General features: G+C 64.6%; 50 protein-coding genes, 2 tRNA genes and 7 pseudogenes (1 of these 59 only partly in view). 25 read left to right on the top strand and 34 right to left on the bottom strand.

The window, feature by feature from the left end; all coding sequences use genetic code 11:
* The 6 genes in view from ACZF5Y_RS00295 to pknB are tightly spaced (at most 50 nt apart) and all read left to right on the top strand, a layout consistent with a single transcriptional unit that may run on beyond the window.
* Positions 1–186: the end of an FHA domain-containing protein FhaB/FipA gene (locus ACZF5Y_RS00295; RefSeq protein ID WP_497533821.1), read on the top strand. Its footprint begins 390 nt before the window's first position; 186 of the gene's 576 nt are visible here — the last part of the coding sequence; its start codon lies beyond the left edge, outside the window; the stop codon is at positions 184–186.
* A 2-nt stretch (positions 187–188) separates the two neighbouring features.
* Positions 189–1460 (top strand): PP2C family protein-serine/threonine phosphatase, encoded by a 1272-nt coding sequence (locus ACZF5Y_RS00290; RefSeq protein WP_497533820.1) that lies wholly within the window; start codon positions 189–191, stop codon positions 1458–1460.
* Positions 1453–2856, top strand: a complete 1404-nt coding sequence (locus ACZF5Y_RS00285) for an FtsW/RodA/SpoVE family cell cycle protein (protein WP_497533819.1) — start codon at positions 1453–1455, stop codon at positions 2854–2856. Before ACZF5Y_RS00290 ends, ACZF5Y_RS00285 begins: the two co-directional genes overlap by 8 nt.
* On the top strand, positions 2853–4340 hold the full coding sequence (locus tag ACZF5Y_RS00280) for a peptidoglycan D,D-transpeptidase FtsI family protein (RefSeq protein WP_497533818.1): 1488 nt from the start codon (positions 2853–2855) through the stop codon (positions 4338–4340). Before ACZF5Y_RS00285 ends, ACZF5Y_RS00280 begins: the two co-directional genes overlap by 4 nt.
* Positions 4337–6163, top strand: a complete 1827-nt coding sequence (locus ACZF5Y_RS00275) for a serine/threonine protein kinase (RefSeq protein WP_497533817.1) — start codon at positions 4337–4339, stop codon at positions 6161–6163. The genes ACZF5Y_RS00280 and ACZF5Y_RS00275 overlap by 4 nt, the downstream gene beginning before the upstream one ends.
* Positions 6164–6213: 50 nt before the next feature.
* Positions 6214–7929: a Stk1 family PASTA domain-containing Ser/Thr kinase gene (gene pknB / locus ACZF5Y_RS00270; protein ID WP_497533816.1), complete on the top strand. Its 1716-nt coding sequence runs from the start codon at positions 6214–6216 to the stop codon at positions 7927–7929.
* Positions 7930–8013: 84 nt separating this feature from the next.
* On the opposite strand, the gene ACZF5Y_RS00265 is transcribed toward pknB, so the two are convergent.
* From ACZF5Y_RS00265 to ACZF5Y_RS00255, 3 genes are read right to left on the bottom strand one after another with little or no spacing between them, the layout of a single operon-like run.
* Positions 8014–8649 (bottom strand): anthranilate synthase component II, encoded by a 636-nt coding sequence (locus ACZF5Y_RS00265; protein WP_497533815.1) that lies wholly within the window; start codon positions 8647–8649, stop codon positions 8014–8016.
* Positions 8646–8804, bottom strand: a complete 159-nt coding sequence (locus ACZF5Y_RS00260; RefSeq protein ID WP_497533814.1) for a hypothetical protein — start codon at positions 8802–8804, stop codon at positions 8646–8648. The genes ACZF5Y_RS00265 and ACZF5Y_RS00260 overlap by 4 nt, the downstream gene beginning before the upstream one ends.
* Positions 8804–9583 carry a class E sortase gene (locus ACZF5Y_RS00255; protein WP_239683903.1) on the bottom strand — a complete coding sequence of 260 codons (780 nt, stop codon included), beginning with the start codon at positions 9581–9583 and terminating at the stop codon, positions 8804–8806. The genes ACZF5Y_RS00260 and ACZF5Y_RS00255 overlap by 1 nt, the downstream gene beginning before the upstream one ends.
* A gap of 58 nt (positions 9584–9641) precedes the next feature.
* Between ACZF5Y_RS00255 and ACZF5Y_RS00250 the strand changes: the two genes are divergently transcribed.
* Positions 9642–9917, top strand: coding sequence for a cell division protein CrgA (locus ACZF5Y_RS00250; protein WP_053351413.1), 276 nt, complete (start codon positions 9642–9644; stop codon positions 9915–9917).
* 168 nt (positions 9918–10085) lie between these two features.
* Here ACZF5Y_RS00250 and ACZF5Y_RS00245 read toward each other — a convergent pair whose 3' ends face one another.
* Positions 10086–10742 (bottom strand): rhomboid family intramembrane serine protease, encoded by a 657-nt coding sequence (locus tag ACZF5Y_RS00245; RefSeq protein WP_497533813.1) that lies wholly within the window; start codon positions 10740–10742, stop codon positions 10086–10088.
* A gap of 270 nt (positions 10743–11012) precedes the next feature.
* Positions 11013–11522: a peptidylprolyl isomerase gene (locus ACZF5Y_RS00240; protein ID WP_053351415.1), complete on the bottom strand. Its 510-nt coding sequence runs from the start codon at positions 11520–11522 to the stop codon at positions 11013–11015.
* A 183-nt stretch (positions 11523–11705) separates the two neighbouring features.
* Between ACZF5Y_RS00240 and ACZF5Y_RS00235 the strand changes: the two genes are divergently transcribed.
* The gene (locus tag ACZF5Y_RS00235) at positions 11706–12212 is read left to right on the top strand and encodes a DNA/RNA helicase (RefSeq protein ID WP_497533812.1); all 507 of its coding nucleotides are present in this window, start codon (positions 11706–11708) and stop codon (positions 12210–12212) included.
* Between the two features lie 67 nt (positions 12213–12279).
* On the opposite strand, the gene ACZF5Y_RS00230 is transcribed toward ACZF5Y_RS00235, so the two are convergent.
* From ACZF5Y_RS00230 to ACZF5Y_RS00205, 6 genes are all read right to left on the bottom strand, one after another.
* Positions 12280–12765 (bottom strand): NUDIX hydrolase, encoded by a 486-nt coding sequence (locus tag ACZF5Y_RS00230; protein ID WP_497533811.1) that lies wholly within the window; start codon positions 12763–12765, stop codon positions 12280–12282.
* 9 nt (positions 12766–12774) lie between these two features.
* On the bottom strand, positions 12775–13902 hold the full coding sequence (locus ACZF5Y_RS00225; protein ID WP_497533810.1) for an alpha/beta hydrolase: 1128 nt from the start codon (positions 13900–13902) through the stop codon (positions 12775–12777).
* A 113-nt stretch (positions 13903–14015) separates the two neighbouring features.
* Positions 14016–15041 (bottom strand): hypothetical protein, encoded by a 1026-nt coding sequence (locus ACZF5Y_RS00220; RefSeq protein WP_497533809.1) that lies wholly within the window; start codon positions 15039–15041, stop codon positions 14016–14018.
* Positions 15038–15748 (bottom strand): response regulator transcription factor, encoded by a 711-nt coding sequence (locus ACZF5Y_RS00215; RefSeq protein ID WP_497533808.1) that lies wholly within the window; start codon positions 15746–15748, stop codon positions 15038–15040. Before ACZF5Y_RS00215 ends, ACZF5Y_RS00220 begins: the two co-directional genes overlap by 4 nt.
* Entirely contained in the window at positions 15736–16953 is a 1218-nt protein-coding gene (locus ACZF5Y_RS00210) for a sensor histidine kinase (RefSeq protein ID WP_497533807.1), read from the bottom strand. Before ACZF5Y_RS00210 ends, ACZF5Y_RS00215 begins: the two co-directional genes overlap by 13 nt.
* A gap of 116 nt (positions 16954–17069) precedes the next feature.
* Positions 17070–17942, bottom strand: a complete 873-nt coding sequence (locus ACZF5Y_RS00205) for a DMT family transporter (protein WP_497533806.1) — start codon at positions 17940–17942, stop codon at positions 17070–17072.
* Positions 17943–18484: 542 nt separating this feature from the next.
* Here ACZF5Y_RS00205 and ACZF5Y_RS00200 point away from each other — a divergent pair.
* Entirely contained in the window at positions 18485–19510 is a 1026-nt protein-coding gene (locus ACZF5Y_RS00200; RefSeq protein WP_497533805.1) for a hypothetical protein, read from the top strand.
* 324 nt (positions 19511–19834) lie between these two features.
* Here the strand turns inward: ACZF5Y_RS00200 and ACZF5Y_RS00195 are convergent, their stop codons facing one another.
* Complete coding sequence (locus ACZF5Y_RS00195; RefSeq protein WP_497533804.1) at positions 19835–20743, bottom strand: Abi family protein; 909 nt, start codon at positions 20741–20743, stop codon at positions 19835–19837.
* 251 nt (positions 20744–20994) lie between these two features.
* Here ACZF5Y_RS00195 and ACZF5Y_RS00190 point away from each other — a divergent pair.
* Both ACZF5Y_RS00190 and ACZF5Y_RS00185 read left to right on the top strand, forming a co-directional pair.
* Positions 20995–21639 (top strand): annotated as a pseudogene (locus tag ACZF5Y_RS00190) (DNA-processing protein DprA); the annotation flags it as partial.
* 25 nt (positions 21640–21664) lie between these two features.
* Positions 21665–21994, top strand: a pseudogene (locus ACZF5Y_RS00185) (DNA-processing protein DprA); the annotation flags it as partial.
* Here ACZF5Y_RS00185 and ACZF5Y_RS00180 read toward each other — a convergent pair.
* From ACZF5Y_RS00180 to ACZF5Y_RS00145, 8 genes and pseudogenes are all read right to left on the bottom strand, one after another.
* Entirely contained in the window at positions 21991–22965 is a 975-nt protein-coding gene (locus ACZF5Y_RS00180) for an IS481 family transposase (protein ID WP_497533803.1), read from the bottom strand. The pseudogene ACZF5Y_RS00185 and the gene ACZF5Y_RS00180 overlap by 4 nt on opposite strands.
* A 532-nt stretch (positions 22966–23497) precedes the next feature.
* Complete coding sequence (locus ACZF5Y_RS00175; RefSeq protein ID WP_497533802.1) at positions 23498–23902, bottom strand: hypothetical protein; 405 nt, start codon at positions 23900–23902, stop codon at positions 23498–23500.
* A gap of 151 nt (positions 23903–24053) precedes the next feature.
* Entirely contained in the window at positions 24054–27611 is a 3558-nt protein-coding gene (gene mobF / locus ACZF5Y_RS00170) for a MobF family relaxase (protein ID WP_497535352.1), read from the bottom strand.
* Positions 27612–28198: 587 nt separating this feature from the next.
* Entirely contained in the window at positions 28199–28459 is a 261-nt protein-coding gene (locus ACZF5Y_RS00165; RefSeq protein WP_497533801.1) for an HPr family phosphocarrier protein, read from the bottom strand.
* A 31-nt stretch (positions 28460–28490) separates the two neighbouring features.
* Positions 28491–29945 carry a glycoside hydrolase family 1 protein gene (locus ACZF5Y_RS00160; RefSeq protein ID WP_497533800.1) on the bottom strand — a complete coding sequence of 485 codons (1455 nt, stop codon included), beginning with the start codon at positions 29943–29945 and terminating at the stop codon, positions 28491–28493.
* Complete coding sequence (locus tag ACZF5Y_RS00155; protein WP_497533799.1) at positions 29938–31218, bottom strand: PTS sugar transporter subunit IIC; 1281 nt, start codon at positions 31216–31218, stop codon at positions 29938–29940. The genes ACZF5Y_RS00160 and ACZF5Y_RS00155 overlap by 8 nt, the downstream gene beginning before the upstream one ends.
* A 10-nt stretch (positions 31219–31228) precedes the next feature.
* Positions 31229–31546 carry a PTS sugar transporter subunit IIB gene (locus ACZF5Y_RS00150; RefSeq protein ID WP_497533798.1) on the bottom strand — a complete coding sequence of 106 codons (318 nt, stop codon included), beginning with the start codon at positions 31544–31546 and terminating at the stop codon, positions 31229–31231.
* A 168-nt stretch (positions 31547–31714) separates the two neighbouring features.
* A pseudogene (locus ACZF5Y_RS00145) lies at positions 31715–31924 on the bottom strand (PTS sugar transporter subunit IIA); the annotation flags it as partial.
* 57 nt (positions 31925–31981) lie between these two features.
* On the opposite strand from ACZF5Y_RS00145, the gene ACZF5Y_RS00140 reads away from it, so the two are divergent.
* The 4 genes and pseudogenes from ACZF5Y_RS00140 (at position 31982) to ACZF5Y_RS00125 (ending at position 35702) form a co-directional block, all read left to right on the top strand.
* A complete protein-coding gene (locus tag ACZF5Y_RS00140; protein ID WP_497533797.1) occupies positions 31982–34027 on the top strand; it encodes a BglG family transcription antiterminator in 2046 nt (681 codons plus the stop codon).
* Between the two features lie 289 nt (positions 34028–34316).
* Positions 34317–34451, top strand: a pseudogene (locus ACZF5Y_RS00135) (FAD-dependent oxidoreductase); the annotation flags it as partial.
* Positions 34452–34456: 5 nt separating this feature from the next.
* A pseudogene (locus ACZF5Y_RS00130) lies at positions 34457–34903 on the top strand (FAD-binding protein); the annotation flags it as partial.
* Positions 34904–35000: 97 nt separating this feature from the next.
* A complete protein-coding gene (locus tag ACZF5Y_RS00125) occupies positions 35001–35702 on the top strand; it encodes an FAD-binding protein (protein WP_497533796.1) in 702 nt (233 codons plus the stop codon).
* Between the two features lie 208 nt (positions 35703–35910).
* Here the strand turns inward: ACZF5Y_RS00125 and ACZF5Y_RS00120 are convergent, their stop codons facing one another.
* The gene (locus tag ACZF5Y_RS00120) at positions 35911–36345 is read right to left on the bottom strand and encodes a winged helix-turn-helix transcriptional regulator (protein WP_497533795.1); all 435 of its coding nucleotides are present in this window, start codon (positions 36343–36345) and stop codon (positions 35911–35913) included.
* Between the two features lie 109 nt (positions 36346–36454).
* Here ACZF5Y_RS00120 and ACZF5Y_RS00115 point away from each other — a divergent pair, with 109 nt between their 5' ends.
* From ACZF5Y_RS00115 to ACZF5Y_RS00080, 8 genes and pseudogenes are all read left to right on the top strand, one after another.
* Positions 36455–37210: an SDR family NAD(P)-dependent oxidoreductase gene (locus ACZF5Y_RS00115; protein WP_497533794.1), complete on the top strand. Its 756-nt coding sequence runs from the start codon at positions 36455–36457 to the stop codon at positions 37208–37210.
* Positions 37207–38595 (top strand): FAD-binding oxidoreductase, encoded by a 1389-nt coding sequence (locus tag ACZF5Y_RS00110; protein ID WP_497533793.1) that lies wholly within the window; start codon positions 37207–37209, stop codon positions 38593–38595. The genes ACZF5Y_RS00115 and ACZF5Y_RS00110 overlap by 4 nt, the downstream gene beginning before the upstream one ends.
* Positions 38596–38702: 107 nt before the next feature.
* The gene (locus ACZF5Y_RS00105) at positions 38703–39269 is read left to right on the top strand and encodes an NADPH-dependent FMN reductase (RefSeq protein ID WP_497533792.1); all 567 of its coding nucleotides are present in this window, start codon (positions 38703–38705) and stop codon (positions 39267–39269) included.
* A gap of 28 nt (positions 39270–39297) precedes the next feature.
* On the top strand, positions 39298–39921 hold the full coding sequence (locus ACZF5Y_RS00100) for a superoxide dismutase (RefSeq protein WP_497533791.1): 624 nt from the start codon (positions 39298–39300) through the stop codon (positions 39919–39921).
* A 29-nt stretch (positions 39922–39950) separates the two neighbouring features.
* On the top strand, positions 39951–40835 hold the full coding sequence (locus ACZF5Y_RS00095) for an LLM class flavin-dependent oxidoreductase (protein ID WP_497533790.1): 885 nt from the start codon (positions 39951–39953) through the stop codon (positions 40833–40835).
* Between the two features lie 169 nt (positions 40836–41004).
* On the top strand, positions 41005–41871 hold the full coding sequence (locus ACZF5Y_RS00090; protein WP_497533789.1) for a helix-turn-helix domain-containing protein: 867 nt from the start codon (positions 41005–41007) through the stop codon (positions 41869–41871).
* Between the two features lie 229 nt (positions 41872–42100).
* Positions 42101–42856: a bifunctional DNA primase/polymerase gene (locus tag ACZF5Y_RS00085; protein ID WP_497533788.1), complete on the top strand. Its 756-nt coding sequence runs from the start codon at positions 42101–42103 to the stop codon at positions 42854–42856.
* A 196-nt stretch (positions 42857–43052) separates the two neighbouring features.
* Positions 43053–43409, top strand: a pseudogene (locus tag ACZF5Y_RS00080) (DUF2637 domain-containing protein); the annotation flags it as partial.
* Between the two features lie 232 nt (positions 43410–43641).
* Here the strand turns inward: ACZF5Y_RS00080 and ACZF5Y_RS00075 are convergent.
* A complete protein-coding gene (locus ACZF5Y_RS00075) occupies positions 43642–43860 on the bottom strand; it encodes a DUF6349 family protein (RefSeq protein WP_497533787.1) in 219 nt (72 codons plus the stop codon).
* Between the two features lie 44 nt (positions 43861–43904).
* Positions 43905–44375 carry a DUF6349 family protein gene (locus ACZF5Y_RS00070; RefSeq protein WP_497533786.1) on the bottom strand — a complete coding sequence of 157 codons (471 nt, stop codon included), beginning with the start codon at positions 44373–44375 and terminating at the stop codon, positions 43905–43907.
* Between the two features lie 204 nt (positions 44376–44579).
* On the opposite strand from ACZF5Y_RS00070, the gene ACZF5Y_RS00065 reads away from it, so the two are divergent.
* A complete protein-coding gene (locus tag ACZF5Y_RS00065) occupies positions 44580–45020 on the top strand; it encodes a sulfate permease (RefSeq protein WP_497533785.1) in 441 nt (146 codons plus the stop codon).
* A 16-nt stretch (positions 45021–45036) separates the two neighbouring features.
* Here ACZF5Y_RS00065 and ACZF5Y_RS00060 read toward each other — a convergent pair whose 3' ends face one another.
* Positions 45037–45159, bottom strand: a complete 123-nt coding sequence (locus ACZF5Y_RS00060; RefSeq protein ID WP_497533784.1) for a hypothetical protein — start codon at positions 45157–45159, stop codon at positions 45037–45039.
* 13 nt (positions 45160–45172) lie between these two features.
* On the opposite strand from ACZF5Y_RS00060, the pseudogene ACZF5Y_RS00055 reads away from it, so the two are divergent.
* Positions 45173–46246 (top strand): annotated as a pseudogene (locus ACZF5Y_RS00055) (recombinase family protein); the annotation flags it as partial.
* Positions 46247–46348: 102 nt separating this feature from the next.
* Here ACZF5Y_RS00055 and ACZF5Y_RS00050 read toward each other — a convergent pair.
* The 10 genes from ACZF5Y_RS00050 to dnaA form a co-directional block, all read right to left on the bottom strand.
* Entirely contained in the window at positions 46349–46630 is a 282-nt protein-coding gene (locus ACZF5Y_RS00050) for a hypothetical protein (protein WP_497533783.1), read from the bottom strand.
* A 127-nt stretch (positions 46631–46757) separates the two neighbouring features.
* Positions 46758–46830, bottom strand: a tRNA-Ala gene (locus tag ACZF5Y_RS00045).
* Positions 46831–47010: 180 nt separating this feature from the next.
* Positions 47011–47087: transfer RNA gene (locus tag ACZF5Y_RS00040), tRNA-Ile, on the bottom strand.
* 97 nt (positions 47088–47184) lie between these two features.
* Entirely contained in the window at positions 47185–47592 is a 408-nt protein-coding gene (locus tag ACZF5Y_RS00035) for a DUF3566 domain-containing protein (RefSeq protein WP_053351422.1), read from the bottom strand.
* Entirely contained in the window at positions 47585–50155 is a 2571-nt protein-coding gene (gyrA, locus tag ACZF5Y_RS00030; RefSeq protein WP_497533782.1) for a DNA gyrase subunit A, read from the bottom strand. The genes ACZF5Y_RS00035 and gyrA overlap by 8 nt, the downstream gene beginning before the upstream one ends.
* The gene (gene gyrB, locus ACZF5Y_RS00025; protein ID WP_497533781.1) at positions 50145–52139 is read right to left on the bottom strand and encodes a DNA topoisomerase (ATP-hydrolyzing) subunit B; all 1995 of its coding nucleotides are present in this window, start codon (positions 52137–52139) and stop codon (positions 50145–50147) included. The genes gyrA and gyrB overlap by 11 nt, the downstream gene beginning before the upstream one ends.
* 203 nt (positions 52140–52342) lie before the next feature.
* A complete protein-coding gene (locus ACZF5Y_RS00020) occupies positions 52343–52834 on the bottom strand; it encodes a DciA family protein (protein WP_497533780.1) in 492 nt (163 codons plus the stop codon).
* Positions 52827–54017, bottom strand: a complete 1191-nt coding sequence (recF, locus tag ACZF5Y_RS00015; RefSeq protein ID WP_497533779.1) for a DNA replication/repair protein RecF — start codon at positions 54015–54017, stop codon at positions 52827–52829. The genes ACZF5Y_RS00020 and recF overlap by 8 nt, the downstream gene beginning before the upstream one ends.
* A 7-nt stretch (positions 54018–54024) precedes the next feature.
* Positions 54025–55167, bottom strand: coding sequence for a DNA polymerase III subunit beta (dnaN, locus tag ACZF5Y_RS00010; protein ID WP_053386028.1), 1143 nt, complete (start codon positions 55165–55167; stop codon positions 54025–54027).
* Between the two features lie 377 nt (positions 55168–55544).
* Positions 55545–56957 carry a chromosomal replication initiator protein DnaA gene (gene dnaA / locus ACZF5Y_RS00005; RefSeq protein ID WP_497535351.1) on the bottom strand — a complete coding sequence of 471 codons (1413 nt, stop codon included), beginning with the start codon at positions 56955–56957 and terminating at the stop codon, positions 55545–55547.
* Positions 56958–57108 lie beyond the last annotated feature (151 nt).

Here is a 57108-nt window from a genome sequence, read left to right as displayed (position 1 = left end):
ATCGTCGACGAGTACACCTCCACCTATCACGCACGACTCGTGCGCACCGGTGAGCAGTGGATTCTCACCGACCTCGACTCCACCAACGGCACAAAGCTCGATGGAGCTCGCGTTACGAAGTCCGTTCCCGTCGCCCCGTTCACGCCCGTCACCATCGGCACGACCACCTTCGAGTTGAGGCCCTGAGCGTGACGGTCGTCTACGAAAGCGCCATCGGCTCGCATGTGGGCATGGTGCGCTCGAACAACCAGGATTCCGCGTTCGCGGGTGACTTCATCTACCTGGTCGCCGACGGCATGGGCGGTCACGCGGGCGGCGACGTCGCCTCCGCGATCGCTGCGAAGGCCATGGCGAAACTCGATGTGCCGCCCACGGGCAGCCCCGAGGCGATGACCAACGTGCTGCGCACGGCGATCCTCGACACCAATGCCGCGCTGCGCTCGACGGTGCGCGACCGCCCCGAGCTCGCGGGCATGGGCACGACGTTCACCGGCATCATTCCGGTGGGGGATCAGCTGGCCATCGGGCACATCGGCGACAGTCGCTTGTACCTGCTGCGCGACGACACGTTGAGCCAGGTCACGAAAGACCACACCTTCGTGCAGCGTCTTGTCGACAGCGGCAAGATCACGGAAGAAGAAGCGAAGATCCACCCGCGTCGCTCCGTGCTGATGCGGGTGCTGGGTGACGTCGATTCGTCTCCGCAGGTCGATACGCAGGTCGTCGATACCCGGCCCGACGATGTCTGGCTGCTCTGCTCCGACGGCCTGTGCGGGTACGTTGACGACGAAGATATCGAGAAGATTCTGCGCCGCCGCTCGTCGCTGCAGGGCGCCGTCGACGCGCTCATCGATAAGAGCCTGTCGCACGGTGCGCCCGACAATGTGACGGTCGTGCTCGTCGAGACCGAGGCTGCACCGGCGACCAATCCCGACGAGACGCTCGAGCTCAAGCATCAGGGTCCGCGCTTCGCAGGTTCGGCGGCGACCGCCGAATCCGACATCGACGGCAGCACGTCCACCGCCCGCAATCGCCTGCTCAGCCGCAAGCGCCCGGTGCGCAAGCCTCCGGTCGTCGAAGAGAGCCACTTCGAGTCGCGCGTCGACGAGTACCTGGCTGAGCTCATGGCCGAAACCCGTCGACGCAATCGCCGTCGACGCCTGCTGTGGGCATTCGGCGCCATCGCCGTGCTCGTCGCGATCGGCGGCGCGCTCGTCATCGGCTACCAGTGGACGCAGACCCGCTACTTCGTCGGCACCGACGGCGATACTGTCATCATCTATCAGGGCGTGCAGCAGAACATCGGCTCGTTCTCACTGCATTCGATCGCTGAAGACACCGAGATTCCGCTGAGCGACCTCGACGGGCTCGAGCAGCGTCAGGTGAGTCGCACGCTCTCTGCCGGCTCGATCGAGGAGGCGCGCGACATCGTGCTGCGATTGGGGGATGCGAATGACTGACGCACCCGCCGGAGCGAACGAGCCCCGCACGTTCGAGAAGACCCGCACGAGCGAAACCGTGCTGCAGCGCATCACCGCGCTGCGCGCCCCCCGCAAACTGCTCGGTCTTGAGCTCTCGCTCTTGATCTTCGCGATCGCGGTGGGCGTCGCCGCCGTCATCATCATCGATCTCACGGTGAACGGTGCCGTCACGGCGACCCTGCTGCCGATGGGCATCGCGTTCGTCGTCGCGCTCTTCGGTCTGCACTTCACGATCCGACGCATCGCCCCCGACGCCGACCCCCTGATCATGCCGATCGCGGCCATGCTCAACCTGGTGGGCGTCGCGATGATCTACCGCATCTCCTTGGCTCCGGGCTCACCCGACGCCGATGCATCGCGTCAACTCCTCTGGTCGACCATCGCGGTGGTCGCGGCAATCGTCATCCTCTGGGTGATCCGCAATCACATGGTGCTGTTCCGGTACACCTATCTGACCGGCCTGGCCGCAGTCATTCTGCTGCTGCTGCCGATGCTTCCGGGCATCGGGCAGACGATCAACGGCGCTCGCGTCTGGATTCACATCGGCGGATTCTCATTCCAGCCAGGCGAGATTGCCAAGATCCTGCTCGCGATCTTCTTCGCCGGGTATCTCGTGCGCAGCCGTGACTCGCTTGCGATGGCCGGCAAGAAGATTCTCGGCATCCGATTCCCGCGCGCACGCGATCTCGGCCCCCTCATCGTGTTCTGGCTCGCCGCCATGTCGGTGCTCGTCTTCCAGCGCGACCTCGGTACGTCTCTGCTGTACTTCGGCCTGTTCCTCTCGATGCTCTACATTGCGACGGGCCGGATCGGCTGGATCGTGCTCGGCCTCGGCCTCTTCATCGGCGGCGGTCTCATCGCCAGCCAGACACTGAGCTATGTCGGCAACCGATTCGCCAACTGGCTCGATCCGTTCGCCGACCCGAGCGGCGCAAGCTACCAGATGGTGCAGGGGCTCTTCGGCATGGCCAACGGCGGCATGACCGGTACCGGTCTCGGCCAGGGCTACCCCGAAGTCACCCCGCTGTCGTTCAGCGACTACATCATTCCGAGCCTCGGAGAAGAGCTCGGGCTGATCGGCCTCTTCGTGATTCTCGCCGCCTACCTGCTGCTCGTCGGTCGCGGGCTCCGGATCGGCTTCGCGGGCCACGACGAGTTCGGCAAGCTGCTCGCCTCAGGCCTCGCGTTCACGCTGGCCTTCCAGGTGTTCATCGTGGTCGGCGGCGTCACCCGCGTGATCCCGCTGACCGGCCTCACCGCGCCGTTCCTGGCGTCGGGTGGATCCTCGCTGGTGTCGAACTGGATCATCATCGCGCTGCTGATCCTGCTCTCGAATTCCGTGCGCAACCGACCGAAGCTGGTGATTCGCTCGTGAACAAGCCGCTCAAGTTCATTACCCGCGCCGTGTTCGGCATGTTCATCGTGCTGTTCTTCTCGGTGACGATGATCCAATTCGTGCAAGCCGATGACCTGCGTGCGAACGACCTCAATTCGCGCACCCTGATGAACAGCTACAAGGTGGAGCGCGGGTCGATTCTGGTCGACGGCGATCCCGTCGCGTTCTCCACACCGACCGACGACGACTACCGGTATGTGCGCCAGTACTCGAACGGACCGCTCTACGCCCCGCTCACCGGATACTTCTCCCGCCAGCAGGGCATGACCGGGCTCGAATCGGCCATGAACCAAGACCTTTCGGGCAGCGGCAACGCGCAGTTCTTCACGCGCATCATGAACACTTTGAATGGCGTCGAGCCGCAGGGCAGCTCGGTCGAGACCACCATCGACCCCGCGGCTCAGCAGGCGGCATACGACGCGATGACGCAGAACGGTTTCTCGGGCGCCGTCGTGGCGCTTGAGCCGAAGACCGGCAAGGTGCTGGCCATGGTGTCGACGCCCGGTTACGACCCGAACCAGCTCTCGAGCAATAACAACGCCGACATCATCACGAACTACCGGCAGCTCAACGATGACCCGACCCAACCCCTGCAGAACCGCGCAATCGCCGGCGACCTGTACCACCCCGGGTCGGTCTACAAGCTCGTCTCCGCCGCGGCCGCGATCGAAGCCGGCAAAGCGACGCCGTCGACCGAGTTCGACAACCCGGCGCAATGGATCCTGCCGCAGTCGACCTCGGTATTGCAGAACGCCTCGCGCAGCACCTGCGGCACGGGCGCCAAGGCGACGCTTGAGCAGGCGATCGTGATGTCGTGCAACATTCCCATCGCCGAGATGACAACGCAGCTCGACGATAACGCCGTCTCCGACATGGCTGAGCAGTTCGGTTTCGAGAAAGATCTCTCGATCCCGATGACGGTGACCCCGAGTCAGTCGCCCACTCCCGACGGCAAGGCGCAGGTCGCGCTCTCGTCGATCGGTCAGCAGGATGTGCGTGCGACGCCGCTGCAGATCGCGATGGTCTCCGCGGGCATTGCCAACGGCGGCGTGGTCATGAAGCCGAACGTGGTCGAAAAGGTTATCACGCCCGATCTCACGGTCGAGAAGGAATACACTCCCGAGCAGTTCAGCCAGCCGATCTCGAAGAAGACGGCCGACCTCATCACCCAGATGATGGAGCGCGGCGTGGACACTTCGGACGGACTCGCGCAGAAAGCAGCCATCGACGGCGTGCGCGTCGCCGGGAAGACCGGAACCGCCGAGAATGGGAATGACGCGGATGGGAATCCGTTGCCATATACCTTGTGGTTCACTGGTTTCGCACCGGTGGATGACCCTCAGGTCGCGGTCGCGGTCGTGATCGCCGATGGTGGCGGCGAGGCATACGAAAACGTGGGCGGTTCTTACGACCTCCCGACAGCTGTGGCAAAACAAGTAATGGAAGCGGTGTTGAGCGAATGAGACCAGCGGCAGGGATCACATTCGGCGGACGCTACGAGCTCAGCTCGAGGATCGCCGTCGGTGGCATGGGTGAAGTGTGGAAGGCGACCGATAGCATCATCGGGCGCACCGTCGCCATCAAGATCCTCAAAGACGAGTACATGGGCGATCCCGGCTTCCTCGAGCGATTCCGCGCCGAGGCCCGTCACGCCGCGCTCGTGAACCACGAGGGCATCGCCAACGTGTTCGATTACGGCGAGGAGCAGGGATCCGCCTACATCGTCATGGAGCTCGTGCCCGGCGAGCCGCTTTCCGCGATCATCGAGCGCGAGGGGCGACTGCCGGCGAACCGCGTTCTCGGTATCGTCGCGCAGACCGCGACGTCGCTGCAGGCCGCGCACGACGCCGGCCTCGTGCACCGCGACATCAAGCCTGGCAACCTGCTGATCACGCCCGAGGGCCGCGTCAAGATCACCGACTTCGGCATCGCGCGCATCGCCGACCAGGTGCCGCTCACCGCGACCGGCCAGGTCATGGGAACGGTGCAGTACCTTGCCCCCGAGCAGGCCAGCGGCCACACCGCCACGCCGGCGACCGATATCTACTCGCTCGGTGTCGTTGCGTACGAGTGCCTCGCCGGCAAGCGTCCGTTCACCGGTGAGTCGCAGGTCGCCATCGCCATGGCGCAGATAAATGACACCCCGCCGGATCTGCCGACCGACATCCCCGAGCCCGTGCGCAATCTGGTGTACGCCTGCCTCGCGAAGGATGCTGCAGGCCGACCGTTGACCGCCGCCAAGCTCGCACAGGCGGCGACGGCATTGCACCGCGGTGACGTGCAGCTCGCGGCAAGCTACGTGCCGCAGGTGCTCGGCGACAGCCAGCCCGCCACGACGGCGCTGCCGCAGACCACCGTGTCAGACGCCGCGACCACCGCGCTGCCGCAAACCACCGCGCTGCCGGGCACCTCGGTGCTCCCAGATTCGGGTGTGGAGAGTGACGAGGCCGCTGCCGACGACGCGCCGAAAAAGAAGAAGAGCCGCTGGACGTGGCCGCTCATCACGCTGCTCGCACTATTGCTGCTCATTGGCGGTGGCACGGCGATCGCGCTGCTGAACAACAACAGCGGCAATAGCGACAAGACGCCGACGACCACGACTCCGAAGACCACCACGCCGCCGAAGACCACCACCCCGCCGAAGCCCACGACGGGCGAGATCGATGGAGATGCGCTGATCGGCACAAACGTCGATGCCGCAGCGCAGCAGTTGGCAGACCTCGGCTTTACCAATGTGCGCACGGTTGCCGGGAACCCGACGGATCCCGCAAACGCCAATCTGGTGACCGACGTCAACCCGACCGGCAGCAACGTGCCACTCGATGAATCGATCACCCTGACATACAGCGTTGCCTTCGGAGATATCTCGCAGCCCGGCGCACCGACGGGTCCGTCGAGCGTCACGGTCGGCGACACGTTTGCCATTCAGGGCATCTCTGGCACATGCCCAGCCGGACTCACCCCGAGCGACTACGTCGTAACCGTGAGTGACGGGGGCACGCTCTCAAGCCCCGCTTCGAATGGCTCGGCCCAGGTTCGTGCGACCAAGGAAGGAACGATTACCATTTCGTACACCTTCACCTGCTCGAATGGCAGCTACTCGGCCTCCGCGCCCGCATCGCCGGAGCTGAGCGTGACGGTAGAGGCCGCCGACGACTCGGAGGCTGACGCCGATAACGGCAGCGACTCAGAGTCGAATGCAAACGCCAATGGCGCATCTTCATCCAGCGCGACCGGGAGCGCAACTGCCGGAGCAGCTGCCAGCGGCTCCGCTGCCGCGAACTAAACACACGGTATTTTCGGGGCTAGCGCCCAGGTAAACTTGGAAGGCATCCCATGAGCACGGAAGAGGTGAACATGCCCGAATCGACCGACGTCGGCGAACAGCGGATTCTCGCCGGTCGATACGCAATCGGGGAGTTCGTCGGCCAGGGTGGCATGGCCACCGTGTACCGAGGCACCGACACCAAGCTCGGGCGTCAGGTCGCAATCAAGGTGATGAAGGCTGACCTCGCGGGCGACGAGCAGTTCCGATCGCGCTTCCGCCAGGAGGCTCAGTCGGCATCACGCATGGCGCATCCGACGGTCGTGCGCGTTTTCGACGCCGGCGACGACCTCATCCAAACGGCCGAGGGCCCCAAGCGCCTTCCGTTCATTGTGATGGAATACGTCGAGGGCACCAACCTGCGCCAGCTCGAGACCGAGGGCCGCCTCTCGCAGTCCGAAGCGTGCCGGGTGGTCGACTCCGTGCTCACCGCGCTTGAGTACTCGCATCGAGCCGGCATCGTGCACCGCGATATCAAGCCAGCCAACATCATGATCACGAAGAGTGGTCAAGTCAAGGTGATGGATTTCGGTATCGCACGCGCCGTCTCTGACACCTCTTCGACGCTGCAGCAGACCACCGCGATTCTCGGCACGGCCGCGTACTTCTCCCCGGAGCAGGCGAAGGGCGAGTCCATTGACGCGCGCACCGACCTGTATTCGACCGCGGTCATGCTTTACGAACTCCTCACCGGGGATGTGCCGTTCCGCGGTGACACCGCCGTGGCCGTCGCCTACCAGCACGTGAGCGAACGTCCGAAGCCGCCGAGCGATCGCGACCCCGATGTGACGCCCGAGCTCGATCGCGTCGTGCTCTACGGTCTCGCGAAGGATCGCGCCAAGCGCTTCCAATCGGCTTCAGAGTTCCGCGAAGCGCTGCGTGAAGCCGCCAGCGGGAAGATGCCGAAGCTCGCCGTGCAGCAGCAAGACACGGTGCTCTTCTCCGGGGGCGAAGAGGTCTCAGAATCAGATCTCGCACTGCGTCAACTGTCAGAAGCCGGCGGAGCCTCGCGCACGCAGAGCCGCCCGCCGGTCATGTGGACTTGGGCAGCGATTCTGACCATCGGCGCGGTGATCGTCGCCGTGGTGTTCTGGCTCGTGACGCTCGCACCGAAGGAGTTCTTGCCCGACACTTCTCGCACCGTGCCCGATCTCGTCGACATGCAGCGAGGCGACGCGATCGACTCGTTGAGAAACCTCGACCTCATCGTCACCAGCGTCGAGCAGAACAACGCTGACGTGGCCAACGATCACGTCATCTCGAGCGATCCCGAACCGGGCACCGTACTCACGTCGGGCGACAGCATCACCATCTACGTGTCGACCGGCCCCGAGCAGGCAGAAGTTCCGAGTATCGGTCGTATGTCAGAGGACGAGTACAAAGAGGCGTTGAATGACCTCGGCTTGACCGTCGGCATCATCACCAAAGAAGACAATCCCACCGAAGCCGCAGGCCGTGTGCTCAGTGTGACACCCGAACCCGGCACATCGGTGGCATCCGGCACCGGTGTCGAGATGACGGTGTCGAGTGGCAATGTGCCGATCCCCGATGTCACCGGAGCACCGATGCAGGTCGCGAAGCCCCAGGTTGAGAACCTCGGCCTCACCATCACCTACACGGCGGATAATTCGTGCCCGACGGCCGAGGGGTATCCGATCGTCTCACAGTCCGCCGTGGGGTCGCAGCCGCAGCGATCGAGTCTTGAGCTGCGGTACTGCGCAGGATAGCCACTCCACCAGCGCCGCAGCAATGCAGGAGGGCCGCTGAGTTTCGGATGCGTTCCGAAACTCAGCGGCCCTCCTGCATGAGTACTACTTCGCGAGCAGCGGGGACAGCGTGCGTGCCACCTCAGCAGCGTTGGGAACACCAACAACGGTCAGCCAGTTGCCCAGCTGCTGATACCCGCCCTCGGTGAGTACTGACTCCGGGTGATACTGCACGCCGTAGATCGGCAGCTCGCGGTGACGCAGCGCCATCACAATGCCGCTCGCGGTCTCTGCCGTAATCACGAGACTTTCCGGCACCGTGTCGCGCACGACCGCGAGCGAGTGATAGCGCGTCGCATCGAATTCTCGCGCGACGCCGGCAAAGAAAGCGTCATCGGTGTGCTGAACTCGCGACACCTTGCCGTGCATGAGTTCTTCAGCATGCGTCACCGTCGCTCCCAGCGCTTCGGCGATCGCTTGATGCCCCAGGCAGACGCCGAGCAACGGCACACCGGTGCGCAGCGCCAGGTCAACCATCGCAATCGAGACGCCGGCGTCAGTCGGGGTACCGGGGCCGGGTGAGATGAGCACGCCGTCGTAGTCGGCAACGAGCGCCTCGAGTGCTCCGGCAGTCACCTCATCATTGCGAATGACGTGCGTCTCGGCGCCGAGCTGCTGTAGATACCCGTTCAGGGTGTAGACGAAGCTGTCGTAATTGTCGATGACCAGAATCTTGCTCATGAGCCGACCGTCACTTCCTCGCTCGGCATGTGCAGAGCGACCCAGGGATACACGTATGCGATAAGTGCGTAGACCACGGCCGCCGCGACGAGCAGCAGCACGATCACGCGCAGCCAGGCGGGGCCGGGGAAGAATCGCCAGAGTATCGAGAACATTATTCCTGATCTCCTCTCAGCGCCTGCGTCGCGCCCATGGTCGGGTTGAGATCGACCAGTTCCTGCGGTGGGCCCGCGCTGCGCGGCTGGAAGCCTTCATACACCGAGTATGCGATGGCGCGTTCGTCGCTGCCCGCCAGCTTCGGGTGGCAGGTCGTCAGCGTCAAGATCTGATCCGTGCCGGGAGTGCCCTCGAGCCGCGGGAACGGATTCAGTACGTCGACCTCATCGGGGAGCACGTACTCGATCGAGCGGAATCGATACGTGTACCAGCCCTCGGGAGTCTCGACGAACAACGGATCACCAACGCGCAGATTCATCACCTCACGGAAGGAGTTGATGAGCGGCCCGGATCGGTGCCCGGCAAGCGCGAAGTTACCGGGTTCGCCGGGCATCTGCGTCGTCTCGTAGTGACCGATTCCCTTGTCATCGAGATTCAGCACCGTATCCCAATCAGTGGTCTCCGCGACGCGATTCGCATACGTCGTGCCGAAAGCAGGCACATGGAGCACTGCAAACACATCTGCCGCTGCGGGCTTCGCCGGCACGGGAACGACGCCGTCCCAGGGCTCGGTCGCAGCCTCGGCGTCCCACTGAGCCGAATCTTCCGCTGACAGATCGGTCTGCTTGGCCGTCACGCCCACGCCGGTGTGCCAGGGCTGCCACACGATGTACCCCAGCACGGCAATGCCGCCGACCAGCAGCACTTCGCCGATCACGGTGAGCGGGCTCAGCCGCGCACGCCGCCGACGGCGCCGAGGTTCAGTCGTCTCGCTCACCCCCATATTCTAGGACGCGCACTCTGGGCGCAGACCGGGTTCCAGGTAGACTGTCGGCATGGCAGCAGCTGGGAAGAATGTAAGCAAGCGCAAGTCGGCCGAGGTCGAACAGAACCGTGCGGAGCTCGCTGCTGCGCGCAAAGACGCCCCGAACCCGGTCTGGTTCAAGCCGGTCATGTTCGGTTTCATGCTGCTCGGTCTCGTCTGGATCGTGCTGTATTACATCACCAGCGCGGGGCTGCAGCTGCCAGTACCGGCACTCGGCCAAGCAAACATCTTTATCGGGTTCGGCCTGGTGCTCGTCGGGTTCCTGATGACGCCGTGGTGGAAGTAACTGAAAACTTGCTGTTCAGCTCCGCTTTCTCGGCGAGCAGACAGAAAACCACACCGGTGTAATTCTTCCCCAACTGGGGATGAACCTGTGGATAACTGAAGGCCCTCGGTTTCCCGAGGGCCTTCAGTCGTTTCTCCCCGATGCGAAGGGCACCGGATCACCCGGACTTTACGCTCCCGGCACCATGACGAAGTAAGCGCCCGCCAGCAGTACCAAAAGCGCGCCGATACCAATGAGACCGGTCACGCGCAGAGTACGCCGTCGCGGCCCTCGCGTCGCCAGCATCATCCACATCGTCAATGCGCCAACGACCATCCCGCCAAGATGGGCTTGCCAAGAGATCGCTGTACCCGGGATGAATCCGATCGCGAAGTTGAGACCGATCAGCACCGCGAGCGAGGTGATATTCACTTGAGCAGCCTTCAGTGCGACCAACGTGGCCGCGAGTACACCGAAGATTGCGCCGGATGCACCGACTGTGGGCACGAGCATCGTCTGCGGGTCGGCATACGCCCAGAGCATGACGCCGAGCGATCCGCCGATTCCGGCGAAGACGTAGAGGAACGCGTACGCCACCCGCCCGATCATCTGCTCCAGGTTTCTTCCGAAGAGCCACAACGTGTACAGGTTGAAGAGGATGTGGAAGATGAAACCGGTGGAGTGGGTGAACATCGCCGTGACCAGTCGCCACGGTTCGAACACTCCGGGCACGGAATACAGCGGTGCGTACCAGAGGGCGCGCGTTACTCCGTCATCGGCAAAGGCCGACCCCAGCCACTGCGCAATGAAGACCACGGTGCAGAGCGCCATGATCGCGTAAGTCACCGGAGTCTCCAGCGCCGCAATGCGACGGCCCGCGACCCGCGTAGACCGAGCAGCACGCTGTGTCACCGGCGCCTGCATCTGCTTCATGCATTCGGGGCACAACACCCCGACCGCAGAGACGATCTGGCACTCACCGCAAATCGTTCGGCCGCACCGCTGGCACAGCGTGAAACTGTGGACGTTCGGGTGCCGGTAACAGACGTCGTCGGGGCCGTACTCGACGCGTTCGCCGAATGCCGGCCCCGACTCGTTCGTCACCTTCGGAATTCCTTAGGCTGCGACGACGTCGACGCCGGAGATCACGACATCTTCGACCGGGCGATCCTGGCCACCGGTCTGCACACCCGAGATCGCGTCGACAACAGCCTTCGATGCATCATCGGCGACAACGCCGAAGATGCTGTGCTTGCCGTTCAACCAGTCGGGAGCCGTCGTGGTGATGAAGAACTGTGACCCGTTGGTGCCCGCGAGACGGCCGGTCATGTCAGGGCGCTTGCCTGCGTTGGCCATTGCCAACTGGTACGGCTGGTCGAACACGAGCTCAGGGTGGATCTCATCGTCGAAGGTGTAGCCGGGGCCGCCGGTACCGGTGCCGGTGGGGTCACCGCCCTGGATCATGAAGTTCGGAATGATGCGGTGGAAGATGACGCCGTCGTAGAAGCCCTTCTCTGCCAGGTCGACGAAGTTCTTCACCGTCTTCGGTGCGTGATCGCCGAAGAGGTTGATGACGATGTCGCCGTGATTGGTGTGAATGGTGGCTACGGAAGTGTGAATGGTCATGGTTTCAGTCTATGCGGCGGCGCTGACAAAGAAATCGCTGTCAACCCCCTTCGACCCCGGAGAACGCCTGGAATCCTGGGCGATCGTTCGCGACGGACGCCCCACGAGCACAGGTTCGGTGTAGCGTGGACGCAACGGGTGACACCACCGACAGGTTTGCCTCGTCGAGCAAGGAGGATACGAATGAATCTCTCACGCAAGCGCCGCCGCGAACTTCGCAAGCTGCGGAAGAACGCCCAGGAGCTGCTCGACCAGCAGCGCCTCGTACTCGGGCACGCAGGCGAAGTTCTGGGTCAGGCCGGCAGCCAGGCTCGCCGGCTGAGCGATGAGCACCTCGCACCCCGCGTGGATGACGCGATCGAGGCCGTGCGCCCGAAGATCGACCGCGGTGTCGCCAATGCCCGGCGCGCAGCCGACACCGTGCGCCGTGCGACGACGCCGTTTGTCGCCAGCGCGCTTGCGCGCACGATCCGCACCCTCGACGAGCTCGACAACCACGACGCTGCGAAGCAGGTGCGCGGCTTCGGTGAGCGTTCCGGCTACCTCAAGGCTGAGAAGAAGAGCAAGGGCGGCGTGATCGCTCTCGGCATCGGCGTCGTCGCGGCAGTGGGCGTCGGCTATGCCCTCTGGCAAGCGTTCCGCACCGATGATGAGCTGTGGGTCGCTCCTGAGAGTTCCACCGCCAACTAAGGCATACGCATACGGAAGGGGCGCCCGGACCAACTGGTTCGGGCGCCCCTTCCGTGTAGAGACTCCGTTATTTGCGCGGCTTGCCCTGGCGCTGCTGCCGGCTTCCGCCCTTCACGGCCTTCGCCGGAGGCCGACGGTGCAGTCCCGCCATCCGCAACCCCGTCTGCACCAGCGAGAGGGTACGCAGCGACTTGATTTCGCGCAGCGGCACCCAGCGCGCCTCATCTGAAGAGCCGCCAACCTCGTTCCGCAGCGGCCCATCGGAGACCGTTGCGCGGTAGACGATGCGGATCGTATGGAGCTCGGGATCATCGCCGGCAGGCACTTCTTCACGCACCATCACGCGGGAATCGACTCCGAGCAACTTGCCGACTCGGGCTTCGAGCCCGGTCTCCTCGGCGACTTCGCGGATCACGGCGTCGCGGGGATCCTCACCGCTCTCGATGCCGCCCCCGGGGAGCGTCCACCCGTGCAAGTGCCCGCGTCGCCAGTGCGTCAGCAGGATCTTGCCGCGCCGCTCTACCACCGCGTAGGCAGCCACTCGAAGATCCATGATCCGAGCCTAGTCGGTCGTGCCCTCCGCAGCCTTCGACCGCGCCGGTGGCGGCGGTCGCTGAACGCTTGAACTTGCTGCCACGGGACCGGGATCCGCTTCGTTCCGAGCCCACCCCGTGAGCCAACGGTCCATCCGCGCGAAGGCCTCGGCCCGCACCTCTGCCCGTGACAGAAATACGTCGTGCAAGGCGCCGTCCAGTCGCTCGATGGTGAGAGAGCTCCCCAGATGCAGCGCGGCTTTCGCGACCTCGTCGACGTCGAGCACGGTATCCGCAGACGTCAGCGAGGGGTCCCATCGCAACGGCAATGCCGACCGCGCCGAGAGCAGCGTCAGAATCGGCGCGTGCAGATGCAGCCCTCGACTCACCTGCGCATGCCCCGCAAGAATCGCCCGCAGCCACCCGTTTACCACCGTGTGGCTGCGATCTGGGCGCCACGTCGTGTTGACGAGGTCGAGCTCCTCGCGCGGCCCCACCTCTCGCTGGGCCCGCGTATACAACCCCGAGTCGAACTGCGGTGCCGCATCGCGAAGGTTGAAACGCGCGCGCAGATTCACGAGCGGTGCAATCATCTGCCGCCCCGCACCGCTGAGTTGAAACTCGAGCCACGGGCTGTTCAGAATGAGGCCGTCCGCGCGACCAGGATGCGCCGCAGCCCACAGACTCAGCACCAGGCCGCCGGTTGAGTGCCCCAAGAGCAGGAGTCGACGACGCCCACGCTTCGATTGATCGGAACCGGCGGGCTTCGCTCCGATGAGCACGAGCGCCTGATCGATTTCGAGGTCGTAGTCCGTCAGATCCTCGATGTACCCAGCCGTTTGACCTTCACGCAGACTGCGTCCGTACTTCCGGAGGTCAAGGGCAAAGAAGCGTGCTCCCCGGTCCGTCCAGAATCGCGCCAGACTGCGTTGGAAGAAGTAATCGGACCATCCATGCACATAGAGCACGTCAACGCCCTCCAGGGGTCGTGGACGGCTGGTGAGACGCTCAAAGAATCGGCGCTCGGCGGGGAGGGATCGCACGAGCGTTGCAACCAGTGGGCCTTCTTCATCGCTGCCGAGGTCGATCTCGTGACATTCGAACCCCGGCCCGAGCACGTCGGGCCGCCACTCGGGTGACACCGCTGACGCCTCCATGTCGCCCAGTGTACGGTGCGGCATGGAGGCGTCGGTGAGGCCGTGCGAAACCGTACGCGACCGAGTCACGGAGCTCAGGGGCACCGCTCAGCGGCGCGCCTCAGCCATACGGCTCAGCGCAGTGTGACCTGCGCCGCTTCCGCCCGCACCGAAACCACGTGCTTCGATTCCTGGTCAACCGTCAAGCGATTGTCGATCTTGCCCAGCTCAGACTGCTCGTCGACGCGGTAGTCGCCGGCTGGCAGGCGCAGTACCGCGCTTCCGGTGCTGGCTTCGATGTCGACGCGATCCGGCAACCTTCCGGTGAGCTCGAGCTTCGCAGAGCCGGCTTCAACGCCGAGGTCGAGCGCTGCGACGTCTGCGACAACAACGTTCGCCTTGCCCGCTTCGAGATCGAGGGAGAGCGAGCGAGCGCTGCCCTCAAGCCGCAGCTCTCCCGCTTCGACATCGACATCGAACCCGCGGTAGGTCCCTTCGGCGTTCAGCGTGCCGCCCTGCAGCGATGCCTCGACGTTGAGGCTCTGCTCATCGTCCATCCACTTCGGCAGGGTCAGTGTTGCCGTCGCGCCGCCGAGTGCGCCGGATCCGCAATTGACAAGGCAGCCGGAGGTGAAGCCGCGATCGGGCGTCTCTACCGTGAGTTCCGTACCTTCGACCCCGAGCACCCACGAATCGGCCCGCGGGCCCGACACTTCGAGCTGCGCCTCGGCGACGTCGGCGAATTGGAGTCTGAATGCCGCCGCCTCGATATCGAGATCCAGCGAGGTGACCTCGCTCACGTCGACGGTTTGCGTCACTTGCCCGTCGGCGTCGCTCATCGTCGTGGCTCCGGAGCCATCGGCGCCCAGGGTCTCGTCGAAATCGCCGCCATCGACGAGCGATTCGACCATGCTGAAGCGATCTGGCGCGAGCACTGCATAGGCGGCCGAAGCCCCCACGCCGAGGAGCACGAGCCCACCGACTGCGGCAGTCACGGCGACGATCGTCGCCGTCGCGGTGACGGTTTTCGCCGCGCCGGGGCGCGCATCCGGCCGCGCACCGGGTGCTGTTGCGGCGGGCGTCTGAGGCTGGGGCACCGGCTGCGCTGATGGTTGAGGCGTGTGCTCCGGCTGGTTCTGGGGTGAGTACTGATCGGTCATGCGGGGGCTCCCGTCTGCGGGTTCTGAGATGACGTGTCGTTGGGCTGACCGGTTGCGGCGCCGTAGCTTTCGAAGTGAGCGATGGCGGCGAGCACACGTCGATTGCCGCCCTCGTCGGGTTCGAGCCCGAGCTTTTGGAAGATCGCGGTGATGTGTTTCTCGACACTGGCCTCGGAGAGGAATAGCAGCGATGCGATCGCCTGGTTTGAACGCCCCTCGGCCAATGCGGCCAGCACGGTGCGCTCTCGTTCCGTCAATGCCCGCATTCGGTCATCGCGCGAACGACGGGTGAGCAGTTGCGCCACCACTTCGGGGTCGAGCACCGTGGCGCCATCGGCGATGCGCTGCACCGAGTCGATGAACTCCCCCACATCGGCGACGCGATCCTTCAGCAGATAGCCAAACGCTCCGCCCTGCGCGGCGATCAACTCGCTCGCGTAGCGCTCCTCCACATACTGCGAGAGTACGAGCACCGGCAGCCCCGGTCGCGTGCGGCGCAGCTCGAGCGCCGCGAGAATGCCCTCGTCGGTAAATGTCGGCGGTAGCCGTACGTCAAGAATGCAGAGTTCAGGATCGGCCTGTGCCACTGCGGTCATGAGTGTCGTCGCGTCAGGAAGCGCCGAAACGACCTCGTGCCCTCCGTGTTCAAGCAGTCGGACGAGCCCTTCGCGCAGCAGTACGGAATCTTCGCAGATCAGGATGCGCATGGGACACTCACCTCCAGTGCGGTCGGCCCGCCCTGCGGGCTTTCGAGTCGAGCGGTGCCGCCGGCGGCCAGCACGCGGTTCATGATGCCGTCGAGACCACCGCCGGGCGTCACCTGTGCGCCGCCGATGCCGTTGTCTTCGACGCGTGCCCACAGCTGCGGACCTGCTGGGTCGTCGGCGCGCACACGCACGAGCACGCGCGCCTCACTGGCTCGTGAGTGCTTCGCAGCGTTGGTCAGGGACTCTGCGATCGCGAAATACACCGCAGCCTCGGCGTCACGACTGAACCGTTCGACGAGGCGCACGTCGAGGTGCACCGGAATGTGCGACCGCGCGGCGAGCGCTGAAAGCGCAGCGTCGAGCCCTCGATCGTCGAGTACCGACGCATAGATCCCCCGCGCCAGCTGGCGCAGCTCGGTGATCGCCGCTTTGGTCGAGGTGTGCGCCTCGGCGACGAGCAACTTCGCCGCGGCCGGGTCGCTTTCGATCTTCTCCTGCGCAAGACCCAGTGTCATTCCCACGGATACCAGACGCGGTTGCACACCGTCATGCAGATCCCGTTCGATGCGTGTGCGCTCGACGTCCGCGGCGCGAACCGCGCCCTCGCGCTGCTGCTGTGAGACGCGGGCTTGTTCAACGAGCACCGCGTCAGTGACACCGGCTCCGATGATTGCGATCGATACGATGCGGTGCAGCAACACGATGCCGAGGATTGCTGCGGCACTGAGCAGCATACCGACGACCCCGGGCTGCCACCAGATCGAGAAGGTGCGAAAGACCGACAGCAGCGCGTGCACAAACCCCTGCACGAGCGCCAAGACTGCGACACCCATGGCGCTCGAGATCGCGAAGTTTGCGAACGATCGCCACATGCGGCCGTCAACGGATTGCCGCAGCACCGATCCGAACCAGGCGCCGAACCCGTGTCCACGAAGAGGCTGCCACGACGGAGCGACCACAGGAATACGGTAGAGCCCACCCACACGTGCGGTTTCGAACCAGGCGATACCGAAGAGGGCATACACCAGCGCGACCAGCAGAATCAGGCCGATACCGATGATCAGCATGCCGATACCGGTACCGATCATCGTGAGGAGGAGGAGCGTGACGGTGAAGCCGACCATACCGAGCGCGGCAAGATGCAGCGCGGTGAGCGCAATCCGGTAGGGAGGCCTCACTGAGCGCGAGACAGGAGAACTGGTCATGCTCCTACGGTAGAGCGTGCCTCAGACACCGGGGCAGCCGGGCAGCCCGAGACTCGAATTCGGGTTTTCCCGAATCCGCTTGCGACGGCCTCGCACGAGTAAGGTGCGGTCAGTGCTCAAGAACTGGCCACGCGCCGTGTCGCAACGACATCGATCACGCACGCGGCGCACCCCAGCACGAGCGCGACTCCGATGGTGAGATCGAGCGGTTCGCCCAGCATCGCCCATGACCCGATCGCCGCGAGCGCCGGGATGATGGCGAACACGATCGAAGCCCGACGTGCACCGGCTCGTCCGATATATGCCGCGTACGCCGTGGTGCCCAGGAGCCCCACAACCGTCACTGCGGCGAGCAGCACCCACGTGGTCGCACCGGGTGCCACATATTCGTCATTCATAACGAGCAGGGCACCGGCGAAGGGCAGAGAGGCGGTCACTCCGATCGCGGTGAACGACACCGGTGATACCCCCTGCAGGGTTCTTCCCTGCCAGATCGAGCCGACCGCAAGACCAACGAGCGCGATGAGCGCAGCGAAGACTCCGCTGCCGAGCGATGGATCTCGCAGAATCCGCGGCAAGCAGGCCAGCACTACCGCAACCATCGCGATCGCAACTGCCAAGTAGACGAGCGCGGGTTCCCGGCGCCGACTGATCACACCGCTCAGGATCGTCACGAGTACCGGGTTCATCGCGATGATCAACGCGGTCACCCCTGCCCCAACGCCATGACTCATTGCCCAGTACGCACCGAGGAACTGGGCGCCTTGCACCAGAACCCCGGCGCCGGCCGCGTGCCACCAGGTGCTCCCCTGCGGGAGCGCGCTGCGGAGTACTGCGACGGCGACCCAGGCAATGACCGCCGTCGCACCGAAACGGAGCAATATCAGCAGAAACGGGCTCATTCCACGCAACGCCAGAGCACCCAGCGGATAGTTCAACGCGATCAGCACCGCGGTGGTACCGAAGAGCAGGGTGGAATTCGCACGCATGCTTCTAGCTTGTCGCTCGTGCCCCGCACGCACGAAACTGGAAACGGCGTGTATCGAGTACTTCACTTATCAATCAGAAAAGCCGGCCCCTGAGGAACCGGCTTTCGAAGTGGTGGACGCGGGCGGACTCAAACCGAACACCTGGCCGAGGTTCGAGCGGCTCGGTGCCGCGTGGACGCTGGCGAAGATCGGTGAGGACGGTGCGAAGACTGATGACGCCGACCTCTCACCAGATGTAGTCGAGAAGCCTAGGAGACGAGCTAGAACACCTCTGACGGAGAGCCAAGTGGACGCTATCCGAACCGCCCGTTCCAATGGCGAGAGCGTCGTGTCGATCTGCCGACGTTTCGACGTACACCGGATGACGGTGTGGACGTATACGAGGGACATGCTCTGACTGCCTTGGTGCGCGCCCCGCCTCTGCGGGCGAGAGCGTCACGGATCGCAGCCTCCGGCGCGTGCCCGTGGTGGTCGCTGCTCTTGCGTGAGGGACTCGCCACGGAGCACGTCCGTTCGTCGGCGTTAGTTGCGACAATGAGGTCGTGAAGTTCAAGCGGCGCAACCTCGAGGCACTCGGCGAGCTCATCGTGGGCAACGTCGGCCGTGACGATGCCGAGAACGCAGAAGAGGCCTGCTACTTCCCGTACCGCTCCAGCATGTACATCACGGAGTTCTTCCGGGAGCTGGACACCGAGTACGAGCACGATGGATCGACTCGTCATCGTTGGGTGGCGGACGTGCTGGAAGAGATGCTGGCTGAGCCTCACGACGGTCCCACCCGTCCGCCGGAGATCTTCTGTCGCCTGATCGACCAACTGATGAGCCCGGCGGATCGACTCAACGAAGGTCCCGACCGGCCGCGAGCGCTGGCGCTTCTGAACGAGAAGCTCAACCGCGAAGGTTTCGAGGCGTTCTATGCCGAGGACAACCACTGCTACCTCCGCCACGTCGGCTCCCAGACCGTGACCGTGCTTGCGGCGAACCCGCACCGGCCCTTCAGCAAGGTCGAGCAGGAGCGACGGCAGCTTCTTGCTGCCTACCTCGATCAGTGCAGCGAGGACGACCTGATCGAGAAGGTGCTGCTCCCGCTCTTCCGCCAACTCGGCTACCACCGCATCACGGCAGCCGGACACAAGGACAAGTCGTTGGAGTATGGCAAGGACGTCTGGATGCGGTACACGTTGCCGACCCAGCACGTTCTCTACTTCGGCATCCAGGCGAAGAAGGGCAAGCTCGACGCCTCGGGCGTCACGAAGGCCGGCAATGCGAACATGGCCGAGATCCACAATCAGGCGCTCATGATGCTGGCTCACGAGATCTTCGACCCGGAGAGCAACCGCCGAGTGCTGGTCGACCACGCCTTCATCGTTGCCGGTGGAGAGATCACCAAGGCAGCCAGGAACTGGCTCGGCAACGCCCTCGACGCCACCAAGCGCAGCCAGATCATGTTCATCGACCGCGACGACATCCTGAACCTTTACGTCGTCACCAGCCTGCCCCTTCCCGAAGGAGCGCTGCCGCCCCCACCACCGGACCGGTGGGCGAGGGGCGAGGAAGCACCGTTCTAGCCGCGCTCATCGGCCGCGCGGCGGTGTCTCGTGGATGCTCCTCGCCGCGGACGCTCTGCCAGGGCTGAACGCGGCTGCCGCCGCGGCGACCGATATGGGAACCCGGCCTATCACGGATGCCCACGCGACGGGTTCTCGCGTGGGGGGGTGGCCGCCCAGTTCGCGCTCGGCACGGCGATGCGGCGCAGGAGCCTGTGAGCTGCTGAGTCCTGAGTTGCGGGCTAGCGACTGAGGCGACGAATCTGCCGAGCGGCAGACCTCGGGTCCTGTCAGGCGACCTGAGCAAGCTGGTGCCGTCGAGCCCGTGGCGCGGCGCAGGTTCGATCATGCCCACAGGGGGCTTGAAGCCTGCCACCCGTCGGGCACGCCCACGTGAGAGATCGGAACGAGCTGGACGGGCGGGTAGCTCTTCAGCACGGCCGGGAGTAGCTTGCTGCGGCCTGCCCCGAGACGGTCGGATAGGAACTGGATCAGCGTGAGCTGCCCGAAGGTGCGGCTCCAGTCCGCGGACACCGAGTCGAGATCGGAGTGGACTCCTATTGCGGGGAGTCTCGGTACGATCGTGTGGACCCTGTTGAACAGTCGCCCGTGGTGCGCGCAGGTGTTCCGTACGAGGTTGAGTGCTTTGAGCCAGCTCGCCAGTTGCGGTCCGCGTAGGCCACACGCGTCAGCGACGGCGTCCTGCACAGGACGAGGCGCGAAGCCGTAGAGGTAGGTCAGACTCCCCCAGTCCATGAGTTCCGTCGCGGCCCACACCGGCAGGCGGCCGCCGTACTTGTGCTCGTGGTGTGCGACGAAGTCCTCCCGGGACTGGGCGAGCTCGGACTCGTATCGTTCAAGCCAGCGCAGATAGCTGTCTCCCGTCCGAGCTGTAGCGCCCAGCAGCGACGGTTCGAGGTGAGCGCATGGGTCGATCCGGCCGAGCTCGTGCCCGAGCAACGCGCGGATGGCGAGCTCGACAGGCATGAGGGCGGCGAAGGCCGCTGCCCGAAGCCGGGCGTCGAACTCGTAGAGGGCAACCACGTCGCTGAAACGCGTACCGGCGTAGAAGTCGTCCTCACGGCTGCCTGCTGTCAGCTTCCGGAAGGGATACCAGTAGCCGCTCAGCCGGTAGTAGTTGACGCGACGCAGCATGTCCACGGCCGCCTCGCGGTCGCCCATCTCCATGCCGCGTCCGGCGAGGATCTCGACTTGCTCGTCGTACGTCTTGTACGCCTTGACGTCTTCGCTCACGGCGTCCGCCCCACAAAAATGAGGACCGGCCCTGGACCTACCGAAGCAGGCGGAACCGGTCTTAGTAGTGAGCAGTTTACGTGGACCTACGGTGGACGGCAAGCCAGCGCAGCGCGAGCCAGCCAGAATGCACGCCGTCCGCCGTACGAACGGACCCGGACGACCGAGCGGAGGCGCGAACGGCTGAGCACTCGGGACGGGTCGCAAGGTCCGTGCCGTGCACCTGCTGTGCACTCGACAACGGAGGACGCATGGACTCGATCGCGAAGCTGGCTGGTGACGAACGAACTGCGCGGATTGCTCTCGCGATTGCGACCGATCCGGGTGATCCGATCACGGGGCGCCTGGTCGCGCAGCTGGGTGTCGTCGAGACCATCCGGGCACTCGACACGGCCGCGCCCATTCCGGCTATCGAGTCCGTCGACGCCGGCATCTGGCGCGGCCGCGCTTCGAACCGCCTGAAGTCCCAGTCGATCGAGCACGTGCTCGACGAGACCGCGCGATCAGGTCTTCGAGTGCTGGTCCCGGGCGACGCGGAGTGGCCATCGGGCCTGCGGGCGTTGGGCGAGCACGCGCCCTTGGCGATGTGGAGCCTCGGCGATACGAACCTACTGCGCGCGCCATTGGCCTCCTTCGTGACGATCACCGGATCGAGAGCGGCAACACCCTATGGCGAGCATGTCACCACAGAGATCGCCTCCGATCTGGCCGCCGGCAGTCGCATCACGGTCTCCGGCGGCGCATATGGCATCGACGCAGCGGCTCACCGCGCCACCCTCGCCGCTCACAGACCCACCGTCGCCGTACTCGCCGGAGGACTGAATCGCCCCTACCCGTCCGGCAATCGCGACCTGTTCGAACGCGTGCAGACTTCGGGTCTATTGCTGAGCGAAGCGCCCCCCGGGCCAGGCACCGACGAGATCCCGCTTTCACGAGCGCGGCCGCCTCCTCGCCGCGCTCGGCGGCGCAACTATCGTCGTGGAAGCCGCGGCACGCTCAGGTTCGCTGATGACGGCGAAGCGCGCGCACGAGCTCGGGCGTCCCATCGGCGCGGTGCCCGGACCCATCACCTCAGCCGCAAGCACCGGCACTCACCAGCTGCTGCGCGACGGCATCGCCACGCTCATTACCTCGGGCGCCGATGTCGCGGCGATCTTGCCGAACGAGGCGGCACGGGCCGATCGTGGGCTGCGGCCCTCGACACCGTCGCCCGCCCCCACAACGCGTGGACAGCATCGCCTCGCGCTCTAGTTGTACTGACCTCGACCGTTGTTGACGCGATCGATCGGAGATTGGCCCCCGATACCGAGATGGGGCCTGTCCAGGTTGTAATAATCGAGCCAGGCAGTCAACCCTGCCCGGCGATCCTCGTTCGACGCCCACGGCCGCGCGTACGCCCACTCCGTCGCGAGTGTGCGATTCAAGCGTTCGACTTTCCCATTCGTCCACGGGCAATGCGGACGAATGAACCGTTGCGCGATGTTGTGAGCGTCAAGAACACCACGAAACACTGCGGAGTGCCGGTATGCGAAAGCGTTATCGCTGATGACACGCTCGACCCGCACCCCAAGCAACGCATAGAACGCGATCGCACGCTCCAAGACCCCAGCCGCGGTAACACCTTTCTCATCATCGTGGATCTCGGCGTACGCGACACGCGAATGATCATCGATCACGGTATGGACATAGTCGTACCCGTGTCCCCGTTTCCGGTTCGGTCGTTCGCGACGACCGTGTAGCCGCCAACCGCCACCGTCGGGGATGCGGCCGAGTTTCTTGACATCGATATGGATCAACGAGCCTGGATGATCGTGCTCGTATCGGTTCGCGGATCGTCGTTCTGCGCGGATCCGAGTTCCCGTGACGGGATCGATATCGCGCAGCAATGGTTCCCGGTGGCGGCGCAGCACCCGTCCGACCGTCGAGGCGTGCATGCCGAGCTTGCCCGCAATGAAGACCGGGCCGCGGCGGGTCAACTCACGCATGATCCGCACACGAGTCTCCGCGCACGCATTGGTGCGGTTGGGATGCGTGTGCGCGACGCTGGATCGATCTTTCAAGCCCACGATCCCCAACTCACGGAATCGGCGCCACCACCGCCACGCAGTCGTGCGAGAGACCCCCATCTCAGCGGCGACATGCGCGACCGCACGCCCGGACTGGATGCGCTGAATCATGATCAAACGGCCCGCGGGAGCCAGTCGGGCGTTAGCGTGGGACATGAGAAGCCTCCGTGGTTCGAGATGTAGAACTAGACAGCTCCAACTCGACACCGGGGGCTTCTCTTATGTCAACAACGATCCGGGTCAGTACATCTAGTCAGCCGCAATAGCGCTCACGGAACGAGGTAACGCATTGCTGGCCCGACGAGCGCTACCGTTCCTCGGCTCACGGACCAGCTCGGCTGCCTAATATGGCCGGCTCGCCCACCTCGGGCGCATGGGTCACGACGTCGGCGGCTGGGGCTAGCGTCTCGGGCATGGGATCGCGACGGACACCGGAGGACCGCGCCGCAGCGCTCGCCAGAGACCGAGCAGTTCTCCAACGCCTGAGACCGCCGCAACGCGTCGGGGATCATCGTGCGCCCCGCGTTCGGCACTGCTGGGTCCGCGATGGCGACTCAGCGGCGGAAGCCCTGCTGCGCGTCTGGATCCGAACCGAAGCTGGCTGGCAAGCCGAGGCCATCGTGATCGATGGCGACGGCACGCCGCGGACTGTTGTCGCGTCGCCTTCGGACGTGCGGCCCAACCCTTGCTACGGGGACGGCGCTCCGTGAAGCGCCTCAACACGCCGGATGACGGTGCTTCTCGTCGTCGAGCTCGCCGATGAGGGATTCGCCGCTGTCGAGGCCGACGTGCGGAGGGCGGGCCTCCTCGCTGTCGTCGTCATAGGGTCCGACGGATCAAGTTCGTCAAGGAGCATCTGCAGGCCGTCCATCACGGAGACGACGGCGTGATACTTTCGAATCTCGATCTCGGATTTATTGCGGTGTTTCTCGTCGAGCTTGGAAAGTTCATCGATCGTCGTCTTCAAGCGCGCTGCCCCGCCAGCGTCGGATGCTTGCTCCACGTGGAAACGGGCCATGATCGTCTGGAGCTCATTCTCGGCAGGCACTGGATCGTCGCCAGAGGGCGGCGGCATCGACTCGTGAAGGCTCATAGCTACCGAATACTCGCCTACACAATGAACCCAAGCAACTGGAGAGATGGATCGTCCGACCTGCCACATCCACGGCCGCGCAGAACAAGACCGAACCGTGTAGCTGCGACCGAAGGCCGCCGTGTGAGCACCACCCAGTACGGTCTCAGTCTCACCATTGCATCGGCTCTCCTCTGGTTGCCGGGCGTGTCGCGGCATACGCACTTGCTGGCCTGGCTGACGTCTGAACGCGGGACAGCGCCGCGGAGGCGGCGCGGTACTCGACCGACTGCTGCGCTTTGGTGATGTCCTTCGGGTTGCCGAGCGGCGAGGAGCCAGTGACGCCGTAACGGTGCCGATACAGCGCGACGGGCAAGAGCGTCGCGATCCATTCTTGGCGGGTTCGGCGATCGCCGCTCGGTGGTGGGAGGTTGGTCGTCCAGGATTCGCCGGAACGTAGCGCATCCTGGAGTGAGCGACGGGCTGCGGCCTCGATGAGGGCGCCTCGCTCGTCAAGGGCCGTTCGCATGTCCTCGGGTATGGGGCCAGTAGGGATCGGGATGAGTCCTGCGATGCGACGGGTACGCCTGGCGGCGCGGCCGGGCGCACGGTTCATCGTTGCCCGGTCCACGGCGGTTGCGAGCTGCGCGGCGGGGTCGGCCTGTTCCCCACTTGCGGCAATTCCCGGTGCGAAAGCGGTAAGGGTGACGTTCACGTCATGGCCCGCGGCCTCGTGCCGGGCGAGGGCGCCTTCGAGGTGTTCGTAGTAGGAGCTGGTGAAGACGTTGTCAGCGGTATCGGGCGCGAAGGGTGCGACGTCGAGGAGGACCGCCCAGCGCTCGGACTGGGCTTCGCGGGCGAGAAGGTCGAACTCGGCGAGCAATGTGGAGAGCGAGGCATGCCGGTCGGCCTCGAGCGCGAGGGTCTCAGTCGCAGACCGATCGGCTTCGCTGCGAGCGAGCACTCGTGCGAGGTGTTCGACCACCGTCTTCTCTTGCGGCTGATCGAGATGCGGCTCGATCTCGTGTGGGTCGGGCTGGATCACGTACGCCTCGTTGCGCGCTCGCCCGCGGGTCATCGCGACGTAGAGCAGCTCGCGGGATGCTTTCTCCGGGTCGATCAGCGCGTGCGCGGTGACCACGGTGGAACCCTGCGCGCGATGCGCGGTCGCCGCGTATCCGAGCTCAACCTCGTCCGCCACGTACCCCGCGGGCAGCACCAGGGCCTTCCCATAGGGCACGTCGCCCTTTCCGACGCGGCGGACGACCAGCGAGCCATCGTGGCAGCGGAGGGCGACCTGCCACCTGTCGCCGTTCTTCACCCACGACCGCCCCGTCGACAGGGTGCGGTCGTTGCGGCGGGTCACGACAAGATCCCCGATGCCTGCCGTCGTCCCGTCGTGCAGGGAAACCCCGTGGGCTTCGACGCGACCGGCATCGATGAGGTCGGCGCGAGCGCGCTGGTTCAGCTCGGCGACGGCATCGCCGTTCCCAGCGATCATCAACGTGGACAGGCCCGCCGCACGGTCTTCCTGCCACCCTGCGTAGAGAGCATCGAGCTCGCCATCGTGCAGACGGCCCCGCTCGTCGTAGACCACCAGCACGCCGGGCTCCCCACGACGTAGAGCGAGGCTGGCGGTCTTCTCCCAGTCGTGGGTGAAGCGGCGGACATCGGTCAGCTCAGGCACGCCGTGGCGATGGCGTACGAGCATCCCGAACGCTCCACCGGTCTCGACTGCCGACAGCTGGGCCCAATCACCGATCAGCACGACCTTCGCTCCGACCTCTGCCGCGTGCGCGGTGATGCGATCCAGCGCCAGCGTGCCGGCGAGGGACGCCTCATCGATCAGCACGAGCTGCCCGGCTTCGAGGCTCCAACGGCCTTTGCCGTGCTCCCAGAGGAACTTCGCCGTGTTCTCCGCCCGCACACCCAAGCTGTCGCCGAGAACCTCGGCGGAGGCGGCCGAAGGCGCCAGGCCGATCACGGAGTCCCGACCGTGCGCGGCCGTCCACGCCCGGTGCAGTGCACGCAGCGCAGTCGTCTTGCCTGCCCCGGCCGGCCCGATGAGCAGATCGAGAGTGAGCCCGGACCGTCCGATCGCCGTGATCGCCGTCACCTGATCCGGGGCGAGAGCTACCCCGTTAATCTTGCGGGACGTGTGGCGGGCGACGAGGCGTGCCGTGAGCCGTGGCGCGTCCTCAGCCTCAGTGTGTCGGAGGAGCCGCGTCTCGGCGTCGAGGATGTCCTGACTCGAGTAGGCGATCTGATCGGCCGGCTGGAATCGGTTCGTCCCGTCTGCGAACATGTACGCGTCGGGCACGGGTCGGTCGTAGTCGGGGGTGAGCTGCAGCGACTGCGCCTCGGCGTGCTGCACGATCTGGTCGAGAGCTGCGATCCGGTCCTTCGTGGAGACGAAACGCAGACCCATCAGCTGCCGCATCGTCTCGGCGTGCAGATTCCACCGTCCCCAGGTCGCCCGCCGGTTCGCAACCTCCATCAGCACGACCGTTGCGATGCCCTCTACCTGCTGGGCATCCAGATCATCGGCCCGCAGACGCACCTGCCCGGCTCCGTGGGCGAGGAGATGCGCGGCCCAGGTGGTGGCGTCTTCGCTGAGCAAGACGGTCGCCCGCTCGCGCCACTGCGCGGTCAGCTCGGCGAGCGAGTGCAGCTCCTTCTCCGGCCGCGTCTCCAGCGTCGCCTGCTGCCGCAGCTTCGCCACCGTCGTCCGCGACGGAGAGCGACCGTGTTCGGCAACGTACTCGTCGATCAACCGCTGCGTAGTCTCCGCGATCCCCTCGCTCTGATCGCCGCTGCCGGTGGTGCGGCGCGAGAACTCCGCGAGCAACCCTGCCGGGACGCCCTCGATTTCCCAGCCGGTGTTGCGGTCCCTGCCGCGGTCCACCGGCACCCACGCCACGTCCAGTAGCCGGGCGGTGTGATCAGTGAGGAACGCGTTGTACGACGCCGACAGCGCCACGGTAGCTCGGTGAAGCGTGCGCGAGTCCAGCGACCGCCAGCGCCCGTCCTCGCCCTGCACCTTGTTCGACACGACCAGATGCGTGTGCAGCTGCGGGTCGGCGGCTCGGGAGTCGTAGTGATCGAATGCCGTCGCGACCACGCCGACCACCGGCATGCGGGCGATCCCACCATGCCCGACCCGACTCGCTGCGACCCGCTGCTCGAGCAGCACGAGGGTGTCGCGCATCGCGGCATGATGCGCCTGAGCGATCAGCGACTGCATGCCCGCGTCGGCGACACCCCAGATCGCGCTCAGCGACTTCGGCGGCGAGAACGTCAGATCGAAGCCCGCAACCGCGGTGCGTGGCTTCTTCGCCAGCTCCGCCGCGCGGATGCTTTCGATCGCCTCGTCGCGTCGTTCACCCGTGAGCGATGCGTCGAGCTTCGCAACTCGGGTTGCGATGCGCTCGCGCGGGGGTTGCAACCGCGGATAACGCAACCCCAACAGTGCGCCGGTCACCGGATGAGTACCGTCGCCGAGCAGGCGTGCGAGCTGTTCCTCGCTCACCTGATCGCCGGCCGTAAGAGCCGGGCCTTGGCCAGTGTCCAGACTCGTGAGGCCGGCGCCGAGCCAGGTGCCCGGTGGGCTGCCCGTCTCGCTGTAGTAGCGGGTCAGGGCGGTGCTCATATCGCGGTCGCCGTCGCCCGCGACGACCGACTTGAGGAGGTATTCGTAGCCGCGGCCGGATGACATCACGCGGATCGTCATCACCACGGCGGGCCCCTCCCGAGCCGGTCGCGGGAGGGGCCGCCTCAGCGGCAAGGTGCGCGCAGCGCGCCTGCTCGCACCCTTGGTGCCAACAGTGTGGACAATCCGTGCGGGGTCCGTAGCGACATCCCTCGACGCCACGCGGCAGCACTCACCGGGTGGCCAAGATCCCGTGTCCTAGCTCTTGACTCAAGGGCATGGAGACAAACCGAACCGTCCAGGACCTCGGAGGGCGGCTGCAGCTCCGTCCCTCGTGCGCCCCAGCAAGACGGCCGCCAAACCTGGCGGCCAGCGAGGCCGTCCCGCTGCCAAGCAACACTGTGACCTCTGAATCCGGCCCCTGACGACCCAGCGATAGCCGCCTGCATCCAGGGCCCCGATCTCCAGGGCTCTCTCTAGTGCGGGCTTCACGTATCGCCAGGGATCGTCATCGTCGTGCCCGCCAGGACTACACGCAGATCGCTGACCGCAGTGGTAGGGCCGAGGAAGAACAACACAGTAGGGTGAATGCTCCGAGGGTGGAGGACGATGCCGCCCGGGTGAGCCTGCCCGACCCGATGAGCACGAATCGGTCCGCGGGATGCGGCTCAGGCGGCGTCGAGGTCGGTCTGCAGCAAATCGGCGATTTGCTGCAGCGCTCCCGGGTCGGCGCTGCCGACGACGATGCTGTCGCCCTGCTTCACGCCGAGTGCCATGACCCGGAGGATGCTTCCCGCATCGACCGGCGTTCCCTCTGCCCGGGAGATCGTGACGGGAACACCGAGACCGGCGACGGCTTTGGTGAGGATCATCGCCGGCCTGGCGTGCAGGCCGGACTTGGACGCGATGACGACAGTGCGTTCTGGCATAAGTGTTCTCTCTCAGTGAAAGGTCGGTGCGTCAGAGCTGGGCGCCGTCGCTGTCGATGACGCGCCGGTACCAGTGGTAGCTCTTCTTGGGAACGCGCTGCAGACTGCCATGGCCGTGGTCGTCCTGGTCGACGTAGATGAGGCCATAACGCTTCTTCATCTCGGATGTGGAGGCACTGATGATGTCGATGGGACTCCATACGCAGTACCCGATCACGTCGACCCCGTCGGCGATGGCCTCCAGGAGCTGGCGAATATGGCTGCCGAGGTACTCGATGCGGTAATCGTCGTGAACGATTCCGTCGATGTCGGGCTCCTCGAGGACACCGATGCCGTTCTCGACGACGAACACCGGGACTCGGTACCTGTCCCAGTACCGGTTGAGGGAGATCCGCAGTCCGATGGGGTCGATGGGCCATCCCCATTCGCTGAGGCGCAGATGCGGGTTGACGAGGCTGCGGGCGATGGTTCCGCCGACGTGTTCGCCGTTGTCGGATGCGGAGACCACCCGCGAGAGGTAGTAGCTGATAGCGAGGAAATCGACTGTGCCAGCTGCCAGTTCGCTCGGGTCGCTGGGCTCCGTGACCGGCGCGATGCCCTTCTGCGCGAAGCGTCGTTGCATATAGCCGGGGTATTCGCCACGCACCAGCACGTCGGAGAAAGAGTACAGCGTCTGCTGATCCTGGTCGGCCGCCAGGACATCGTGCGGATCGGTGCTGGCGGGGTAGGCGACCTCATCGGCGAGCATGGCGCCGATGCGCACATCCGGCCGGGCGCTGCGTGCGTAGGCAACCGTGCGCGCGGAGGCGACGAACTGGTGATGCAGCCCCTGATAGGTCTTGCGCTCGAGGTCGTCGGCGTCGTTGGGGATCCCCAGCGTGTTGAATGGTTCGAGGAGGGCGAAGTTGAGTTCGTTGAACGTGACCCAGTGGCGAACCTGCGGGAAGCTGTCCAGTGCGGTGCGGGCGAATCGAGTGTAGAAGTCGATCAGCCTGCGGTCGGCCCATCCGCCGTACTCGGTCACCAGCGTCAGCGGCATCTCGTAGTGAGAGAGCGTGACGACGGGCTCGATACCGTGTGAGACGAGCTCGTCGAACAGCTGGGTGTAGTAGTCCAGGCCGGCCTGGTTCGGGCTGCCCTCGTCGCCGCGGGGGAAGAGCCGCGTCCATGCGAGTGATGTGCGGAACGCATTCAGGCCCATCCCCGCCATTAGGGCGATGTCTTCGCGGAACCGTTCGTGGAACCCGATCCCGAAGCGCTTGGGGTAGCGGGAGTCATCCGGGTCGTCGATTGCGGCTTGGATCGAGGCTTGCGTGACGACGGTCGCGTTGTCGCCGCCCTTTGCCCGTCCGTCCTTGACGGGGGTGATGTCGTAGACCGAGGGGCCCTTGCCGCCCGCGCGCCATGCCCCCTCGATCTGGTTCGCGGCGACGGCGCCGCCCCACAGGAACCCCTCCGGTGCGGTCAGTGCGGGAAGCTCAGCCATTGTTCGTGCTCGCATTCGTTTCGGGGCATGATTCGGCCGCGACGTCGGCAAGCTCCTGCTTCAGGACCTGCGCATCGTAGACCTTGAAGAACGGGAGCCAGACGATGGACACGACGGCGACGACGACGGCCAGCAGGATCAGGCCGGTGAACTCTTTGGTGACCAGGAAGGTGGACAGCCCGAAAGGCGTGTACCACAGGAGGTAGGTCTCCTCGGGGATCGGGACGAGGCCGCCCTTCAGGGTCAGCCAGACGATCGCCGGGGGAATGATGCAGTTGATCCAGAACGGCACCATGAGGATCGGGTTGAACGCGATTGGCGCTCCGAACACGACAGGCTCGTTGATGTTGAACAGGCCGGGGACCAGGCTCACGCGGCCGATGGCCTTCAGTCTCTTCGAGCGTGCCCAGAACGCCATCATCACCACCAGCGGCAACGTGGCCGCGACGCCGCCGATGAACAGCCAGCCCGAGAAGATCGTTTCATGCAGGTCGACGTTCTGCGGCTCGAGCCCCTGCTGCACGGCGGACATGTTCTCCGCCATCGCCTGCAGCCAGAACGGCATCATGATGCCGGTCCACAGCCAGTTGCTGATGCCGAACGAGTAGGTGAACCCGGCCAGGAAGATGATGAGCACGAAGCCCCACAGGCTCTGGCTCACCGCCGTCAGGGGCGTGAAGGCCGCGGCGATGGCGGCGGTCACGTCGACCTCCGCGACGAAGACCAGCGCCCACGAGAGGCCGAGCAGCACGGCGATGGGCAGCATGGCCTCGAACGACACCTTGATGAAGTCGGGCAGGCCGGAGTCCTCTCCGAAGAAGCGGATGCGGCTGGCGAGTTGGAACGTCAGAGCGACGGCGAACCCCACGACGAGCGAGACGAACAGTCCGCCGGCGCCGAGCGCGTCGACGGCGAAAGAGATCTGTCCGTCGGCGATCTCCGGGTGCAGCAGCATCAGGAACGCAGAGATGCCGGTCGCTCCACCCACGATGCGATAGTTGTCGATGCCGGCATGACGCAGCCACGTGTAGGGCACGAGGAAGGCGACGAACAAGCCGGTCAGGCCGAAGGAGAAGGTGCTGATCGGGCTTAGGTCGGGAAACGACGGGACGAAGTCCCGGATGATCGATATGAGGGTGACGAGCGAGCCGATGAAGATCATCGGAAGGACGGAGGTGATCGATTCCTGCAGGGTCATGACGACGCGGCTGCGAGAGATGCGAGTGGCGACGGGGACGAAGTGCTGGGTCATCCAGGCGGTGGCGGTCTTCATGATGACTTCCTCACTCCGCCAGGAGCCGGTCGACCAGGTCGAGTGCGGCGTCTCCGTCGAGAACCCCGTAGACGCTCTGCGGGATCACGGCGGTGCGCACCTGCGCGTCGGCCGTGCGTGCCCGCACTTCGTCCTCCATGTACTGCAGGTGCGGTCCGAGCAGGAGCACGCTCACGCCGTTGAGCTCGGTACTCAGTTCGGACTCGCTGCGGGCTTCGATATGCAGGTCTGCTCCGCGCTTCTTCGCGGCTTTGCGCATGCGCTGCGCCATGAAGCCGCTGGAGGCGCCCGATCCGCAGACGAGCAGGATCTTCGTCGTCATTGACATCTCAACTTCCTTTGTGTGACTCCGACCGCCGGAGGCTCCGACGCTCTCAGGGGGTTACGCGTCCGCGCCGGGCCGCTCGAACGCTGTCAGGCGCGCGTCCAGCGACTCGAACACGCCGACGAGCTTCCCGACCAGTCCGTGCTCGGCCATCACCGTCATCAGAGTGTCCTGAGCGTGCGTGAACAGGATCGAGTAGGGCTGATCCTCGCCTTGGGCTTCTCCCTGCACGTAGCGGGTCTGACTCCGGTGCCCCTCGGCGATCTTCTCCCCGGCCTCGCCGAGGAGGGCGCGAGCGCCATCGAAGTCGCGCTGGATGACAGCATCCAGCGCCCTGCGCGTCGAAGTGCGCGCCTCACCCGCCGGGAGGATGACGGACATCGCCGCCTGAGCCATCTCATCACTGACCACGCCACTACTCTCGCTTTCCGCTGCCGGATGGTTGCGAGTACAAGCTTGCGGTCCACGATCCCCGCCGCGCCATCCGTGCTGTTTCCTCCCCTGGGAAGTCAGGCGGCTGGCGATCGGCCGAGATGCACGTCTAGCGTGGAGAGAACCCTCCTGACGGACCCTGCCCGCCCGGCTCGTCGCGGGCACGATTGGAGGCACCTCATGTCCGACCGCAGCGACGCGCTCGTCCGGCTCCTGCGGGGCAGGAACGACTGGGTCACAGCGACGCGGCTCGCCGCGGAGCTGTCCGTGACGACCCGCACGGTGCGCAACCTCGTGCGCGCGGTGAACGAACGCTCTCCTGGAGCTGTGGAGTCCTCCCAGCTCGGCTACCGCATCGCCGGCGCGGTTCGACGCGCCGAGGTTCCCGATGACCGCGTGACCCGCATCTTCATCGAGCTCACGCGCTTGCCGGAGGGCACCTCGGTGTACGACCTCGCCGACCGTTTTCATGTCAGCGAGTCGACCATCGAACGTGACCTCAGCGCGCTGCGTCGATGGCTCGCGCAGCGGGGGCTGCAGCTGACGAGACGGCGCGAGACCGTCCGCCTGACCGGCGACGAGAGGTTGCAGCGGCAGGCGCTGGGAGAGACGCTGCGCGCCGAGTCACGCCGCCCGCTGGACGTGGCCTCGGTCGTGGCGGCCCACTTCCCTCGCTACGACGTCGCCGGCTTCGCCCACGCCCTGCGGGGGCTCATCACATCCCGAGGTCTGGAGGTCAATCCCTTCGGCTTCGAAGGGGCATTGCTGCACATCGCGATCGCCGTGGATCGAAGGACACGCCGACCCACGGGGGACGTCCCCCCGCCCGCGATCGCCACGACGAACATCGACCAGGAACTGCGGGAGGCGCTCCGCGAACTCGTGCGCACCTACTTCGGATTCGACGCAGACGATCTGCTGACCGCCGAGGTGAGCGTCGAACTCGACGCGCACGCGCTCGCCGGCGGCGGGCGCCTCATCGACGACGCCCAGTCCACGGACGCGGCTGAGCACCTGGTGGCCGCATTCCGCGGCAGGATCCTCGACGAGTACGGCATCGACCTGGACGACCGGGCTTACACCACCCGATTGCAGTCGCACGTCGCCGCTCTCATGCGCCGCGCGGGCCGTGGCACGTGGAACCGGAATCCGATGGTCGAGGACATCAAGAGCGCGTATCCGCTCATCTACGACGTGGCCGTCTTCATGGCGATGGACATCAGCGAACACCTGAGAGTCGATCTGCCCGAGGATGAGATCGCCTTCCTCGCCTTTCACGTCGGATCCGCGCTTCTGGCCAAGGAGTCCGCGCGTGACAGCGTGGCGGTCGTGCTGCGGGTGCCGGAGTACTTCCGAGACGAACTCGGGCCCGCGCGAGCGCTCTCCGCCCGGTTCGCATCGGAGATCGAGCTGACCGTGACCGGCGAGGACGGTCCTCTTCCCTCAGGAGCCGAGCTCGTCCTCACAACCGGCGATGCAGTCGCTCAGGACGGCGTCCCACAGGTCGTCATTTCCCCTCTCCTGGGTGACCGGGACGCGGCCCGGGTCGACGCAGCGCTCGCACAGGTGCGCGAATTCCGTCGCGTCGCGGGGCTGCGCACATCCCTTCGCTCGCTGTTCTCGCCCGCGATGTACGTTTCTGCCACCGACGCGACAACCCCCGAGCAGCTCATCCGGCGCCTGGGCGATCTCATGGTGCGCGAAGGGGTCTTCGATGCCAGCGAGGTCGAACGCGCCATAGAACGAGAGCACATGAGCAGCACGGCCTTTGTGGACGGACTCGCCATGCCCCACGCGATGGGGTTGCGCGCACACCGATCCGCAATCGCGGTCGGGATCGTCCCCGGAGGGATGGCGTGGGGCGGAAGAACAGTGCGGATCGTGCTGCTGCTTGCCCGGTCGCCCGGAGACACCACGCTGTTCCGCTCGATCTTCGACCGACTCGTCGACGCGCTCGACGACGCGTCGATCATCGAATCCGTGTCTGCTGAACCGACTTCCTTCACGCAGTTCATGGAGGGGCTGAGCCACGTGCGGCTGCCTCGACCGTGACTGCGGGCACGCTGGGGCGCCCTCCTCTTGAGGCTGTGGCCGACAACCGCCGCCGGCGCAAGGAGTGGTGGTCTCTCGGGTAACCCGGCGAGGGTTTGCCAGCGAGCTGTTCGATGTCTGTCAGCTCGACAGACAGGTGCATGCCCTCCTGCTGTCGGGACGGCGACCTGCCGGCAGACGTCGCAAGGCCATCGACGCGGGCACACGAATGTGCCGTCTTCCCTTCCGCTCGACACGCTCATACGGTGTTGCAGGGAACAGATCAGAACCATGAGTGGAAGGACTGTTCATGTCAATCAGCACCAAGGATTCGTACGATCTCGTCGTCGCGGGATCGGGGCCCTCGGGCAGTTCCGCGGCTGTCGCGGGCGCGCAGGCGGGGCTCAGCGTGCTCCTGATCGACAAGGCGGAGACGCTCGGGGATGCGGGATCTACACCGAAGGTCTCCTGGCGCTCGGGACCCAGGAGGCGGCGGCGCAGGGGATCGACATCACCCCTGAGGACGTGTTCGCTGCCGAGGCCGAGTTCTCCAACTACCGAGCCAACCTGCCGATCCTCAAGAGTGTCCTGAACGCCAGTGGGGAGACCGCGGACTGGCTGCGCGGTCTCGGACTGACGTACGACGGCCTTTTCGGAATGGGCGACGGCAAGCCCGTTATGCTCGCCTACACCGGGGGAGGAAACGCCGTCATCAACGGAACGCTGATCCCGGAGGCACGCAGGCTCGGCGTGGAGATCCTGACCTCGACCGCTCTCGCCGGACTCGGCACGGCAGAGGACGGCAGCATCGCCAGCGTCACGATCCGCGACGAGAGCACTGGTGAGACGCAGACCGTCTCGGCGGGCAGCGTGGTCGTCGCGACCGGCGGCTACCTCAACAACGCCGAGATGATTCGGGAGTACACCTCCTACGACCCCGACCGCTTCGTGCCCCCTGAACCACGGCAACGCCGACGGCGACGGCACGAAGCTCATGTGGTCGGTCGACGCCAGGAAGTACCAGGCCGGCACGCTGATGATCTACTCGGGCTACCTGAAGGACCCCGGCCACCACCCGTTCGAGGTGATGGGTCACCTGACCAACGCCGCTGGGCAGCAGCCGCTGCTCTGGGTCAACGAGCGCGGTCAGCGGTTCGTGAAGGAGGACGTCGCGTGGAACCTCTCGCTGGCAGGCAACGCCATCCTGAATCAGGCTGAGGTGTTCAGCATCCTCAGCCAGGCGAACGTGGACCGTCTCATCGACGAGGGCAACTTCGTCGGCTCCGCGCTCGACATCAAGAACGGCGAGAAGCTCACCGAGCTGCAGGGCCTCATCGACGCGGCGATCGAGCAGGAGAAGCCGTTTATCTTCAAGGCCGACACGATCAGCGAGCTGGCCGAGGCAATCGGCGTGCCTGCGCAGCAGTTGGAGGAGACCGTCTCCCGGTACAACGGCTACGCCGATGCCGGGAACGACGCAGAGTACGGAAAGGCAGCGGAGTACCTCCTGAAGGTCGAAGGCGGACCGTTCTACGCCTTCGCGCTCAACGGCAGCGGCTTCGCGAGCATGGGCGGAGTCGAGGTCTCGCCGAAGAGCGAGGTGCTCGGCGAGGACCGCGCCCCGATCCGCTGCACAGTTCGGGAAGGGGTGGAAGGTCGGAACGGTCGGCGAGGTCGTCGACCAGCTGCAGCGTGACGCAGCGCTCGCCATCGCGCGCGAGTGCTTCGACACAGTCCTGCTTGCGAACCTGCCGGCCTACCTCTCTCCCGCCTGGACCCATCGCCTGCTGGAGATCATCGCCGACGAGATCTTCCCCCGGCTCATCGACGGCAGAGCGTGACCCTCGCATCGCGAGTTCCCCGTCACCATTCGGCGAGACGGGATCCGGGCTGTTCGATGGTCGTCAGTCGCGGGGCTCCGTCACACGGTCGTATCGTTCGCGTGCCTTCTCGATCGCGGGGTAGTTCGTGATGGCCCAATGCGCGATGGCCCGGGCAGGGTCGATGAGCGTTCGGCCCAGATCGGTCAGCTCGTACTCGACGTGCGGCGGGATCTTCGGATAGATGGTCCGGGCGACGAGACCATCGCGCTCCAACTGCCGCAGAGTGAGCGTGAGCATGCGCTGCGAGACGCCCACCACCTGCCGCTTCAGGGCGCCATAACGAAGCGGACCCCGCTCGAGGGTGATGATCACCAGCAGGGACCATTTGTCCCCGATCCGATCGAGCACCTGCCGCACCACGGGGCCGTGCTCGGGCACGTTCGCGCAGTGCTCCTCGTACTCCGAATGGACCCGTGCATCCCCCTCGACCGAGGCCGTGCTCGTCGTCGCGCTCATGCGGTTCCTCCTACGCCAGGTAGGCACATGAATGTGCCGTCTTGCCCTCCCTTCCATGCTCTCGCATCATGGTCTTACGCACAAGTAGTAACTAGGGAACGAGTGGATCATGACGCAGGATGTAAGCCCCGGACTCCGCGATCGCACCGTGGTCATCGCCGGAGGCACCGGCTCGGTCGGAGATGGCATCGCCCGTGCCTGGCTGCAGGCCGGCGCGCGGGTGATCGTGCCGACACGATCACAGAACCGGGCCGATGAGTTCCGCCGCGTGATCGGCAACGCTCCCGAGAGCGAGCGGCTCACGCTGGTCGTCGGCGACTACACCACGTTCGAATCGGCGAAGGCGCTGGCGGACCGCATCGAGGCCGAGCACGGGCCCGTCACGGACGCGATCGCCTCGATCGGCAGCTGGTGGGCCGGTCCCGCCGTCTGGGACACGAGCCAGGCCGCATGGGACGAGTACTTCACCGGGTACGCGACCGCGCACCTTGCTGTGGCGCGCACCTTCGTGCCTCGCCTCACGGGCGAGGGCGCCTACCACGTCATCGTCGGCGGATCGGCGCTGTTCCCGGTCCCCGGGTCGGGCATCGTGTCGATGCAGCAGGCGGCGCTGCTGATGATGGCCAAGGTCCTCCAGGCCGAGACGCAGGGGCAACGGCGCGTGTTCACCGAACTGCTCGGTCCGGTCAACTCGCGCAACAGGCCCGGCCGCAACCCTCGTTTCGTGGACAACACCGACGTCGGCCTGCTGACGGCCGCGCTCTCAGCCGATGCCGGCATCGCGTCGGCGAACTACGAGCTGCTCGACAAGGATGCCTTCGCGGGCGTGATCGATGAGGTCCGCCGAGACGGCGGGCACCGATGAGCATGACAGAGGCGACGCACCGCACGGGCGTTGGGCGCGACTGGCCGGATCTTCCCCGCTCCCTGCAGGAGCGGGCGATCACCGCAGAGCACCCGCGGTACGGATCCGTGCGGTCGAACTACATGACCGTCGGCAGCCCCCGACTGGTGGTCATGGCCGAGACCGATGCCGAGGTGTCCGACGCAGTCCGCTACGCCGCCGAGGTGCGGCGGAGCATGGGCGAACGTGTGCCCTTCTCGTTCCGTTCCGGGGGGCACGGCATGTCCGGATCATCGGTGAACGACGGCGGGATCATCCTGGACATCTCCCGCATGAAGCGGATTGAATTCGTCGATCGCGCATCCGGGCTCGTGCGTGTCCAAGCCGGGGCCACCTGGGGAGACGTCGCCGAGGCGCTCGCGCCGCACGATCTGGTGATCACCAGCGGCAATTTCGGCGACACCGGGGTGGGAGGACTGGCCACCTCTGGCGGGGTCGGGTTCTTCATCCGCTCCCAAGGGCTCACCATCGACCGCGTCCGCGCCGCGAAACTGATCACCGCGGACGGGACCGTCCATCAGCTGGACAACGACCACGAACCGGATCTGTTCTGGGCGGTCCGCGGCGGCGGCTCACAGATCGGGATCACCACCGAGTTCGTGTTCCAGGCCGAGCGGCTGCATTCCCGAGGCGGTGACACCGGGGTCATCAACCAGATGGGCCAGTACCTCGTCACCGACCTGCCGGGCTTCGTCGACAGCTGGGGCGACTGGATCGCCAACGCGCCCCGCGAGATGACCAGCTTCCTCATGCTCCAGCCCGCCAACCCAGGGCGAGTCGCGGTGCAGGCCATCAACGTCTGGTCTGGCACCGATGTGGCGAAGGCGACTCCCGTCATCGAGGACTCGGCCAAGCTCGCCAGGATGATGAGCAACCAAGCGTTCGTCGCCCCATATCCGAGCATTGTGCCCACACCGCACTCGCCGCACGCCGGCCAGCAGCACATCCGGCTGCGCGACGTCCTCGTCGACCATTCCGACCGCGAACTCGGCGAGGCGTTCATCGAGTCGTTCCAGCACCGCACGACGGCGATGGGCGAGCTGCGTTCCCTCGGCGGCGCTGTCACCGACATCCCCGCAGACGCGACAGCGTGGGCCGGCCGACACCAGGCTGCGTTGGCCGCGACCTGGGTGCGACCCGACGGGCAGACCCTCGAGGACGAGTCCTTCGCGCCGCTAAGACAGCTGGGAACCGGCGCCTACGGCGCCTACTCCTCCGACACCACCCTCGCAGCCGCGGAGCTCGCCTGGCCCGGGCAGACCGGCCAGAGCCTGCGCCGGATCGCCGGTCAGGTCGATCCCGACGGCCTGTTCGACCAGGGCCTGCACCTGAGACAGAACGGGTGACCTCGGGGAGCGAGGCTGCCCTCCCCCGTCAGCCCCTCACGTGTCTCTCCGTCTCGATTCCCCCCCCCGCCGGCCACGACCGCCGGCACCTCTGCGAAAGGAACCCCATGACCACCTACCAGCTCGGCGTCCTGATCGGAAGCTTGTCCACGGAGTCCATCAACCGACGGCTTTACACCGCACTGCGAAAGCTCGCCCCCTCCGCCGGACTCGAGCTGCACGAGATCACCATCGGCGATCTGCCGATGTACAACCGCGACCTCGACTACGACCTGCCGGAACGGGTCCAGACGTACAAGACGGAGATCACCGAGGCAGACGGGATCGTGATCGTGACCCCGGAGTACAACCGCACCGTGCCGGCGGTTCTGAAGAACGCGCTGGAATGGGTCAGCCGCCCCTACGGCAGCAACGCCCTCGCCGGCAAGCCCTCAGCCGTGATCGGCGGATCCATCGGCGCCGTCGGCACCGCGATCGCCCAACAGCATCTGCACAGCATCCTTGCCACACTCGCGTCGCCCCAGCTCCACGGCCCCGAGGTCTTCATCCAGGTGCGCCCCGGCCTCATCGACGACGACGACGACATCACCGACGACTCCACTGCCGAGTTCCTCCTGAGCTGGCTCAAGTCCGCCCGCACCCACGTCGCCAAGACCCTCACCGTCGTCGACTGACATCCCGCCGAGCCGGAAGGAGAACCGGATGCCCGCGTACACCCTGCCCGAGCTGCCCTACGACTATTCCGCGCTCGCCCCGCACATCTCCGCGCGCATCATGGAGCTGCACCACTCGAGGCACCACCAGGCGTACGTGACGGGAGCCAACACGGCGCTCGATCAACTCGCCGAGGCACGCGAGACTGGCGATCTCGCCCACGTCAACAAACTGGAGAAGGACCTCGCGGTCAACCTCGGCGGCCACATCAACCACAGCGTCTTCTGGCGGAACCTCTCCCCGGACGGCGGCGAACCCGATGGTGAGTTCGCCGCCGCTCTCAGTGACGCCTTCGGTTCGTTCGACGCGTTCCGTTCGCATTTCACCGCCACCGCGCTAGGCGTCCAGGGATCCGGGTGGGCCGTCCTCGCCTGGGACGGCGTCGGCGCCCGTCCCGTGATCCTCCAGCTGTTCGACCAGCAGGGAAACGCGCCCCTCGGCGTGACGCCGCTCCTCCAGCTCGACGTCTGGGAGGACGCGTACTACCTCGACTACCAGAACGTCCGTGCCGATTACATCGAGGCGTTCTGGAACATCGTGAATTGGGCGGATGTGCAGCGCCGCTTCGACGCCGCCCGTACCGCCAAGGTCGGACTGATCCTTCCCGCCTGAGATCACTCATCTGCCTGAGGAGGCGGAGTATGCCCGAATATGGACATCCGCTCCGATTCGGCGTGTTCATCACCCCGGTGAACGCACCACCGCGGCGGGCTGTGGAGCTCTCGATCCTCAGCGAAGAGCTCGGCTTCGATCTGGCGACCTTCCAGGACCACCCCTATCAGCCGGCGTTCTACGACACCTGGACCCTGCTGACGTGGGTCGCGTCCGCGACAACGCGCATCCACGTCAGCGGGAACGTCCTGAACCTCCCGCTGCGCCAGCCGGCAGTGCTGGCCCGCGCCGCCGTCAGTCTCGACCTGCTCTCCGGAGGACGGGTCGCCCTCGGCCTCGGAGCCGGAGGCTTCTGGGATCCCATCGCGGCGATGGGAGGGTGCCGCCTCACACCGGGGCAAGGCGTGACGGCGCTTGGCGAAGCGATCGATGTGATCCGCGGCATCTGGGACACCGCGGAGCGTTCGCCGCTGCGCGCCGGGGGCGACTACTACCGGGTGGAAGTAGCCAAGCGAGGACCCGCGGCCGCCCACCCGATCCCGATCTGGCTCGGTGCCTACAAGCCTCGCATGCTGAAGCTGGTCGCCAGGAAAGCCGACGGATGGCTTCCATCCCTCGGCTACGTCCCACGGGACGACCTGATACGCGGCAATGCGCTGATCGACGCAGCCGCGCAACAGCACGGTCGCGCACCCAGAGACATCACCCGGCTGGTCAACATCCCACAATCTCTCACCGTTGACGACGTGACAGCGCTGGCGGTCAAGCACGGATTCAGCACGTTCATCGTCCCCGGCGACGATCCCCGGCAACTCGAGCACTGGGCAACGGAGATCATTCCCCCGGTTCGTGCCGCCGTGGAGCAAGAACGTGAGCGCAAGGCCACCCTCGGTGACAACGCACCAGACACCTGACGAATCCGCCCCTCGACGAGCACGAGTGACACGCTCGCGGTCACCAGGAGACGCTCCTCCCGGCGTGGGTCGCCTTCGGCAACGGCGAGAAGAACTACTCCCTCTCGCGCGCGGAACCACCGCGCTGACGGCTGTCGAGACAGAGCGGACGGTTCCCACCACAAAAGCGGTGTTCGAGTACGCAAAGATCGTGTACCTGCTCGAAGGCGACACCCTGGTCGAGACAGCAGCCGGTGCATACCGACTCGTGCCCGGAACATCGCTCGCCATCGGCGCGCGCCGGTGGTGCCGTCTGCGCCCCGAGTCGCGGACGCGGATGTGGACGCTCTACGCCGACGAGGTGTTCCTGCGCACCATGATGGCCTGGCTACTGCCCGACCGGGACCGCATCCTTCCGGGTATCCACCCGCAGGACTGGGACGGAAGTCCGCTGGCGCTCTCCCCCGGACTCCATCTCCTACATCAATCCGAGCCTCTTTGGCGGCAGATCAGCATCCTTCGAGACGCCACCCAGCCGCCGGAAATGGTCGCGATCCAGACCGTGGAACTCTTCGCGCGGCTAGTCCGTATCGCAATGCCCATCTTTCTGGCACCCGATGCCGCGCAAGTCCCCGCGCATCACACATGGGCGCCGATCACCGGCCGTCTCACCGACTCGGTCATGCTCGGCCACGTCACGCGCGCGGCCACACTGATACGTGAGCGTCTGAATGAGGCCTGGACGACCACGACGCTCTCTAGAGAAGTCGCCGTGTCACGGGCCCACCTGACACGCCTATTCGTCATGCATGCGGGTGTCCCGCCGATGCGGTTCGTCGCCGAGACCCGGCTGACGGAGTTCACCCGGCTTATCGAAGAATCCAACCTCACCGTCGCCAAAGCAGCGAACACCGTCGGATGGACAGACCCGCGAGTCGCCTCGGCCTGGTTTCGCCGCCGCTACGGCATAACCCCGTCCCAGTACCGCCGCAGGCTGCACCCGCACCTAGCTGACGACATCTGTGACCCCCCCCCCTGTCCTCCGCGCTCCGTCTAGCGCTCGTACTCGACGGATGGCACGCGATTCTCGCCGCGTGAATCTGTTTCCTCTGTCTCGTCTCGACGTGACGGCACTCGAGAGGTAGACCGGTTGGGACACGTCGGGTTCGTCGGAGCCTGACGGTCGCCTCGTCAGTTCCGTCCGTCTCGACCTCCTGATCCTCCCGGCGCACCTCAGTCGAATGGGCTACCGCCTCCTGCCGGTAGCGCACCGGGAGGAGCAGAGGATGGCATTCAACGACCCAGGAGCCGAGCAGCGCGACACGCGAGACGCGTTCGCCGAGGTGATGACGCGCCTGTCCGACGCGTGGCCGACATCTGCGGCGGCGCGTGAGTTCGCTGCGGCCGGCGTGCCGGTCTTCCCGTGCGTGTCCGGCACGAAGCGCCCCCTGACGACCAACGGGTTCCACGACGCCACCACCGACGCCCGCCAGGTCGATCAGTGGTGGCGCGAGCGCCCAGAGGCGAACATCGCGATGCCGACGGGGGCGGCGTCCGGGGTCGTCGTCGTCGATGTCGACGTCCATGGGCTCGTCGATGGTCACAGGTCGATGGGGCGTGCCGGCCGGGCCGGCCTGATCGACGGGTGGATGTTCCTCGTCACAAGCCCGTCTGGCGGCACGCATGCCTACTATCCGGCGCTCGCCAGGATGCAGCAGCGGTCCTGGCAAGCCGCCCGGTCGGGCGTGGACTTCCGGGGAGACGGTGGCTACATCGTCCTGCCGCCGTCGTCCGTCTTCGTGCAGGGCGCACGGAACGCCTACCGATTGCAGACCGTGAACCCGGGTCCCACCTCACCGATCGACGCCGCACGCCTGCGGGACCTCTTCGACCCGCGACCCACGCCTCGGACCATTGATGCCCCCGCGTCACGTCCCGATACGGACACGTCTCGGCTCACAGCCTGGGTCGCGAGCCGACAGGAAGGTGAGCGAAACCAGGCCTTGTTCTGGGCGGCATGCCGTCTCGCAGAGGCCGCATGAGCTTCTCGGACGCCCTGGATGTCCTCACGGTGTCGGCCAGCCGTGCGGGTTTGGAGGAGCGCGAGATCGCCACGACGGTGCGCTCGGCCTACCGCGCCGCGCATCCCGTGGCTCGTCAGACGCCGACACGCGAGAACGATGGGTTCGCCCGGACGCCGGCTGGGCCCTCACCCCTCCCCATTCGGCGGGGGATCGCGTGACGACCGCGATCGGGCGACGGTGGGCGGTCCTGACCGCCGCCGCGGGAACGGTGTTCATCGCGGCGGGGGCGTTCTGGTTGAGCTTCACCGCGCTCGCCGACCTCGCCGCGCGCTCAGGCATCGGCGCCGGGCAGGCGTGGGCCTGGCCTCTGATCGTCGACGGGATCATCGTCGTCGCCACCGTCGCCGTGGTGGCCCTCGGCGGACACCGATCGGCGTGGTACCCGTGGGCGCTGCTGATCGGTGGGGCGCTCGTGTCGGTGACAGCAAACGCTCTCCACGCGATCGTGACCGCCGATGCCGACGTGCCGGGCGTGCTCGCGGCGGCCGGCTCGACCGCGACCGGCCCACCCGGCAGACCGCGTGGCCCGGTGAGGATCCCGCCGACCCGGTCGAAGACGTGGTGATCGAGAACCGTGACGAGGACTTCGTGAAGTTCGTCATCGCCGACGTCGCACGCCGCCGGCAGGCCGAAGAGGACTTCTACCAGCACATCGACACCGACACCGGCGAAGTCGCCTGACGACCGCCGGTGCGCTGAGCGGTGAGACGACCGCCGCCGTCTCACCCCTCACTCGTGTGAACTCATGTTGCAAGAGTCCGGCCAAATCGAGCACCGGAGGTCGGTGCCTCCGGTAGTGGGGTCGGCCGCCGGCGAGGGACGCTGCCCGCCGACGCGGGAGGACGAGGCCGCTCGAGCGCGGTGGCTGCGAGGTCGTAGCCGCCCCACGGCGAATAGCCGCGCACATGCCGCGTCGCGTGCGGGGCGCGGTCGGTGATGATCGGCGCGCCCGGCACCTGCATCCGTGCCGGGTAGTGCTCAGCAACCCACGCCGCAGCAAGCTTCGTCAGCCCTTCTCGGTGCGGACTTGGATCTGCGACGGCACTACCGGCAGGTCCCGCCAGCCAGGGAACGCGTGATCGTGCCACGCCTCGACGGCACGGTTCTCGGAGGCGTCGATGACGTGCCAATCGCAGGGCTCGCAGATCATCTGGCGCAACAGTCCGCCAGCGCCCTCCTGGCCGGCGCGAGGTCGCAGCTCGGCGGTGAAAGATGACGCCGCATGCTCACCGTCGGCGACGATCAGGTCATCGTGTTCGGTGATGCTGCGATGCCACATGTGGTTGCTCGCGTAAGAGTCGAAGTGGGTGTGCAGGAAGCACCAATGCGCGAACGCCTCATCCAGCGCCGCCGGCGGGAAGTAGTCCTTCGTGAAGTGCAAAGGTGCCCCCGACCACTCATCTACGCGCCCTCGTGCGTCCTCTCGAGCGAGTTCGTCGAAGTCGAACGCCAGTTGCCCATCACTCCGATCACCCATGAAGACGGCCTCCCTTCCAGGAGTCAGGTGCGCCACCTCCGAGCGACACCCCTTACGTCAGCGACGGAGCGAGAGTAGAATCACGACAAAGGTGATCAGCCATAGATGCGCCGCCGTCCAGAGGACAGCGGTCGACGAACCGGAGAGTCCGCTCCGGCAGAGTCCTTCCCGAGAGTGACGTCGCCGCTCTGGAAGGTGCCCATCATGTTCCGACTGATCCTGATGTCCAGCATCCGAATCCGTGCGTTCCTGCGCACGTGGATGCCCAGCAACATCGTCTTCGACCTCCTGCGCACGAGGAAGGGCCTGAAGTGGGGCGTCCCCGCGATGCTCCTCGCTGGCCCCTACGTCGCCGTGGCCTACTGGTGCACCGCCCTCATCGACGCGGGCGGACCCGGCTGGCTCCACCTCGTCGTGCTCGTGGCTTGCTGGTCTGGTCTCAAGTTCATCGTCATGGGTCCGGTCAGTCTGATCCTACTCGCGAGGGCGCGTCTCGCAGAGCACCGCCAAGCGCGTGCCGCCACGCCACGCCTCGCCAGCGCGCAGACCCGGCCCTCGCGTGCACCTGCCCGGTATGAAGCACTACCGGCTGACGAGCACGGGCCGACGCATCGCGGCCGAGCGGCGGGCACGCTCCACACCTGACACCACGCAACTGATCTCACTGGTGCTGCACCTCGCCGACGAACTCCACGCCCGAGAAGTCGACGAGCGGCAACGTCAGATGGCGGAACGACACGGCACCCCGGCCTCTCCACCCGCATCCGCTGCGATAGGTACTCAAGGAAGAAACGACGATGACTCTCGCGACCCCCGACCCCAGCACCGTGACGACGCCTCCATCGACAGCGGTGACGTATCAACGCGTGTCGACCAAGGAACAAGCGAGCAAAGGCGGTCGTGACGAGGGCTTCTCCATCCCGGCACAGCGCCAGGCGAACGCGCGGAAGGCCGAGGACTTGGAGGCCCGGATCGTGGCCGAGTTCGTCGATGCCGGCGAGTCCGCCCGTTCGGCAGACAGGCCCGACCTGCAACGGATGCTGGAGTACATCGAGACCCATCAGGTCACGTACTGCATCGTGCAAAAGGTGGACCGCCTCGCCCGAAACCGACTCGACGACGTGGAGATCCACCGCCGTCTCGTCGCGGCCGGGGTCACGCTCGTCTCGGCGACGGAGAATATCGACGAGACCCCGTCGGGAATGCTGCTGCACGGGATCATGTCGAGCATCGCCGAGTTCTACTCCAAGAACCTCGCCACCGAGGTCACCAAGGGACTCACGCAGAAGTTCGAGACCGGCGGCACCCCCATGCGTGCACCGATCGGCTACCTCAACGTCCGCAAGCGCGACGAGCAGGGACGGGAGTACCGCACCGTCGAGATCGACCCCGATCGTGCACCCCTGGTGCGGTGGGTGTTCGAGAAGTACGCCACCGGGGAACGCACCGTCGTGGACCTCCTCGCCGAGGTCACCGCGCGCGGCCTGGCCACCGTCCCGACACCGAAGCGTCCATCCGGTCCGGTCGCACGGTCCGGATTCTTCAAGCTGCTGCGCAACCCGTACTACGTCGGCATCGTCCGCTACAAGGGCGCCGAGCACCCCGGAGTCCACGAGCCGCTGATCGATGCTGACACCTGGCAACAGGTTCAGACGCTTCTCAACGCCAACCGCATCGCTGCCGAACGGCGCCGCTCCCACGACCACTACCTCAAAGGCACCCTGTTCTGCGGTTCGTGCGGGTCCCGGATGCAGCTGGACTACCCGGCGAACAAGCAAGGCATCCGCTACGCCTACTACGTCTGCTCCGGGCGCGCATCGAAACGGAAGTCCTGCACTCGCCGCGCCGTGCCCGTCGGCATCGCCGAGCAACTGGTCGCCGACTGCTACCAGGACATCTCGATCACCGAGACCGAGTACGCCGCTCTCGCCGCGAAGGTCGAGGCGGCGTTCGATGAGCGCCTCGCTTCACGCTCACAGGAACTGGCCGACCTGACCGAGAACCGTCAGCGACTCCATAACGAGAGCGACAAGCTGCTGGCCGCACACTTCGCCGACGCCATCGATCTGGAGACGTTGAAGCGCCACCAAGACCGCATCCGCGCCGGGCTCGCGGACATCGACCGTCGCCTCGCCACCGAACACGACCACCACGCGGGAGCGCGTAAGCAGCTCGCCACTGCCCTGAGCCTGCTCGTCGACTGCGCCAGCCTCTACGCCCGCACCGACGAGCAGGGCAAGCGGCTGGCGAACCAAGCGCTCACCAATGGCATCGAGATCAGCGAAGACGAAAGGGCGACGATCCGACTCGCTGAGCCGTTCGCCGCCCTGACACCCGCACCCACATCGACAGATGTCAGGAGTTCTAGTACGTCTTCAATTGTGGATCCTGGGAGAATCGAACTCCCGACATCCTGCTTGCAAAGCAGGCACTCTACCAACTGAGTTAAGGACCCGAGTGAGTGAACACTCATTGCCGCTGGCCTATGACCATGACAACTCGCACTACTTTACTCGATCCATCCGGCCAATGCAAAAGCAGCCGGTTCGGCGTGGCGCGTGACGCACGGCGTCGCTCTGAACGGGCCCGGAAAGCACGAAATCCCCGCTCAGGGAGCGGGGATTTCGTGTGGTGTTGGTGGGGCTACCAGGACTTGAACCTGGGACCTCTTCATTATCAGTGAAGCGCTCTAACCACCTGAGCTATAGCCCCTCGACCAAGCAATGACTCTACCTGAACTCCAGGCAAATCCGAAATCGACCTGGAATACCGGGCGTGGCCCGGCCCGATTTGGGCCGGGCGTCACGACTCAGTTGCTCGTGAATCCGAGCTGGAACCCGCCGAGCACACGCACCAGCAGGTTGTAGACGAGAGATCCGACCGCGCCGAGGGCCGTGCCCACGATGATGTTGAGAATGCCCACCACTACGGAGAAGCCCAGTACCTGAGGCAGGCCGATGATCTTCATCAGGCTGTTTTCTTCACCGACGATGTCCATGAAGAGCTCGTCGACCTGCGCGAATACGCCGGTCTGCAGCAGCACCGTGTAAATCAGCACCGTCGCGACAACGCTCACGATGGCGAAGCAGATCGCCACCAGGAAGGAGAACTTCACGGCCGACCAGAAGTCGACGTAGACGAGCTTCAGCCGAACCTGCTTCGCCGGCGCCTTCTTACGGGTCTTTTTAGCCAGTTTGTCGGCGACAGTGTTACTCATTCAGGTCTTCCTCATTTTCCGCGTTCTCGGACCCGGGGGCCCCGGACTCGTCGTCGTCGAGCCCACGCTCCGAATTGCGCGCGATGCCAATAATACGGTCCTGCTCTGGGAATCGCGCGAAGACGACGCCCATCGTATTTCGGCCCTTCGCGGGAACTTCGGCAACGCTTGAGCGCACTACCTTACCGCTCGCCAGAACCGCGAGCACCTCGTCGGTTGCCTCGACGATCAGCGAACCGACCAGATCACCGCGATTCTCATCGAGCTTGGCGACCTTGATGCCGTATCCGCCTCGCTGCTGCACGCGATACTCGCCGACGGCGGTGCGCTTCGCATATCCGCCTTCGGTGACCACGAAGACGAATCCACCGGTCTCATCGATGCGCGAAGCTGCGAGCAGTGCGTCGCCCTCGCGGAAGTTCATGCCTCGCACGCCGCTGGTCGAACGCCCCATCGGGCGAAGAGCCTGATCAGAAGCAGTAAATCGAACGGACATCCCCTGCTTCGAGACGAGCAGCACGTCATCGCTCGACTCGGCGATCAGTGCAGAGACCAGCTCATCGCCGTCGCGCAGCTTGATCGCGATGATGCCGCCCGTTCGATTCGTGTCGTACTCGGTGAGCGCAGTCTTCTTGACGAGACCATCGCGCGTTGCGAGGACCAGGTACCCCGCTGCGGCGAAGTCGCGGACATCCAGAATCTGCGTGACCGACTCGTCAGGCGCGAGCGCGAGCAGGTTTGCCAGGTGCTGGCCCTTCGCGTCGCGGCCGCCCTCGGGAATCTCGTAGGTCTTCGCGCGGTACACCCGGCCGGTGTTGGTGAAGAAGAGCAGCCAGTGGTGCGTCGTCGTGACGAAGAAGTGCTCGACGATGTCGTCAGCGCGCAATTGCGCACCCTTGACACCCTTGCCCCCGCGGTGCTGCGAACGGTAGTTGTCGATACGGGTGCGTTTGACATAGCCACCTCGTGTGACCGTGACGACCATTTCCTCTTCAGGAATGAGGTCTTCCATCGACATGTCACCGTCGTAGCCGTGCATGATTGCGGTGCGTCGTTCATCTCCGAACTTCGCGACGATCTCGCCGAGTTCTTCGATCACAATCGCACGCTGTTGCGCGGGCGACGCGAGAATGCCCTGGAACTCGGCGATCTGCGCCTCGAGCTTGGCAGCGAGTTCCAGAATCTTCTGGCGTTCCAGTGCGGCGAGGCGGCGCAGCTGCAGACCGAGGATCGCGTCCGCCTGGATCTGATCCACGTCGAGCAGCGACATGAGCCCCTCACGGGCTTCATCGACCGTCGGGGAGCGCCGAATGAGTGCGATGACCTCATCGAGCGCATCAAGGGCTTTGAGGTAGCCGCGCTGAATGTGCGCTTCGGCTTCAGCCTTCTTGAGACGGTATTCGGTACGCCGAACGATCACCTCGATCTGGTGTTTGGCCCATGCCGAGATGAATCCGTCGATGGCGAGCGTACGCGGCACACCATCGACGATGGCCAGCATGTTCGCTCCGAAGTTCTCCTGGAGCTGCGTGTGCTTGTACAGGTTGTTCAGTACAACCTTGGCGATGGCGTCGCGCTTGAGCACGACGACAAGACGCTGACCGGTACGACCACTCGACTCATCACGGATATCCGCGATGCCCTGAACCTTGTTGTCTTTGACCAGATCTGCGATCTTGACGGCAAGATTGTCGGGGTTCACCTGGTACGGCAACTCGGTGACGACCAGGCACGTACGACCCTGGATCTCTTCGATGTTGACCACCGCACGCATCGTGATGGAGCCTCGGCCCGTGCGATATGCCTCGCGGATTCCCTTGGTACCGAGAATCTGAGCCCCAGTCGGGAAGTCTGGCCCGTGAACGCGCTCGAGCAGAGCCTCGAGCAGCTCCTCACGGGTCGCGTCGGGGTGCTCCAGGTGCCAGATCGCGCCTTCAGAAACCTCTCGGAGGTTGTGCGGCGGAATGTTGGTGGCCATACCGACGGCGATACCGACGGAGCCATTGACGAGCAGATTCGGGAACCGAGCGGTAAGTACCGTCGGTTCCTGGGTACGGCCATCGTAATTATCTTGGAAATTGACCGTTTCCTCATCGATGTCGCGCACCATCTCCATGGCGAGCGGGGACATCTTGGTCTCGGTGTATCGGTGCGCAGCCGCGCCGTCGTTCCCGGGTGAGCCGAAGTTGCCCTGCCCCAGTGCGAGGGGATAGCGCAGTGTCCACGGCTGCACGAGACGCACCAGCGAGTCATACACCGCCCCGTCGCCGTGCGGGTGGAACTGTCCCATGACATCACCGATGACACGGGTGCACTTCGAGAATGCCTTATCGGGCCGGTAGCCTCCGTCGTACATCGTGTAGATCACACGGCGGTGCACAGGCTTGAGGCCGTCCCTAACGTCAGGGAGCGCGCGGCCCACAATGACGCTCATCGCGTAATCGAGGTACGAGCGCTGCATCTCGAGTTGCAGGTCGACCTGGTCGATCTTGCCGTGGACGGCGGTTTCTCGCTCCTCGATCTCGTCGGCCTCGGTTTCGGGGGTCTGATTCTCAGATGTCAAGGAAGCGCACGTCCTTCGCGTTCTGCTGAATGAAGCTGCGTCGCGCCTCGACATCTTCGCCCATGAGGGTGGCGAAGATTTCGTCTGCGGCCGCAGCGTCTTCCATCGTGACCTGCAGCAGCGTGCGGGTCTCGGGGTTCATCGTGGTCTCCCACAGTTCTTCATGGTTCATCTCGCCGAGGCCCTTGTAGCGCTGGACACCGCTCTCCTTAAGCAGTCGGCGTCCGCTTTCGGCACCCGCAGCCAGGCTCGCGTCGCGCTCTCTGTCGCTGTAAACATATTCGTGCTCGGCGTTCGCCCATTTGATGCGATAGAGCGGCGGCTGGGCCAGGTAGACATATCCGAGGTCAATCAACGGACGCATGTAGCGGAATAGCAAGGTGAGCAGCAATGTGGTGATGTGCTGCCCGTCCACATCAGCATCGGCCATAAGCACGATCTTGTGATAGCGCGCTTTATCGGGTGTGAACTCTTCACCGATTCCCGCTCCGAACGCGGTAATCATCGCTTGGACCTCGGCGTTGTTGAGCGCACGGTCGAGTCGCGCCTTCTCAACATTGAGGATCTTTCCACGAAGGGGCAGGATCGCCTGCGTGTGCGGGTTGCGACCGGTCTTGGCAGATCCGCCTGCCGAATCGCCCTCGACGATGAAGATTTCTGACACCGAAGGGTCTTTGCTCGTGCAGTCTGCAAGCTTGCCTGGCATGCCGCCGGACTCGAGTAGTCCCTTGCGCCGGGCCGTCTCGCGCGCTTTACGCGCCGCGAGACGTGCGGTGGCCGCTTGAATCGACTTCCTGATGATGTCTTTCGCGGGTCCAGGGTTGCGTTCGAACCAGTCACCGAGCTGATCGCCGACGACCTTCTGCACGAAGGCCTTGGCTTCCGTGTTGCCCAGCTTGGTCTTCGTCTGGCCTTCAAACTGCGGCTCCCCCAGCTTGACGGAGATGACCGCGGTGAGGCCCTCACGCACATCGTCACCGGAGAGATTGTCGTCTTTCTCCCGGAGGATGTTCTTCTCACGCGCATAGCGGTTGACCAGCGTTGTCAGCGCGGCACGGAATCCCTCTTCGTGAGTGCCACCCTCGTGCGTATTGATCGTGTTGGCGTACGTATGCACACTTTCGGTGTAGGCCGTCGTCCACTGCATCGCGATCTCAGCCGCGATCTGGCGATCGGTGTCCTCGGCTTCGAAAGCGATGATCTCGTCATTGACCAGCTCAGCACGCTTCGCTGCGTTGAGGTGCTGCACGTAGTCTTGAATGCCGTTCTCGTACATGAACTCATCATGCGGCGCTGGCGCGGCCACCAGCTCTCCGGCCTCATTCTCGACCATCTCTTGCTCGCGCAGGTCGGTGAGCGCAATGCGAAGGCCCTTATTCAGGAAAGCCATCTGCTGGAATCGAGTACGGAGAGTCTGATAGTCGAACTCGACCGTCTCAAAGATCTCTGCGCTCGGCCAGAACGTAATGGTCGTACCGGTCTCTTCCGTCGCCTCACCTGGGGCCAACGGCGCATCTGGAACGCTTCCGGTGAACGACATGTTCCACGTGAAACCTTGTCGCTTGACGGCCACTGTGAAACGGCTTGACAGTGCATTCACCACAGATGAGCCGACACCGTGAAGGCCGCCCGACACCGCATATCCCCCGCCGCCGAACTTGCCGCCGGCGTGGAGAACGGTGAGCACAACTTCAACCGTAGATTTGCCTTCAGTCGGGTGCTCATCAACGGGGATGCCGCGTCCGTTATCGATGACACGAACACCGCCATCTGCAAGGATGGTGACGTCGATAGTGTCGCAGTACCCTGCAAGCGCCTCGTCGACGGAGTTGTCTACGATCTCATACACCAAATGGTGGAGTCCTCGAGGCCCGGTTGAACCGATATACATGCCAGGACGCTTGCGAACCGCCTCAAGACCTTCGAGCACCTGAATCGCTCCGGCACCGTATTCTTCTGCAGCGGCGGCCTGTTCTGAACTCATACTTTGAAAGATCCTTCTCTGGGCGTCTCAGGGCGCGATTGAGCCCTGGATACTTCCGCACACCAGCTTACCAAGAAAGCACTCTCTAACGGGGCGCCACGGCTCGTTATGGCGCAATAAAAGGAGGGGATCGTCCCCACCTTAATCATCAGTCGACTCAATGCCTGAGCAATTGGCCTCGCTCCGAATGTCTCGCGACTCGTTTATCCATAGGTATCGCGTGGTCCGCGCCCCGGAACTGTGCGCGGACCATGCCTCCACGACGGCGCTCCTGGTGCGAGAAAGCGCAAGTCGTTGATCTCTGAGTCTGGATACTCGAGGAGCAGACGAGTCAGCATTTCAGCTCGGAGTCGTCTCAGTTCTGTCGCCCAGGTGGTCGAGTCGCATTGAATCTGCAGCACACCGTGACTGATGCCAATGACTTCAGTGTGCTCCGAGGTCGCCTCTCCCACAAACTCAGGCCACTCCCCGATCAGGCGGGCCTGCTCCAGCTCGACATTCCAGCCCATCTCGACGGACATCGTAACCAGCACATCCGAGAGTGTGCGTGGATCACGCCCGAAGCCAAACGGACTCCCTCCCAGAGTGTCTGACTGACCAGCTATACGGCGTCGGCGTTCCGGTACACCTCGCCACACCGACTTCGCCCGCAAGTAGGCGTCAGTCGCGAACGGAAGGTCAGACGCCTCACGCATGTTGATTTGTGTCCTCAGGAGACTCAACAGATAGGATCTTTCCACCCTCGATATGCGTTCGGAACCACTGCAAATCTTGTGGAACGTCGGATTCAACCGCCGCCGTCACAATCACTTGCTCATACTCCCCGACCGCTGCCATGAGGCGTGTACGACGAGACGCATCGAGCTCCGCAAAAACATCATCCAAGATAATGACGGGGTCGCCGGCGGTGGACTCTGCCCGGAGGAGTTCCGCGAGGGCAAGCTTGAGCGACAGTGCGTACGACCACGACTCACCATGGCTGGCGTAGCCCTTGACGGGCAGCTGGTTGAGGGTGCATGCCATATCATCGCGATGCGGCCCGATAAGTGTCACACCGCGGTCAACTTCTTTCACGCGAACGAGATCCAACGCCTCGCGGAACTCTTCACTCAACGTTTCACGTGAAACGCTGGCACTGTCAATGATCGACGAGGTTTCACGTGAAACGCGGTTAGGCCGAAGGGTATCGAGCATGGATTCCTGCATCAACAAGCCAGGAGCGTGATCTGCGCCGGCAAGAGCCTCATAGCCTAGCTGTAAAGGCTGGGTGAGATCACGAAGCAGCTCACGGCGAGCGAGCATGATCTGAGAGCCGAACTCAATGAGCTGTGCATCCCAAATCGGAAGAGTGCTTTCGATCGTCCGAATCGAGCCGCGGCTCGATTTGAGTAACGATGTACGTTGCCGGACGACCTTTTCATAGTCTGCCAGCGCACTTGCAGCCATCGGATGGCGTGCCACCAATGCCTCATCAAGGAACCGGCGCCGTCCTGAGGGCTCTCCACGAACGATAATGAGGTCTTCGGGAGCGAATGCCACCGAAGAAAACCACCGAGTCACCTCGCGCGGACGAACCGAGTTGCGGTTCACCTGGGCACGATTTGCGCGATCGCGATTGATCTGAACTTCGAGCAACACGTCACGATCACCCGCTTGCAATCGCATACGCGCAACTGCAGCCTCTGCGCCAGATCGAACGAGTGCTGGGTCGCCCGTTACTCGGTGGGAACGCAGAGAAGCGAAGTATCCAATCGCTTCGACAAGATTCGTTTTTCCCTGGCCATTGCGACCGATCAATAGATTCGGTCCAGCATGCAGCGGCAGTTCCGCTTCCTCGTAGTTGCGGAAGTCTCTCAGCGATAGATGCGCGACACGCATCTATCGCCTAGCGAAGGAGCAGGTTCGGCTGCAACAGGTAGCGGAAGCTCTCTTCATCAGCATCTTCCTTGCTCCGCTGGCTGGTAATCAACACAGGCCCCGGCTTCCCGGGATTGTCCGTGCGGGTGAAGGCCACTCGAGCGAATTCTGCGTGCGTCGAGCGAAGTCCATCGAGCAAGAACTGCGGCTTAAGCGAGACCACCATCTCTTCGCCGACCAGATGTGCGTCCACTGTCTCCACAGCCTGTGCCGACTCGGTGCCTGCGGCCTCGAGCGTCACCGTGCCTTCTGCGAACGAGAAGCGCAATGCCGCTTCGCGTTCGAGGACCAATCCCACACGGCCCACGGCTTCGACGAGCTCAGAGGTGCTGATCACAGCATAATTATCGACGCTTTCCGGGAACAACCGCCCGACCGGGGGATAATTCCCCTTGATCAACAATGAGGTCACTGTCTTGGTGCCGCCGGTGAATGCAATGAGTTCACGATCGGCATCCTTGATGATGGTGACTTGCACCACGCCGTCGCCTGAGAACGTCTTGCCGACCTCGGTCACGATTTTCGAGGGAACCAGAGCCGTCAGCGATTCCTGAGCATCACGGTGTTCCCAGTCGATGCTCCGCGTCGCAACGCGATAGCGATCCGTAGCCGTGAGCGTCAGAGAGTTCTCGTTGATCTCGAACTGAACGCCAGTGATCACCGGAGTGACATCGTCCTTCGACGCAGCCAGTGATACCTGAGCGATAGCGTCTGAGAACACATCTGCCGGAACGGACCCAGACACTTCATCGATGCGTGGCACCTGCGGGTACTCTTCGACGGGCATCGCCGGCAAACTAAACGATGCCGACCCGCAGCGAACTTCGACGCGGCTATCGATCAGCGTGACCTCGACGTCAGAGTGGGGAAGACGCTGAGCGATTTCACCGAGCAATCGACCGGAAACCAGAGCGCGACCCGCATCTGCGACCACAGCGGTAATCGACGTACGCGCGGAGACCTCGTAGTCAAACGACGAGACCGTCAACTGGTCGCCATCTGCTTCAATCAGTGCACCGCTCAGCAAGGGCTGTGTCGGACGCTGGGGAAGCAGCTTGACAGCGAACGATACGGCTTCGCTGAACACGTCACGATTGACGGTGAAACGCATCTGACTTCCCTCCGCACGCGAACTGGGTCGCGCATCTGCTCCGGTTCACAATCTTTGCATACTCCGTAGGCGCGAGCATTCTTGTGAAGCCGTACACCGTGGAAGTCGTTCGCGTGATCGAGTGCCCGTTAAAAATGAGAGGGGTGTTAACAGTGTTAACGTCTGTGGATTGTGTGGATAACTCGAGACATCGTAACTCCCAGCGAGGAACTACACGCTTGTAGCTTGTGGAGGAACGGTGCATAGATCGGGATCCTTGACATTTTCGGGCATCTGGCTCGATCGGATCGACTCACAGGTCCGGCGAATTCATGCACAAAAGTTGTCGAGTTCTCCCCAACTATCCACATGTGAATGAATTCTTGTGGATAACTTCCCTACCGCGTGCCTTGCTTGATGCGGGTGGTCAATTCGGTGACCTGGTTGTAGATCGAACGACGCTCAGCGATGAGCTGCGAGATCTTCTTATGCGCATACATCACCGTCGTGTGATCACGTCCACCGAAGAGTTGACCAATCTTGGGCAATGACAGCGGGGTCAACTCCCGGCACAAGTACATTGCGATCTGACGCGAGGTTGCAATCTGCTGCGCGCGCGTCGGTCCGTAGAGGTCGTCGACCGAGAGATCGAAGTATTCAGCGGTCTTATTGATGATGTCGGAGGGCTGAACCTCGTTGTCGGCATCGAGGGTGATCAAATCCTTCAGCACGGTATGCACCAACTGCATATCGATGCGTTGCTGGTTGAGGCTCGCATAGGCGGTGACGCGGATCAACGTGCCCTCGAGCTCGCGAATGTTCGATGAGAACTTGCTGGCGATGAATTCAAGGATGCTGTAATCGATCTCGAGATTCTCGCGTTCCGCCTTCTTTCGAAGAATGGCGATACGCGTCTCAAGGTCGGGAACCTGAATATCGGTCAGCAGGCCCCACTCGAAGCGCGAGAGCATGCGCTCTTCGAACCCGCGCAGCTGCTTCGGCTGCACATCGCTCGTGATGACGACCTGCTTGTTGTGATCGTGCAGGGTGTTGAACGTGTGGAAGAAAGCCTCTTGGGTCTCGACCTTGTCTTCCAGGAACTGGATGTCGTCGACGAGCAGAATGTCAACGCTGCGATACCGTGCATGAAACGCCGCGCCCTGGTTGTTCGCGATGGAGTTGATGAAATCGTTCGTGAAGTCTTCAGAACTCACATATCGAACACGCACATCGGGGAACAGTTCACGCGCATAGTGTCCGATGGCGTGCAGCAGGTGGGTCTTCCCCAAACCGGAATCCCCGTAGATAAAGAGGGGGTTGTAGGCGCGGGCCGGAGCTTCGGCGACCGCGACTGCGGCAGCGTGCGCGAAGCGATTGGACTGGCCGATCACGAAACTGTCGAATCGATACTTCTCATTGAGCCGACTGTCGAGCACCTCATCCACACCGTGGCGTCGGCGAGGCTCAGCAACTGGACGTGAGGATTCAGCGCGACTCGGTTCGAATCCTCCGAAGCCCCCATCGAAATCTGGCATGGGCTCCGGCGTCGGTGCGACTAGAGGCTCGGGCGAAGGTTCGGGATCAATATCGGGATGCGCGTCTTCATCGACGATCACCACGAAGTTTTCGATCTCACGAGCCTCAGGAATATTCGCAATGGCCGTCATAATCGCCGGACGCAAGCGGTTCTCCAGGAGCTTCAAGGTGAAATCCAGCTGGACCGCGAGATACAGCGTCCCGGCTGCGATGCCTCGTGGAAGCGCCAGCGCGAGCTGTGCTCCTACGGCGGGGCCCACTGCCGGATCCCCCATCACCGCCTGAGTGACTCGTTCCCAGACTTCCTGAAGCTCGTCCTCGGTCACGTGACTCCTGCCTCAAAATTCTTCCGAACGGAACCTGGTTATACCCAGGCTTATCCACAGCGAATCGGACAGAGTTTCGCGGAAATACAGCAGACTGCAG

The organism is Leucobacter sp. WKLB1 (assembly GCF_059696215.1).
The sequence above is the reverse complement of the archived record's forward strand: the minus strand, read 5'-3'. Positions and strand labels throughout refer to the sequence as shown.

Coding starts and splice junctions, on each gene's coding strand:
- ACZF5Y_RS00120 (WP_497533795.1), bottom strand. CDS start 36,345: ATGAGCGCGACGACGAGCACGGCCTCGGTCGAGGGGGATGCACGGGTC.
- ACZF5Y_RS00020 (WP_497533780.1), bottom strand. CDS start 52,834: ATGCGTGAGGCGTCTGACCTTCCGTTCGCGACTGACGCCTACTTGCGG.
- ACZF5Y_RS00065 (WP_497533785.1), top strand. CDS start 44,580: ATGTTCCGACTGATCCTGATGTCCAGCATCCGAATCCGTGCGTTCCTG.
- mobF (WP_497535352.1), bottom strand. CDS start 27,611: ATGACGATCCGCGTGATGTCATCCGGCCGCGGCTACGAATACCTCCTC.
- ACZF5Y_RS00230 (WP_497533811.1), bottom strand. CDS start 12,765: ATGGATCTTCGAGTGGCTGCCTACGCGGTGGTAGAGCGGCGCGGCAAG.
- pknB (WP_497533816.1), top strand. CDS start 6,214: ATGAGCACGGAAGAGGTGAACATGCCCGAATCGACCGACGTCGGCGAA.
- ACZF5Y_RS00180 (WP_497533803.1), bottom strand. CDS start 22,965: ATGTCCCACGCTAACGCCCGACTGGCTCCCGCGGGCCGTTTGATCATG.
- gyrB (WP_497533781.1), bottom strand. CDS start 52,139: ATGAGTTCAGAACAGGCCGCCGCTGCAGAAGAATACGGTGCCGGAGCG.
- ACZF5Y_RS00095 (WP_497533790.1), top strand. CDS start 39,951: ATGCCCGAATATGGACATCCGCTCCGATTCGGCGTGTTCATCACCCCG.
- ACZF5Y_RS00225 (WP_497533810.1), bottom strand. CDS start 13,902: ATGGAGGCGTCAGCGGTGTCACCCGAGTGGCGGCCCGACGTGCTCGGG.
- ACZF5Y_RS00240 (WP_053351415.1), bottom strand. CDS start 11,522: ATGACCATTCACACTTCCGTAGCCACCATTCACACCAATCACGGCGAC.
- dnaA (WP_497535351.1), bottom strand. CDS start 56,957: ATGGGGGATCCGGCAGTGGGCCCCGCCGTAGGAGCACAGCTCGCGCTG.
- ACZF5Y_RS00205 (WP_497533806.1), bottom strand. CDS start 17,942: ATGCGTGCGAATTCCACCCTGCTCTTCGGTACCACCGCGGTGCTGATC.
- ACZF5Y_RS00285 (WP_497533819.1), top strand. CDS start 1,453: ATGACTGACGCACCCGCCGGAGCGAACGAGCCCCGCACGTTCGAGAAG.
- ACZF5Y_RS00265 (WP_497533815.1), bottom strand. CDS start 8,649: ATGAGCAAGATTCTGGTCATCGACAATTACGACAGCTTCGTCTACACC.
- ACZF5Y_RS00250 (WP_053351413.1), top strand. CDS start 9,642: ATGGCAGCAGCTGGGAAGAATGTAAGCAAGCGCAAGTCGGCCGAGGTC.
- ACZF5Y_RS00125 (WP_497533796.1), top strand. CDS start 35,001: ATGTGGTCGGTCGACGCCAGGAAGTACCAGGCCGGCACGCTGATGATC.
- ACZF5Y_RS00210 (WP_497533807.1), bottom strand. CDS start 16,953: ATGACCAGTTCTCCTGTCTCGCGCTCAGTGAGGCCTCCCTACCGGATT.
- ACZF5Y_RS00235 (WP_497533812.1), top strand. CDS start 11,706: ATGAATCTCTCACGCAAGCGCCGCCGCGAACTTCGCAAGCTGCGGAAG.
- ACZF5Y_RS00105 (WP_497533792.1), top strand. CDS start 38,703: ATGACCACCTACCAGCTCGGCGTCCTGATCGGAAGCTTGTCCACGGAG.
- ACZF5Y_RS00150 (WP_497533798.1), bottom strand. CDS start 31,546: ATGTCAATGACGACGAAGATCCTGCTCGTCTGCGGATCGGGCGCCTCC.
- ACZF5Y_RS00260 (WP_497533814.1), bottom strand. CDS start 8,804: ATGTTCTCGATACTCTGGCGATTCTTCCCCGGCCCCGCCTGGCTGCGC.
- dnaN (WP_053386028.1), bottom strand. CDS start 55,167: ATGCGTTTCACCGTCAATCGTGACGTGTTCAGCGAAGCCGTATCGTTC.
- ACZF5Y_RS00165 (WP_497533801.1), bottom strand. CDS start 28,459: ATGCCAGAACGCACTGTCGTCATCGCGTCCAAGTCCGGCCTGCACGCC.
- ACZF5Y_RS00220 (WP_497533809.1), bottom strand. CDS start 15,041: ATGACCGATCAGTACTCACCCCAGAACCAGCCGGAGCACACGCCTCAA.
- ACZF5Y_RS00085 (WP_497533788.1), top strand. CDS start 42,101: ATGGCATTCAACGACCCAGGAGCCGAGCAGCGCGACACGCGAGACGCG.
- ACZF5Y_RS00140 (WP_497533797.1), top strand. CDS start 31,982: ATGGTTGCGAGTACAAGCTTGCGGTCCACGATCCCCGCCGCGCCATCC.
- ACZF5Y_RS00035 (WP_053351422.1), bottom strand. CDS start 47,592: ATGAGTAACACTGTCGCCGACAAACTGGCTAAAAAGACCCGTAAGAAG.
- ACZF5Y_RS00110 (WP_497533793.1), top strand. CDS start 37,207: ATGAGCATGACAGAGGCGACGCACCGCACGGGCGTTGGGCGCGACTGG.
- ACZF5Y_RS00160 (WP_497533800.1), bottom strand. CDS start 29,945: ATGGCTGAGCTTCCCGCACTGACCGCACCGGAGGGGTTCCTGTGGGGC.
- ACZF5Y_RS00070 (WP_497533786.1), bottom strand. CDS start 44,375: ATGGGTGATCGGAGTGATGGGCAACTGGCGTTCGACTTCGACGAACTC.
- ACZF5Y_RS00175 (WP_497533802.1), bottom strand. CDS start 23,902: ATGAGCCTTCACGAGTCGATGCCGCCGCCCTCTGGCGACGATCCAGTG.
- ACZF5Y_RS00100 (WP_497533791.1), top strand. CDS start 39,298: ATGCCCGCGTACACCCTGCCCGAGCTGCCCTACGACTATTCCGCGCTC.
- ACZF5Y_RS00215 (WP_497533808.1), bottom strand. CDS start 15,748: ATGCGCATCCTGATCTGCGAAGATTCCGTACTGCTGCGCGAAGGGCTC.
- ACZF5Y_RS00155 (WP_497533799.1), bottom strand. CDS start 31,218: ATGAAGACCGCCACCGCCTGGATGACCCAGCACTTCGTCCCCGTCGCC.
- ACZF5Y_RS00275 (WP_497533817.1), top strand. CDS start 4,337: ATGAGACCAGCGGCAGGGATCACATTCGGCGGACGCTACGAGCTCAGC.
- ACZF5Y_RS00075 (WP_497533787.1), bottom strand. CDS start 43,860: ATGCAGGTGCCGGGCGCGCCGATCATCACCGACCGCGCCCCGCACGCG.
- ACZF5Y_RS00115 (WP_497533794.1), top strand. CDS start 36,455: ATGACGCAGGATGTAAGCCCCGGACTCCGCGATCGCACCGTGGTCATC.
- recF (WP_497533779.1), bottom strand. CDS start 54,017: ATGCGTGTCGCGCATCTATCGCTGAGAGACTTCCGCAACTACGAGGAA.